The sequence below is a fragment of the Aquimarina pacifica genome (assembly GCF_000520955.1).
GTDB lineage: Bacteria > Bacteroidota > Bacteroidia > Flavobacteriales > Flavobacteriaceae > Aquimarina > Aquimarina pacifica.
Genome location: NZ_JACC01000030.1, coordinates 1 through 57,671, shown reverse-complemented (window position 1 = coordinate 57,671; position 57,671 = coordinate 1). Strand labels below are relative to the sequence as shown.

Genomic DNA, 57,671 nt, shown 5'->3' with positions numbered 1-57,671 from the left:
CTACACCAATATTACAAGAGCAAATCGACAATACACCTATAATCCAGATATTAATGGAAAATTTGTTGTACGAAATCTAAATGCAGATGACAGCTCTGTAGAAGCCGACTACGTTTGGATGCACTTTTCTCTTCAATGTTACGAACCTTTACAAGGAGGAGAAATACATATTTACGGAAACTTCAACAACTTTACCTTAGACAACACTACCTTATTAAAATATAACAAGGAAAAGAAAATATTCGAAAATAAAAGGTTGTTTAAACAAGGTTTCTATAATTACAAATTCATCCTTTTACGACCTGACGGAAGTATTGATCCTGGGTTTATTAGCGGAAATTTTGACGAAACTGAAAACGAGTACATTGTAATCCCATATTACAGAAATCCCAACGGACGCTACGACAGAGCTATAGGAATTGGTGTCGGAAACACATCAAACATAACCAATTAAATACCCATACTCCCCGTGAACATAAAAAAGAAACAACATTCATAACTTTATAGCAGCTAATAACTTATAAATTACTTGATTAATTATATAAAGTTTGACAAAAAAACACATCTTAAAAAATGACAAAAAAATTATTTAAAAAAACGTTATTTCATAAACAAAAACAACAGTAAATCAAACATATAACACAACTTAAGCTTAATCAAAATAGAGCATATTGATAAAATATTTCCCCGAAACTTATCAAAAAACCCGGCATTTTATAAAGTTTTATTATTAACAAATAATCAAATCTCTTGTTAAATTTCTGTTATCAAATCAAATATTTATTATTTTAGCCATTATTTTAGCGTAGAACTTTTTTAATTAAGAAACGCTATTACACATAGTTATGGTTCAACAAATCACCAGCGGCATAAAGATTTCGGTAGACACTACCTTCGAAGGCACGTTCTATAAGAACTACAAGGTGCACTTTGCTTTTGGTTATCGTATTACGATAGAGAACCAAAGCAAAGACTCTGTGCAGCTTACTTCGCGTTTCTGGGAAATAAAGGACGCTCTCAATAATACCGAAATTGTTGAAGGAGAAGGTGTAATCGGAAAAAAACCCGTCTTAAAGCCAGGAGAGTCACATGTTTATAACAGCGGCTGTCTTCTGAGTTCTCCTTTTGGAGCTATGAAAGGGCATTACAATATGGTTAATTTTACTTCTACAAGAAAATTTCAGGTAATGATTCCTGACTTTAAATTAAGCGCCCCATTTGCTCTTAATTAAAAACCCTTCTTTTTAATTCAAATCTGATTATAGTATCACCTTGTTTGATGTGACAATATTTACAATTCGAATCATACACGAATTGATATTCTTTTGTAGAATCAAAATTATTATTTACTTCCATAAAAAGGCCTGTAAAATCTTTAACGCCGAATTCTGTATATCTGGTAATCTCGAATAAGGACACCTCTTGGTCAACTTTTTTTAAAGTAAAATAGGCTCCACTCCCAATACCTGAGAGGTAATGCGCTTTTTCTAATAAAAAATCAACCCCATTTTTAGAATCACTATTACTTACTTCGGGTAATTTCTTATCAAAATAATTGGTCAAGTTCTCTCGAAGGACAGACCCAGGGTACACAGTTAACTCACCATCCTTAACTTGATATATAGTACCTCCTAACGAAGATTTCTCTACATTCCCCAAAGGACTTGGAGTAAACGATTTATTACGCAATAATGCTTTTATAATTTTTGAATGATCAGTTCCTGCCAAAATAGTATCTGCTACAATACGAGAACAATTACTTCCTTCTTTGCCAAATGCTCGATACAACACACTCCCTTTTTCCTGAATAGAAAGAACAAAATCTTTAGCTTTTTGATAATCAATATAATCACAAACTGATGCCACTAATCGACCACTGCCATGTGTTTTTTCTGGGTGTTTTTCTAACCAAAGCAAAAACTCTTCAAGATTCTCTATTTTTTGGTCAGCCCCCAAAAGCGCTTTAAAAGGAATCTCTAATTCTACATCGGTTTCTGCGCTTCGAACTCTACCATATCCTTGAGGCGTAACATATCTCCCAAAATCATAATACTCAGCATTACCAGTCTCATTTTCGATAAGTACAAATGCTGCATGACCCGCTTTAATATAGTTACTTTTCCCGAACCCAACTGCCAAGAAGGCCTTAACTAAGAATTCATCAGAATATTTCACAAATGTATCAGGAAAGGCAAGTGAAATTATTTTACCTGTATACTTTTTCAATCTTTTCTATTTTAAAAAATCATCTATTAAGCAGTAATGGCCTCAAAAATAACCGTACTCACTTCTTTATTTTGTAGATTTTCATAACGCATAGACAATTCCTCTTCTTTCTTCACAATTTGAGTAATACTTTTTGTTTTCAAATCTCCTCTATCTATCTGCAAGTCAATATTACAATCTCCCACTCCTGCATTTTTATGAAAATAAAGTAATGATTCTGGTGTTAGCGTATTATTGATCTCAAAATCAGCAAACCAATGCTCCCGAACTTTTTTCATTTCCTGAGTATACAATGTCGAGGATGACCATATATACAGTTCTTTTTCTAATACCCGGAGATGTTTTTGGTTTCCGTCCCAAACAAATTCTAACAATAATAAATCCGAATTCCAATTTGCAGCAATAATAGTAAAAGGTTCAATACCCTTACAATTATAATCCAAAATCGACTTTTCTAAATCATCCGCACCTAGTAACTCTTTTACCACAACTCCTCTACTTTGCCTGTAAGCAGAAGCTCTTTTATGAATATCAAACCCACCATTAAGTAGGCAAATCATAGTGTTCTTATCACTAACACCAATCCATGTCCCCCCTGCGACTGCATCTTTAGGAAATAACATTCTGGATCCGTTTTCTTGATAGAATTCAGGAAGTAAAGTTTTTCTATTTATTGCCTCATCACGATTCGAGGTAAGAATAAAATTATTTTCTTTAGTGGGGATCAACGTAACTGTACACATATATTTTCTAGGTCGACTAAATATGTTACAACTTACAAAAAAAAACACATACTCTAAATATTTATAAGCCTGAAAACTCTGACTCCCTTTGTGACAAAAAAATAGAGTAATCGCAAATACTTCTTATCAAAAATAATATATAATTCGAGAAAGCCGCCGCCCCTTGTTAGACTTAGGCTATTTATACATTGAATTTAGACACTCACGACGTCTTTTCTATGCAGTTTTGGGATCAAAACTAACTATGACTCCAAACCACTTCCACCTTTTTCAAACTCAATAAACAATTAATTTTCTATTCTAGCACTTTCAAAACAGCACTTGCATTCCTATTTTTCTGTACAAAAGGTTAAAATATATTTTAGGCTCTATTATTTTCTATCTTTGCTATCTAATACAGTTAACTCAACAGATGGAGACATCTCAACTAATTCAAACTAACACATTACATTATGGGAAAAGGCTTTTTTCAAGTCCCGGCAGCAATTAATGAACCAGTAAAATCATATGCTCCCGGAACCTCAGAAAGAGAAGAGGTTCTAGCTACTTATGCATCAATGTATAACTCTACGATAGATATACCTTTATATATTAATGGGGAAGAAATAAAAACAGGAGACACTGCTGTTATGACACCACCTCATGATCATCAACATGTTCTGGGCACCTATCATAAAGCAGAAAAACAACATATTGAAAAAGCAATTGAGACTGCTCTAGAAGCAAGAAAAAAATGGGCTAATCTTAATTGGGAAGAACGCGCAGCAGTATTTTTAAAGGCTGCAGAATTAATCGCAGGACCATACAGGTCAAAAATTAACGCTGCGACTATGCTAGCCCAATCCAAGAACATTTTTCAAGCAGAGATCGATGCCGCATGTGAATTCATAGATTTCTTGCGCTTTAACGTAGAATTCATGACAAAAATCTACGAAGACCAACCCGATTCTACTTCTGACATATGGAATAGACTCGAATACCGTCCTCTAGAAGGTTTTGTATACGCTATAACTCCTTTTAATTTTACTGCAATTTCAGGAAACCTTCCTGCTAGTGCTGCACTGATGGGAAATACAGTTGTATGGAAACCAAGTGATAGTCAAATTTACTCTGCCAAAGTAATTGTTGATATTTTTAAAGAAGCTGGGGTCCCTGATGGTGTAATTAATGTGGTATACGGAGATCCTTTAATGATTACAGATACAGTTTTAGCTAGTCCTGATTTTGCAGGCATCCATTTTACTGGAAGCACGCATGTTTTTAAGGATATTTGGGCAAAAATAGGCGCTAATATTCACACCTATAAAACATACCCAAGAATTGTAGGAGAAACCGGCGGAAAAGATTTTATTATAGCACATCCAAGCGCAAACCCTAAACAAGTAGCTACAGGAATATCTAGAGGAGCTTTTGAATTTCAGGGGCAGAAATGTAGTGCCGCCTCTAGAGCATATATCCCTAAAAGTATATGGGGAGCAGTAGAAAAACAAGTGCTAGAGGATATAAAATCATTTAAGATGGGCTCTCCTGAAGACATGAGCAACTTCATAACCGCAGTCATTCACGAGCGTTCATTTGACAACCTTGTGAGTTATATTGAAAAAGCTAAAAAAGATACTGATGCTACAATCATAGCTGGCGGAAATTATGACAAGTCGAAAGGTTATTTTATCGAACCCACTGTAATTGTCACCAAAGATCCAAAATACACTACTATGTGCACAGAACTTTTTGGACCAGTAATTACCATTTATGTATATGACGATAAAGACTGGAAAACAACATTACAATTAGTAGATGAAACAAGTGATTATGCACTAACTGGTGCTATATTTTCTACTGATAGGTATGCAATTAATGAAGCAACCGAAGCATTACAGAACAGTGCCGGAAACTTCTATATTAATGACAAACCTACAGGAGCAGTAGTTGGCCAACAACCTTTTGGTGGTGCAAGAGCATCTGGTACAAATGACAAAGCAGGATCATACCTTAATCTACTAAGATGGGTATCTCCTCGAACAATCAAAGAAACCTTCTTATCTCCTTCTAATTACAGGTATCCTTTTTTAGGGAAATAGAAAACTAAATACACTTTACTGCTGCCGAACTATAAAATATTAAGATTCAAAAATAGTTTTGGCAGCAGTTTATATCCATTAAAATTAAACTTCTACATAACTTTCCTGACTAAATTATTTGAATTGAGCCCGGATTACTATTTGATTAATGCCAATTTCTAGTTATAGCTAATAGCGTAGTATTACAACTTATATTTTAAAGGGAGATACACAACTTTTTTAGTTTCAAAAAATTCTTCATCAAAATAATTCGAAAGCTCATGTTGTTCTGCCTTAGGAAACAAGGATAATTCTTCTGACAGGTCTCCTCCCTTAAGATAAAGAATTCCATTATGTATATCATGTAGACTCTTTTTTGTTATATTTTTTCTTACCCACTTAACAAAATCAGGCATATTAGTAACTGCTCGACTTACCACAAAATCGAAACGTTCGTCAAAAGTACCTGCTCTTCGTTGTTCTGCCTTTACATTTTTTAAGCCTAAAGCATTTACCACTTCGTTTACAACACGAATTTTCTTAGCAATTACATCTACTAAATAAAACTGGGTTTCAGGAAATAAAATCGCAAGTGGGATACCTGGAAAACCACCTCCCGTTCCCACATCTAACACATTACTACCGGGCTCAAAAGGCTGTACCTTTGCAATACCCAAAGAATGTAAAATATGTCTTTCGTACAAAGACTCTATATCTTTACGTGATATCACATTAATTTTGGCATTCCACTCAGCATACAAAGTTCCCAATTCAGAAAACTGAGATTGTTGCTCTTCTGTAAGATCAGGAAAATATTTTAGAAGGATATTCATTAATTCAGAAATTAAGCAGCAAAAATACGAGATAAGATCATATATTTTGTTTCTTTTTTAGGAACTTAAAAAATTTAAATACCTAACTTTGCTCAATATAATTATGACAAATAACGTTTGTTCATAAACCTCAACAATCATGACGACACCAGATGTACGTTTTAGTAGGGTAGATTCTGCTAAATTTTTTAGAACACTTAACAAGCGTGTAAACGAATATTTCAAAGACAATAACATTAAAAGAACAGGAAACTGGAAATTACACCTAAAAACTGTAGTCATGTTTACTTTGTTCTTGACTCCATATTTTTTAATATTAACACTTGACATCTCGCAATGGTGGATGCTATTGCTTACCATTGTTATGGGAGTCGGAATGGCGGGTGTTGGAATGAATGTAATGCATGATGGAAATCATGGATCCTATTCATCAAAAAAGTGGATTAACAAATTAATGGGAAGCAGCTTGTACATTTTGGCAGGAAATGTATACAATTGGCAGGTACAACACAATGTCTTACACCATACCTACACGAATATACATGGTCATGATGAAGACATGGATGCTGGTAGGGTAATTCGCTTTACGCAACACGCAGAATGGAGACGTTTTCATAAATTCCAACATTACTATTCTATTTTTTTATATGGCTTATTAACTTTTAATTGGGCTATTACAACGGACTTTAAACAAACGAAAAATTATCTTTCGCGTAAGCTTTCATATGGTAAACTACCCAGTCCATTAAAACAATGGAGCACCGTTGTAATCACCAAAATAATTTATATCCTAATTTGGATAGCTATACCGATGATATTTATGTCTATTGCTTGGTGGAAAATTCTTATCGGCTTTTTTATCATGCATTATGTAGCTGGATTGATTTTAAGTATTGTATTTCAATTAGCACATATAGTAGAAGACACAGAAATGCCGCTTCCTGACAAGACAGGCACAATGAAAAACACATGGGCAATTCACCAGTTATTTACCACGGTAAATTTCTCTACAAAAAACAGGCTAGTTAATTGGTTTACAGGAGGCTTAAACCACCAGGTAGAGCACCACATTTTTCCGAATATTAGTCATGTACATTATACTAAAATTTCCAAAATTGTAAAGCAAACAGCTTTAGAATTTAATTTACCTTATAACGAATACAAAACTACCCGCAAGGCGATACTTGCCCATTTTAGACATCTTAAAGAAATGGGGATGAAACCTGCGGTAATGCAATAGTAACTTTTATTTACCAATCAAAATGAGTACACCAGTTTCAGAAATGAGCGCACAATTATCAGACAGAATTAATTCTCTCAAAGCATCAGCAACACTTGCCATGGCAGCCAAAGCTCGAGAATTAAGAGCAGAAGGAAAAGACATTATCGGCCTTAGTCTAGGAGAACCCGATTTTAATACTCCTGATTTCATTAAAGATGCCGCTATACAAGCTGTAAATGACAATTATAATTCTTATACTCCAGTAGATGGATATGTTGCATTGAAAGATGCTATCATTACAAAATTTAAACGAGACAATGGATTAACATACGACCATTCTCAAATTGTTGTATCAACTGGAGCAAAACAATCTCTTTACAATGTTGCTCAGGTATACCTAAACCCAGGCGATGAAGTAATTTTACCATGTCCTTATTGGGTTAGCTATAGCGATATCGTAAAACTTGCTGGAGCAGTTCCTGTAGAAGTAAAAACTTCTATCGATACTGATTTCAAAATGACAGCTGAACAACTTGAAAAAGCAATCACTCCGAAAACAAAAATGCTTTGGTATAGCTCTCCTTGTAACCCAAGTGGATCTATCTACAGCAAAGAAGAATTAAGAGCTTTAGCAGATGTACTACAGAAGCACCCCAATATCGTTGTAGTAAGTGATGAAATTTATGAACATATTAATTATGTAGGAAGTCATGCATCAATGGCTCAGTTTGACGATATGTATAATAGAACTGTAACTGTTAATGGAGTAGCAAAAGCTTTTGCCATGACAGGATGGAGAATTGGATATATCGGTGCACCAAAAACTATAGCGCGAGCATGTAACAAAATACAAGGTCAAGTTACTAGTGGAGCTAACTGTATTGCGCAACGAGCAGTAATTACAGCCTTAGAAGCACCTGTAAGCAATATTAAATACATGGTGGATGAATTTGAGCAACGCAGAAAACTTATTTTAAATTTGTTATCTGAGATCCCAGGATTTGAATGTAATGAGCCAGAAGGTGCATTTTATGTTTTCCCTAATATCTCATATTACTTTGGTAAAACACTACAAGGACAAACGATCGAAAATGCTACTGATTTCTCTATGTTCTTATTAGAAAAAGCAAATGTAGCAACTGTTACAGGAATCGCTTTTGGAAACGGTGATTGTATTAGAATTTCATACGCAGCAAGTCCAGAACAAATCACTGAAGCTGTCAATAGAATCAAAAAAGCTTTACAATAGTTTTTAGCTTAATTTTATACCCTAAACCGGTTATGTCTAGTATAGATGTAACCGGTTTATTGTTTAACCGTAATTGCACAAATTTTTAACTTCCCTTTAACTTTTTTTTACGAATATGCTGTTCCTTCCTTAACTCAAAAAGGCTGAACTTTGCATTATAATTGTAAAAAAATCAAAACCGCTCCATAATATACCCCATTAGGAAGTTATTAAATACTCACATAAAATCCCCCTTTTATGAATACTCTAGAAAAAGAACGTATTGTAACAAAAAACGTACTCAATCTTCTTAAAGAAAACTTTGACGTAGCACAAACAGATGCAGAAATTTTGGACTTTGAACCACAAAAGCAATCTGATTCTAACTATACAGGATATTATGAGTCTATTTTAGACATATTCTTCATCGAAGATGAACATCTTGACAGTATATCTGGCACCGTAAAAGACACTATAAAAAAGGTAACAGAATTATGGTCTTTATCCAAATATTCATCTGCAACTTGGGAGTGGCAAATACAATAGTGATGTAGCAACATCCACTTACACTTTTTATTAATGTTTGTGCTTGTTTACACGAAACATTTCTTAACCTATTATACTCTAAGAGTGTGATTGGTCTTTTATTGAGATTGATAAAGACATCTTGAATTTCACTTATTTACTAACTAATAAATAATGAACTTACGCAGTTCCTGTGATTAATTATTTCTCCAGAAAAACGGAGTTAGTAAAATAAGAACTGTAAAAAGTTCTAATCTTCCTATTAACATTAAAAAACAACACCACCATTTTCCGAAATCGGGAAGCATATCAAAATTATTAACAGGACTAAGTTTCCCTAATGCGGGCCCAATATTACCTAGAGAAGAGGCCGCTCCCCCGATAGCGGTTTCAAAATCTAAACCTAGCATTCCTAATACCACGGAGCCAATAATAAAAGAAAGCATATACAAAATAAAAAATGCTAGTATATTAAACACAATTTCTTTAGAAACTGCTTTTGTATTATACCTAACTGGCAGAACCGCCCTAGGATGAAGCGTACGTTTAAACTCTAAAATCCCATTACGAATAGTTATTAAATGCCTCACAACTTTTATTCCGCCTGATGTAGAACCCGCTGATCCTCCTAAAAAAAAGATACCAAAGAAAAAGACCGTTAGAAAAGGAGTCCACCTGGTAAAATCAGCACTTACAAAACCAGTTGTGGTAATCACAGCCAATACCTGAAACAGCGCATGTCTAAAAGCACTTTCTGCTTCTCCCCACACCATCGGATGATCAATAGAAGAAATAGAAACATCTGCTTTGTAATAAATCACAACTGCTGTAATTACCGTAAATACTATAACAAAAATTGAATACCATCTAAATTCTTGATCTCTAATTATTTTTTGCACCTTCCCCTTAAACGCAAAGTAGCTAAGAACAAAATTCATTCCTGCCAAAAACATAAAAAGTATAATGATATATTGAATAATCGGTGTATCATTCCAATATGCTACACTTGCATTTTTTGTAGAAAACCCACCTGTAGAAAGTGTACTTAAAGAATGATTAATTGCATCAAAAAAATTCATCCCTGCAAGTTTCAAGAGAATAGTTTCTGCTACAGTATAGCCAAAATAAATAAGCCATAATCTTTTTGCTGTATCTGTTATTCTAGGATGTAATTTATCTGCACTAGGACCTGGAGCTTCTGCAGTAAACAATTGCATCCCTCCTATACCCAACAATGGTAAGATCGCTATTGCTAATACTATTATACCCATTCCTCCGATCCAATGCGTTAAACTACGCCAAAACAAGATGCCTTTGGGGATAATCTCAATTTCATTAAGAATAGAAGACCCAGTGGTTGTATACCCCGACATGGTTTCAAAAAAGGCATTTGTAAATGTTGGTATAGCTCCAGAAAAAATATAAGGTAAGGTGCCACTCAATGACATAAAAATCCAACCAAAGGTCACAACAATATACCCTTCACGTTTATTAATTTCTTTTTGATGTTCTCTAGTCAAAAACATTAAAGCAACACCAACAAACATGGTCGACAAGGAAGACATCATAATTTCTACCGTCACGCCGTCTTTATACAAAAAACTGACAATTGCAGCCAACATCATGAACCCTCCATTACAGAGCAAAAGAAGCCCCATAATATGTGAAATTATTTTATAGTTTAATCTAGACATTCTTACAAGAAAAGCTTTTCTATTTTCTTAATAGATTTTGGCAAACAACACACAACCACCCTATCTCTTGCCTGGATATAAAAATCTCCTAGAGGAATCATCCCTTCTCCATTTCTGATTACCCCTGCGATAATAGCCGAACGAGGAAAATCAAGATCTTTTATTAGATTATCACTTACCTCTGATCTGGGCTTCACTATAAATTCAAGAAGTTCGGCATTCATATTATTTAATTTGGTCATCGCCACAACTTCTCCTTTTCTAATAAATCTAAAAATATTATTAGCCGCCAATAGTTTTTTATTGATAAGCGTATCGATTCCAATAGAATGTGATAGCTGAAAATAATCCATATTTTCTACTAAAGCAATTGTTTTTCTTACCCCCTTAGATTTTGCAACCAAGCACGACATGATATTTGTCTCAGAATTACCTGTAACGGCAATAAACGCATCCATCCGGTCGATACTTTCTTCTTGTAACAATTCTACATTACGACCATCTCCATTAATTATCAACGCACTCGGTAAATCGTCTGCAAGATCAAACGATTTTTCTTTGTCTTTTTCTATTAGTTTTACCCGAAATTTATGATCGCAAAGATCTCGTGAAGTCTTGTAACCTATTTTACTACCTCCGAGAATCATTACATTTTTGATCTCCTCTTTGACTTTTCCTGTTAACTTATAAAGTTCTTCGACCCCTCCCTTGGAAGTCACAAAATACACCTGATCTCCTTCTTTAAAAGTTGTATCTCCTCTGGGTATAAGCGTATATTGCGTTCCTGACCTTTGAATTGCAATAGGCATAAAATGCAGCTCAGGAAATATCTCTGCTGCTGCTCTTACTGTTTTACCAACAAACAAAGCCTCCTTAGAAAGCGTTGTTCCTACCATGGTAAGTGCTCCATCCTCAAACTCATAACTGTCATGAAAAGCAGATTGATTTAGTAGAAGCTCAATCTCACTAGCAGCCAATGCCTCAGGCGAAATCAATTCATCTATTCCAAATTTTGTAAACCCAACTTCTTCTTTATTTTCTATAAACTCAGCGTTCGAAATTCTCGCTATTGTTCGTTTAGCGCCTAATTGCTTTGCAAGCACGCAAGTCGTGATATTTGTAGTCTCACTTGAGGTAACACTAATTACCATATCGATATTTTCTACACCTGCATCTTTTAAGATAGCAATAGAGGTAGCATCTCCTTTAATAACCCTAATGTCTAAGTGAGTGTCTGCGTAATTAAGACATTCTTTGTCAGTATCTATAAGTGTTATGTCTTGAGACTCAAAAGAGAGTAGTTTTGCCAAATGAAAACCTACCTCACCGGCTCCGGCGATAATAATTTTCATTGGTTTTGTATATTGTTTCCCATCTAGTGATAAAATAAACCATAAGATCTATTACTTATTTTTTGAGGAAAATAAGCGTCTTACGTTATAAAAGCCTACAAAGGTACTACAAATTGATAAACTGATAAAATTTGATTCCCAATAACTTAATTAAAATCTATTCTTACTATCCGTATCAAAAATGTATATTTGCCTAAATTTTTTTGAATGTCGGAGAAAATAACACCCTACAAAGACAAAAATCGATCTAAAAAAGAACAGGTTACCGAAATGTTTGATACTATCTCGGAAAACTATGACGGACTCAACCGTGTAATTTCTTTTGGAATTGATATAAAATGGCGTAAAAAGGTAGTGTCCTTAGTAAAAAATACAAATCCTAAAAGAATTCTGGATGTAGCTACAGGCACTGGTGATCTTGCAATCAATCTATCAGAAACTGGGGCTTTAGAAATCATTGGCCTAGATATTTCTAAGGGCATGTTATCAATTGGTAGAAAAAAAATACTAGACAAAAAACTAGAAAATGTTATCACAATGGTTCAAGGGGATAGTGAAAAACTAACCTACGATGATCATTACTTTGATGCTGTAACCGTTGCTTTTGGAGTGCGTAATTTTGAGAATTTAGAAAAAGGTTTGTCTGAAATTTATAGAGTACTTAAACCAGGAGGCACTTTTATAGTACTCGAAACTTCGATCCCTACTAAAACCCCATATAAACAAGGGTACAAACTATATACAACTAGAATACTACCCTTAATAGGAAAATTGTTTTCTAAAGACAAATCTGCATACTCTTACTTAAGTGAAAGTGCTGCAGCTTTTTCTTATGGGGAGGCCTTCAACAATATTTTGAAAAAAATTGGGTTTATAGAAGTCAAAGATAACCCACAGACTTTTGGTGTTGCCACTATTTATGTAGCAACAAAATAATGAAAGCATAAGGTTTATGCGAAGACAGAGGATTTACCCGATTTACGAAGTTTTATTCGTTCTTCGGTAAAGAAAAATTTTAAAAATCGATGAAAAGACTATTTATCTTACTTGCAATTTTAGTATGTACTCAAGACATGAGTGCTCAACTATTTTCTAAAGAACGCGTACAAAACCTGCAAAATTTTGATAAACCTAGATTCAGTTATGGGTATATTTTAGGATTTAATTTTTATGATTTTAATTTTGATTATAATGTTCCCGAAGAAGGAGACCCTTTGACAGAAGTGATTCATGATGAATCTACAGGTTTTAGTGTAGGCCTCCTAGGCAATATGAGAATCAATGATTATTTTGACCTGAGATTCGAACCTATGGTTACTTTCTCTACAAGAAATTTATTGTTCAATAGCACTGACTTCGAAATTACAGACACATTTAGATCACAGCGAGAAGTAAAATCTACTTATGTCCACCTTCCTCTATTATTAAAAGTATCGACAAAAAGAATCAACAACATAAAACCTTTTATTGTCGGAGGTATATCAACTTCTCTTAACTTATCGAGTAACGAGGACAACCCTGATGATAATGCAGCAGGGCAATTTAGAATGAAAACCAACACTAATTATTATGAGATTGGTTTTGGTGTAGATTTATACTTATACTATTTTAAATTTACACCGTCAATTAGAGGTGTATTCGCTATGAGTGATGAACTTGTTAGAGACAACGATCCTTTAAGCCCTTGGACTTCAAATATTGACAAAATGTCTTCAAGAGGAATTTTTATCAATTTCACTTTTCAATAACAAGAACACGGCAATTAAGATCTCCTAAATTCACTTAATAATATTGCAGTAGCAGTGGCCACATTAAGGCTTTCTGTTTCTCTATTTTGTCCAAATTGAGGAATGGTCAACCTTTTATCAACCAAATCTTCAATGGTACGAGATATACCATTAGCTTCATTCCCCATTACCACAATACCTTTTTTAGGCAATTGTTTAGCATACACAGAATCTCCATCCATAAAAGTTCCAAAAACAGTTACAAGACCAGTGTTTTCTTCTAAATATTTTACAAGATCTACATACTGAATATTGACGCGCGTAATAGAACCCATTGTAGCCTGAATAACCTTAGTATTATAACAATCTACTGTTTGCAAAGAACAAACTAAATCTTTTACTCCGAACCAATCACACAAACGAATAATAGTACCTAAGTTACCAGGATCACGAACATCATCAAGCGCCAAAACCAATCCGTTATTCTCTATTTTTTTTATTTTAGGAATATAAAAAACACCCAGTGCTGTCTGTGGGGTAGTTAAGAAACTAATTTGCTTCAATTCCTCATCTGTTACTTTATATGTATTATTTCCCGAAGTTTCAAAAAAACGAACATCTACTGTAAAAAGAGAATGAAGCTCAATATTTGCATCAAGTAGCTCTTTTATCACTTTTTTTCCTTCTGCAACAAATAAACCGTGCTGTTTTCGGTATTTTTTTTGATATAAACTCTTTATTAGTTTTCTTTGGTTTTTGCTAACCATACAAATAGTGTATTTTTGAATCAATAATGAATATGAATTGAAAGTCCTATCCGCAAAAATATTATTAATTACCCTAACTACCGTCTTTTTATTTTCATGTGATGCAGTAAAAAGAGTTCAGGAAAGTGATTACTTATTAGAAAAAAATCAAATTTTTGTAGATAGCGTAAAAACTAAGGACGTTAATTTATACAATCAACTATACCAAAAACCCAATACACGGCTGCTTGGTATACCACTTAGACTTCACTTATATAATTTAGCAAGCCCAAATAAAGATTCTGCCTATCAAGATTGGCTAACAAAAAAACCGAAACGAGAAAAACGAATTACAAATTTACTTTCTAAAAAACAGGTAGATCGATTAGGAGTAGGATTATCCAGCATCAATGAATGGATCAAAAGCACCGGAGAAACTCCTTTTATAATTGATGAATCAAAGACAAAACGATCAATAAAAAGGCTAGAATCTTATTATTGGAATAATGGATGGTTTAATGTAGAGGCTGATTATAAAATTAATACAACCGAAAACAAAACAGCAACGATAGACTACTACATCAAGCCACACAAACCTTATTTTATAGATTCGCTTACAACAAAAATAGAAACAACGGTTGCTGATTCTATTTTCAAACTTCATACAGAAAAATCAAAAATTCTTGTTGGAAGTCAATACAAAACCAGTGATATCGAGGCAGAAAGAGAACGAATTACCTCATTATTTAGAAACTCTGGATTATATGATTTTGAAAAAGAATATATAAAATTCGATGCAGATACTATAAATACTGACCATGCTGTAAATCTTAATCTTCTTATCAAAAACAGATCAGTTACATATAATGATTCGACGACTAGAATTCCCTTCAAAAAATACAAGATAAGTGATGTGAATATTTATACTGATTATTCATATGCCAACAAAAGTAGAAAACCTCTAGATAGCACCAATTATAAAGGGTATAACATTTTTGCGTTTGACAAAATAAAATATACTCGAAAAGCGATTACGAATGCTATTTTAATTAATCCAAACGAAATTTATAGAGACAGGGATCGTACTCTTACCCAAAACCAGGTAAACAACCTACGAATGTTTAAATATCCTAATATTAGGTATGCTATTGACACAAAAGACCCAAAAGGAGAAAGCCTTATAGCCAACATACTATTAACTCCAAGAAAAAAATACAGTACAAATGTAGAGTTTGATATTTCTACATCTAGTATTCAGGCATTTGGAATAGGTTTCGGAGGATCTCTATTAATTCGAAATGTTTTTAAGGGAGCCGAAATTCTGGAAATTTCTGGACGAGGGAGTATCGGTTCTTCTAGTGACGCGGTTGACGGAGGAGAAAAATTTTTTAATATCTCAGAGATCGGGGCTGATGCCAAATTATCATTTCCAAAAATACTCTTCCCAATCAAGACCAACAGGATTATTCCAAAAAGCATGTCTCCAAAAACAAACCTTATACTAGGCCTCAACCTTCAACAAAATATTGGACTCGATAAGCAAAATGCAACAGGTATATTTAATTACCAATGGAAACCAAGCAGCACAAGAAACAATCAATTAGATATTATTAATGTACAATATGTTAGAAATCTAAACACCAGTAATTACTTTAACATTTACAACACCTCATTCAACAACCTTAATACTATTGCAAGGGAAGTTCTTGATGTTGACTCGCCATTCTTTTCTCAACCCGATACAGGAACTTTGACTATTGATGAAGCCACATTAAGTATACCAGGAGGAGCAAATGGTTTCATTGCACAATCTCTTAGCTCACAAAGAGAAACTGACCTAACAACGGATCAGCTAGAAGAAATATTAAATATTAATGAACGTAAAACCCGATTAACAGAAGACAATCTTATTTTTGCATCTAGCTATACATTCACAAAAAACAACCGCGAAAATCTTTATGACGAAGAATATTCTAGATTTAGACTCAAACTAGAATTAGCAGGTAATGTTTTAAGCACTATTTCGAATCTAGCTGGGTTAAAGAAAAATTCAAATGATCGATATGATATATTTGGAGTCGAATTTTCTCAATACGCTAAAATTGAATTAGATTACATAAAGCATTGGGACTTGCAACGAAATAACATACTTGCTTTTAGAATGTTTGGTGGTATCGCCCTTCCGTATGGCAATGCAAACAGTATTCCTTTTGCTCGAAGTTTCTTCGGAGGAGGACCGAATGACAATAGAGCCTGGACAGTGTATGATCTGGGACCAGGAAGTACCGGTGGTATCGACGAATTTAATGAAGCGAATATGAAAATAGCCGCAAATATCGAATATCGATACAACATCTTAGGATCCCTAAATGGAGCTTTGTTTATTGACACAGGAAACATCTGGAATGTACTTGACAATGCAGATGAAGAAGAAGCCGTTTTTTCTAAACTTGATGATATTCAAGAAATAGCAGTAGGAAGCGGACTTGGATTTCGATACGATTTTAATTTTTTCGTCATTAGACTCGATATTGGATTTAAAACATTTAATCCTGCCAATGATGAAGACCAAAGATGGTTTAAAGGATATAACCTTTCTAAAGCTGTTTATAATTTCGGAATTAACTATCCGTTTTAGACCAAAAAAGCAGCAAACAAATCATAATAATTCAAAAAATTAACTAGATAATTATACAAAATATATTCTTTTAGCATTTTAATTATTAACTATAACGATGTAATTAGAAATAATTACGTTTATACCCTTTATACGACATTGTAATCGTACCCATTTACGTATAATTTTACTACTTTTACTTCCATACAAATTAAAACTAAATTATGAGTCACAACATCAAACCAGGAGTTGCAACAGGAGACGAGGTGCAGGCTATTTTTAAGTATGCAAAAGAACATGCTTTTGCGTTACCAGCCGTTAATGTAATAGGTTCTAATACAATCAATGCCGTTTTAGAAACTGCAGCAGAATTAAACGCTCCTGTTATCATTCAATTTTCTAATGGAGGAGCTCATTTCAACGCAGGAAAAGGTCTTTCTAATACTGATCAAAAAGCATCTATACTTGGGGCTACTGCAGGTGCAAAACATGTACATCTAATGGCTGAAGCTTATGGTGTACCCGTTATTTTACACACAGATCACTGTGCAAAAAAATTACTCCCCTGGATTGATGGATTACTAGATCAAGGAGAAAAGTTCTATAAAGAAACAGGAAAACCTTTATACAGCTCCCACATGATTGATTTATCAGAAGAATCAATCGAGGAAAACATTGAAATCTGCAAGCAATATCTAGCTCGTATGAGTAAAATGGGTATGACATTAGAGATCGAATTAGGAATTACTGGTGGTGAAGAAGATGGGGTTGATAATAGTGATGTAGACGATTCTAAATTATATACGCAACCAGAAGAGGTAGCATACGCCTATGAAGAATTAATTAAAGTAAGTGATAAATTTACAGTTGCTGCAGCCTTTGGTAATGTGCATGGAGTATACAAACCAGGAAATGTAAAACTTACTCCTAAAATATTAAAAAATTCTCAAGAGTTTATTTCAGAAAAATACGGTGTCGAAGAAAATTACATTGACTTTGTATTTCATGGCGGAAGTGGTTCTACCCTAGAAGAAATAAGAGAGGCTATCGGGTATGGTGTTATTAAAATGAATATCGACACAGATCTACAATTTGCTTTTAATGTTGGGATACGTGACTATATGACTACTAATATAGACTACCTTAAAACGCAGATTGGAAACCCAGAAGGATCTGAAGAACCTAATAAAAAATATTATGATCCTAGAAAATGGTTAAGAGAAGGTGAAATCACATTTAAAGACCGCCTTAAAAAGGCTTTCGAAGATTTGAATAATGTTAATACCTTGTAAAAAGGTAAAATAAAAGTTGAAAATCACTATTTTTCGACTTTATTTTAAAGAGACTACTTAATGGCTTGGTTTAAAAGAACGCAGAAAGGTATACAGACTGCTACAGAAGACAAAAAAGATGTACCAAAAGGACTTTGGTATAAATCTCCGACAGGAAAAATTGTAGATGCAGAACAATTAGAAAAAAACTTCTATGTAAGTCCAGAAGATGGTTATCATGTTCGAATAGGCAGTAAAGAATATTTTGAGATTTTATTTGACGACAATAAATATAAAGAACTTGATAAAAATCTTTCGTCAAAAGACCCTCTTAAATTTGAGGACAAAAAGAAATATGTAGATCGTCTTAAAGATGCTCAGGAAAAAACTAAATTAAAAGATGCAGTCAAAACGGCGGTTGGAAAATCTAATGGTAATGATTTAGTTATTGCGTGTATGGATTTCGCATTTATCGGCGGATCAATGGGAAGTGTAGTTGGCGAAAAAATTGCCAGAGCAGCAGATTACTCGCTAAAAAACAAAATTCCGTTACTAATTATTTCTAAATCAGGAGGTGCTCGTATGATGGAAGCCGCATTATCGTTAATGCAATTAGCAAAAACCTCTGCAAGACTAGCACAATTGGCAGATGCAGGCATTCCTTACATTTCTTTATGCACGGACCCAACCACAGGAGGAACCACTGCATCATTTGCAATGCTAGGTGACATTAATATTGCAGAACCAGGAGCGCTGATAGGATTTGCAGGACCTAGAGTAGTACGAGATACAACAGGAAAAGAGTTGCCAGAAGGGTTTCAAACTGCAGAGTTCTTGAAAGAACATGGATTCCTTGATTTTATTACACCAAGACATGAACTAAAAAACAAGGTAAATCTATATCTGAATTTAATACTAAACAGACCTTTATCAAACAATTAAGAGAAAATATTTTCTGAATTGTAACTAGAGAGGCAATAATGTACTAGTAACACTTTGTTCATTTCAATTTATGAAATAAACCATTGTAATGTTTTAAAAATTAGTATATTTGCACGTTAATAGCAAAATGCTATTATATACATAAAAATCATTTAAATAATATTGGAATGTATTTAACGAAAGAAGTTAAAGAAGAAATTTTTGCAAAACACGGTAAAGGAAAGCATGATAGCGGTTCTGCAGAAGGTCAAATCGCATTATTTACGCACAGAATTACTCACCTTACTGAGCACTTGAAAAAAAATCGTAAAGATTTTAACACAGAGCGTTCATTAGTTAAATTGGTAGGTAAGCGTAGAGATTTATTAGATTACCTTATCAAAAAAGATATCTTGAGATATCGTGCAATTGTAAAAGAATTAGGATTAAGAAAATAATCAAAAAAAGAGAGGCATTTATGTCTCTCTTTTTTAATTACACAGAAGTCTACTCAGTAGATTTTTAATAAAAACATTTTGACCTTTTAATTAGGAAAAAATGAACGCCTTAGTTTTTCATTGGTCGCGCAACTACAACAACACAACCTTGTCCGTCCGAGTTAGACGGAAACCAATGTTTAATTAAACATATAGTACGTTTACGATATGTATTATATGTTAGAATCAGAAAAAATATGATTCCAAAAGTTTATAAAGAGGTCATAGACCTTGGTGATGGTAGAGAAATTTCTATCGAAACCGGAAAATTAGCAAAACAGGCACATGGCTCTGTAGTTGTTCAATCAGGAAAATGTATGCTACTCTGTACCGTTGTATCTAATTACAAACAGAGTGATGTAGATTTCTTACCACTTACCGTTGATTATCGCGAAAAATTCGCAGCAGCAGGTAGATACCCTGGTGGTTTTTTCAAAAGAGAAGCAAGACCTAGTGATGGTGAAGTATTAACCATGAGACTAGTAGACAGAGTATTAAGACCTTTATTCCCAAAAGATTATCACTCTGAAACTCAGGTCATGATACAATTAATGTCTCATGATGATGATGTAATGCCTGATGCAATGGCTGGACTAGCTGCATCTGCCGCAATACAATTATCTGATTTTCCTTTTGAATGTGCTATTTCTGAAGTAAGAGTTGGTAGAGTACATGGTGAATTTATCATTAACCCTACTAGAGCACAGTTACTAGAATCTGATATTGATATGATGATTGGTGCCTCTGCAGACTCAGTAATGATGGTAGAAGGTGAAATGGATGAAATTTCTGAAGAAGAAATGACTGAAGCTATAAAATTTGCCCATGAAGCGATTAAAGTACAATGTGCTGCTCAGGTAAAATTGGCTGAAGCTTTCGGAAAAAAAGAAGTTAGAGAATACGATCCTGAAAGAAATGACGAAGATTTAGAAAAGAAAATTCATGACCTAGCATATGATAAAGTATATGCTGTAGCAAAACAAGGTTCATCAAAAAAAGAAAGAGGATTAGCCTTTTCTGAAATAAAAGAAGAAATAATCAGCACCTTTTCTGAAGAAGAAATCGAAGATTTTGGTGGTTTAATTTCAAAATATTACAGTAAAGCTGAAAAAGCCGCCGTTCGCGATCTTACACTTAATGAAGGATTACGTTTAGACGGAAGAAAAACAACGGATATTCGTCCGATCTGGTGTGAAGTAGATTACTTACCTTCTACCCATGGATCTTCTATTTTTACCAGAGGAGAAACGCAAGCATTAGCAACCGTTACATTAGGAACTTCAAGAGAAGCTAATCAAATAGACATGCCTTCTTTTGAAGGTGAAGAGACATTTTATCTTCATTACAACTTTCCTCCTTTCTGTACTGGAGAAGCACGTCCTATAAGAGGAACGTCACGTAGAGAAGTTGGTCATGGTAATTTAGCACAACGAGCACTAAAAGGTATGATCCCAGAAGATTGTCCTTATACAGTACGTGTCGTTTCTGAAGTATTAGAATCAAACGGTTCTTCTTCTATGGCAACAGTTTGTTCTGGAACAATGGCATTAATGGATGCTGGTGTTCAAATGAAAAAACCAGTTTCGGGTATTGCAATGGGACTTATTTCTGATGCAGATTCTGGAAAATATGCTGTATTATCTGATATCTTAGGTGATGAAGATCACTTAGGTGATATGGATTTTAAAGTAACAGGAACCTCTGACGGAATTACTGCGTGTCAAATGGATATCAAAGTAAAAGGGTTAAGCTATGAGATTTTAGTCAATGCATTAAAACAAGCACGTGATGGACGTCTTCATATTTTAGAAAAACTTACTGATACTATTTCGGCTCCGAATGCAGATGTTAAATCACATGCTCCTAAAATGGTAACCAGAGTTATTCCTGGAGAATTTATTGGTGCCCTTATTGGTCCTGGTGGAAAAGTAATTCAGGAATTACAGAAGACAACAAGTACTACAATCGTAATTAATGAGGATCCTGTAACTGAAGAAGGAAATGTAGAAATTCTTGGAACAAGTCAAGAGGGTATTGATGCTGTATTAGCAAAAATAGATTCTTTACTATTCAAGCCACAAGTTGGCAGTGTATATGAGGTTAAAGTTATCAAAATGCTTGACTTTGGAGCTGTTGTAGAATATATGGAGGCTCCAGGAAACGAGGTGCTTCTTCATGTATCTGAATTAGCATGGGAACGTACTGAAAATGTGAGCGACGTTGTAAACATGGGAGATGTATTTGATGTAAAATACTTTGGTATTGACTCTAGAACTCGTAAAGAAAAAGTTTCAAGAAAAGCTCTGTTACCTAGACCTCCAAGACCAGAAGGTTCAGGAAAACCAAGAGAACGGGACGAAAGAAAACCTAGACCAAGTAAAAAGGAAAGTTAATTTCTTACAACCAAATAAAAATATGTATCTATGTTTATCTCGATAAAACATAGAAACGTACAATAAGCATCGATAAAACTTATTTTATCGATGCTTTTTTATCTATACTTCTTTTTTTATTTATTAAAAAAACGGGCAAAACAACCTATTTACAAGGCATTACAACCTAAAAAAAGAAATAACACAACCTTTTTGTAACATTTTTATAACATATAACGTATAATTAAATGAAGCCCTAAAGTATTCATTAATTAAATTTCAAGGAGACATAGAATGAGACAACTTAAAATTACGAAGCAGGTAACGAATCGTGAAACTGCATCGCTGGATAAGTATTTGCAAGAAATAGGAAAAGTAGACCTTATTACTGCAGATGAAGAAGTAGAATTAGCCCAAAGAATAAAAGCGGGTGATGAGAGAGCTCTTGAAAAATTAACAAAAGCAAATCTTCGATTTGTGGTATCTGTTGCAAAACAATATCAGAATCAAGGACTTACACTTCCTGATCTAATTAATGAAGGGAATTTAGGATTAATAAAAGCTGCAAAACGTTTTGATGAAACACGTGGATTTAAGTTTATTTCTTATGCCGTTTGGTGGATTCGTCAGTCAATACTACAGGCATTAGCAGAGCAATCGCGTATTGTTCGTCTTCCTTTGAATAAAATCGGATCGATTAATAAAATTAATAAAACATATGCTTTCTTAGAACAATCTCATGAGCGACCACCAAGTGCCGAAGAGATTGCTAAAGAATTAGATATGACTATTAATGACGTAAAAGAGTCAATGAAAAACTCTGGACGTCATGTAAGTATGGATGCTCCACTTGTAGAAGGAGAGGATTCGAACCTTTATGATGTATTAAATTCTGGTGAGTCTCCCAACCCAGATAAAACATTATTACACGAATCATTGCGTACTGAGATAGAACGTGCGTTAGAAACACTTACTCCTAGAGAAGCAGATGTTATTAGATTATATTTTGGTCTTGGTGACCAACACCCAATGACACTCGAAGAAATAGGAGAAACTTTTGACCTAACACGTGAACGTGTTAGACAAATTAAAGAGAAAGCAATAAGAAGATTAAAACATACTTCTAGAAGTAAAATACTAAAAACCTATTTGGGATAGAAAATCCTGAATTACAATTACAAACAGTTTTATAACATAACTGTTCGTTTTTTGATTGATGAATGACCACCGGCTGATTACCGGTGGTTTTTTTGTTTTGAATTAATATATTTTAAATAAAAAACCACCCAAATCAATCATATTTCTACCAAAATTACTCTAAAATTCGTACCTTAGAATATACCCCAAAACTTTTAGAGACCACTAGTACCATGAGACATATAATTAGTTACGTAAGTACAGCCAGTTCGAACCTAACAAATTCTAATATACAGGAGCTATTTAGTTTTGTAGAAAAATTTAATATCGAATCTAATATCACAGGGATATTAATGTATTCTGATGGAAATTTTTTTCAGATTTTAGAAGGTGATAAAGAAAAGGTTTTGCTGCTATTTGAAAAAATAAAAAAAGACCCTAGACATTATAATATTATCAAAATGTTAGATAAACAAATCGAGGTTCCGTCTTTCTCTACATATGGCTCATCGTTTATTACAATATTATCTAATAACCCGTACAACCAAGACTTAAATATGTTTTTACAAAAAGAGAAAGAAAAAAATGCCGAACACTATCAAAGTACCTCTTATATTGTTCAAAAATTTCTTCAAATTGCTTAACTACCTCTCATCTACAAGAATTAACAGCGTATTAGACTAAACCTTTAATAATAAATGCTATCGACTTATAATATGATATAATATAATGAGTAAATGAGTCAGTTTTCTAGAACTAAATAATATTTCTTTCTTTTTTGAAATAAAAACAACTTTTACGGTATTATAAAAGTATTCTAAATCCATAATTTTATTAGAATGGTATCAAAATTCGTATCTTCGATTATACCTCAGAACTGTTAGATACTATTAACATGAATCATATCATTAGCTACGTTAGCACTGCTAGTAAGAGTTTATCGAATTCTGATATAAAAGAGTTATTTAATTTTGTTGAAGAATTTAATAATAAAAATAGTATCACAGGGATATTAATGTATTCTAACGGAAATTTTTTTCAGATTTTAGAAGGTGATGAAGAAACTATTTTGGTCCTATTCGAAAAAATAAAAAAAGATTCGAGGCACTATGACATAATCAAAATGTTGGATAAAGAAATTGACACTTCTTCGTTCTTCAAATATAATTCTTCATTCACAACCAGATTAGGGGATCAACCTATACAAATACCCGAGAATCTTATAAAACAAAATGATCAAGCGGAGCATTATAAAAGCACCTATTACCTTCTTCAAAAATTTATGTCTCATCCTTAATATACTATTCAAAACTTAAATAGTATTTTTGCCACAAATAATATATTATATGGCTTCAAAACGTATTGCTCCTTCGGTATTAGCAGCAGATTTTGCTAATTTACAGAGAGATGTAGAAATGATTAATAACAGTGAGGCTGATTGGTTTCATATTGATATTATGGATGGAGTTTTTGTTCCGAATATTTCTTTCGGAATGCCCGTTTTACGGGACATTGTAAAGCATGCTACCAAAACAATTGATGTGCATCTTATGATTGTTGATCCGGATCGATACATAAAAACCTTCGCTGATCTTGGAAGCAATATTCTGACAGTACATTATGAGGCGTGTACACACTTGCACAGAACATTACAAGCTATAAAAGCTAACGGAATGAAAGCTGGTGTTGCCCTAAATCCACATACCAATGTCACAGTACTTGAAGATATTATCAATGATATTGACCTTGTATGTGTTATGAGTGTCAACCCTGGGTTTGGAGGTCAATCATTTATAGAAAACACTTACAAAAAAGTAAAACAACTTCGAGAAATAATCACAAGAAATAATGCACAAACAAGCATAGAAATTGATGGTGGAGTTACCAATAAAAATGCAAAAGAACTTATCGAAGCGGGTGCAGATGTTCTAGTAGCGGGTAGTTTCGTTTTCAAAAGCGAAAACCCAACACAAACGATTAAAGAACTTAAAGAGATTATAAAACTATAGACGTTTTAGGCATGGATACTCCTATTCCTTCTTTTGATACATGGACATCCATTTTTCTAATTGCAAGTTCCCTCGGGTTCTTTTTAAGTAGTATTCTGGTTACTCATAAGGCAGGAAGAGTTAATAATCTACCTATCGTTTTATTGATTCTAGGATTTTCTTTTATACTGCTACAATATGTCTTTTTTTGGACCAATTATAAAATAAAATACCCTTACGCTTATTTTTTTGACACTAGTTGGTATCTAGCTTTCGGGCCTCTTCTTTATAGTTATATCACCAAATTTTATAGTAAAAACTTTAAAATACGATGGTATCACTTTCTTACGCCAAGTATATCTTTTATAATAAACGCATACTATCTAATTGTTTCAGAAGGTTTTCGAAATTTTGAAAGTGTAGAAGAAGGGCTTTCTATCTATATGTATAAATCAATGCGCTCTCCGTGGCTGGCTATTCTCTCATTACTCATCTATTTAATAGTTACAAAGGACTATATACGTTATCATAAAAATAATGAACCAACAGAGTACGAAAGTATTCGAAAAAAATGGACCTCTTTACTTATTAATCTATTTTTAATTTTCACCATTGCGTATGCAAGTTACTATATATTAATACAATTTTCATTCTTTACAATTCATTGGGATTATGCCATTTCTTTTTCTATGACAATAGCGATCTATAGTATTGGATATATGGTATACAAAGAACCTTCTATTTTTAATGGGGAATTATTATCTCATCTATTTTTAAAGAAAGAAAGTGAAGCCACACTTACGGATACAACAAAAAGTGAATTTTATGCTCAATTACTATCCTATATACAAACCGAAAAACCTTATTTGAACAATGATCTTCGCTTGGTAGAATTAGCCGACAGTATGGGGTTTTCTAGTCATACACTATCAAAATTAATAAATGAAAAATCTAAAAAGAATTTTAATCAATTTATAAATGAATATCGTCTCGAAGAAGCAAGTAAACTACTTTTAGAAAACTCTAACACCAGTATTAAAACCATTTATTTTGATGTTGGATTTAATAACAAAGCTACATTTAATTCTGCTTTCAGAAATAAATATAACTGTACACCCTCAGAATATAAAAGGAAAAACAAAACCATCAAAAACCTCTAAAAAGGTAAAGAATTATAATTATTGACCCTATAGCCTTCTGTTTTTTGGAAATTTAGAGATATAACTCTTTAAAAACTGGGCGTATGAGAACTTTACTTTTATTCTTTTTTAACTTTTTGACCATAGCTTCTTTTTCACAACAATTTACATTGATAAAAGATAGTATTAACCCTATTGTTTCTGATCCATCGATAGGGGGTAATTACTTTGGAACCTCATGGACTGACATAAATAATGACAGCAAACTTGATTTATTTTACGGAGGTACTATTTATGAAAATTTAGGAGATGGAAATTTCAGAATAGCCGATGGTGCATCTTCAATTCCTACTGCTACTGCATTAGTTGGATGTAGCTGGGCAGATTATGAAAACGATGGAGATCTTGACCTATTATACTCAAGATTTTCCGCTCCCTCTACCCTAGAAACAAGAATATATAGCAATGATGGTACAGGAACATTTACAGAAGTTAATACAATTCTAAACGGTATTAATTCGGCAACCTGGAGTACACAATGGTGTGATTTTAATAACGATAGTTATGTAGATGTCATTCTCACTTTTGCTGATGGTTTCTTAGGGGGCTCAAGTTTTCCTAATAGACTATTTAGGGGTAATGCCGATGGTACATTTTCAGAGGTAACAGAACCTTATGAATTTCTTACTACTAAAGCAGCATATACCGTATCTAATTGGATTGATTATGATGAGGACGGGGACACAGACTTGTTTATTGCTAGCGGCCCTGCTGCTGGACCTACAGGGATCAAATCTGATTTTCTATTCAAAAACTTACAGGTAGAAACAGGGCAAGAAGGATTTCAAAAGTTAACCACTGCTGATCTTTCATTTGCAGAAGAATTACAAGATGGACAATGTTATAATGCTATTGACTATGATAATGACGGAGACTTAGATATCTGTCTTACTAACTATTCTGGTACCGAAAATAAGTTCTACATCAACAAATCGGGAACCTACATCCCAACAGAAACTCCCTTTACCGATACAAATGATCAAAACTTATCAAATGTTTGGGGTGATTTTGATAATGATGGGGATTTGGATGTGTTAATAACGGCGTCAAGTACAACTGGTAGCGGATACTTTGTCAATAATGGAGATGGTACATTTACAGAAAGTGGTGACAACCTTATTAATTCTGCAACCTTAGGGAGCTCTACGGGCGCAACAATTGGAGATTATGATAATGATGGAGATTTAGATTTTTTTGTAGTAGGAAGAGGTATAAAAGGATTATTCAGGAATGATTTGGATACGAGAAATAATTTTGTAAATATCACCCTTATTGGTAATGACTCTAATAAAGCATCACTAGGGGCTCGAATAGAACTACACACAAGAATAAAAGGGAAACTAATTAAGCAAAAAAGAGAAATCTCTGCCTCGAATTCATTTATGGGGCATAATAGCTTAAGAGCACATTTTGGATTAGGAAAACAAAAAAAGATTGACAAACTTATAATTTATTGGCCTTCGGGAAACGTAAACACGTATAAAAACTTAAAGGGGAATAAATTCTATACACTAAAAGAACGAAAAAAAAAGAAAGGTATTTCTACCAATAAAAAAGTAAAAATTATTACCTACCCCAACCCTGCCCAAAATCAGGTAAAAATAGCTGTTGTGCCCCCTATGATGTCAACGCCTATTTTTGTAACTTTATTAAATAGTACTGGTCAGAAAGCACTCAAAAAAAGTTTTGATGAGAACCAAGAAATGATAATTGATGTATCTAAATTGCGTAAGGGAAACTATTTCATCAAAATAAGCACTAAAGAAGAAACAGTTACCAAAAGGTTAATTCTTAACTAATATTCTTTTATATTCTAAAACCAGAAAAGCAAGTTCTTATATAAGAACTTGCTTTTTTTAATTTTATGGTATTTATTTTTGATGGTACTACTCTCTCGAAAGTATACTTAATATATACCAGAATAATAACATTAATGAAGCAAATAAACCAAGAGATGCTCCTACATATTGGTCTTCTGCATATTTATGAACCATATTAGAGGTTTGATATAAAATTGATCCGGATGCTAATACAACCATACCAACACTAAACCAAAGTCCTAAATTAAAACCAAATAACATTCCTGCAACAATAAGGCCTATTGCGATAAAAAAACCAATCGCTAGTATGGACTTTAGAAAAGAAAAATCCTTTTTGGTTATTAATACAATAGCTGACAATCCTGTAAACAATGATAATGTCAATATTGCTGCTTGATTTAAAATATTGGCTCCTCCACTTTCTGCAATCATCATAGCCATTCCTATTAATGGAATAAAAATAAATGCTTCTGCAACGACATATAAAAGTAACCCCAGATATTGTTTATTAAGATCATGTGTTTTATGTGCCATTTTTTCAGCATAAGAAGTAGCCAACATAAAACCTCCTAACATTACTAACCATCGCCAACCTTGTGTCATAGAGAATGCAAAATTTACTATCGGTTCTATCTGAAAAAACACCCATTCTACAATTACGAACAGTAATACAGCCATAGCAAGATGGGTATATGTTTTTTTATAAAATGCAACCCGTTTGTCATCAGTAAGTGAACTAACAGGCAATACTTGCTGAAATTCTTCCATATTCATATGTAATTAAAAAATTTATTATGGTGATAAAGATACTGGTTTCTTAGGAATGGTGTCCTCAATTTATTATTCAAAATATCTAAAATTAAGCATCCGGGCTACATATTCATAGATTTCAGGGAAACTTTGTTTTAACTTCTCGGGTGACTCTATAAAGACTTCTACCAGCACTGCTATAAATTCGAATTTGTCTGTATAAGCATAATCCCTCAAAATTTTTGAGTCTACAATTTCTTTTCTTATTTCTGACTCTCCCAAGTATTTTTCTAACATCAAAAATGTATCATAAAAAATCTCAGAACTAATATTATTATTCTTTATAGAATTGTAGTGAATAGCATGAGTCATCTCATGAATCCCTAAGCTTTTTCCTTTATCTTGATGTAAGTTTCCTTTTTGAAAATCTTTCCATGACAAAACTAATGCTCTTGATCTAGGGTTAAATTCTCCGATATTTTCGGTTTGATTTAGAATAGAAAAGAAGGATGATGGATATAGAATAATAGTTCGTAAATAATCTAATTGATAATGGCGCATACCAAAGGTTAGCGTAATGATCATCATAGTCACTTGCATACGCATAAAATCATTAATCACTAATCCATCCCTTTCGACAAACTGCGTGCTTTCTAAAAACATAGCTATCCTATGTCTAAAATAACGTTTACGTTTGCTATCTAATCGGTTATAAAAATCATTATCGTTTAAAAGTTCCTGCAAATGAGATGGCAACTTTTTACATTTCCAATACCAATGAATAAAATATGGTTTTCCTTTATATTTTACGTACACAGACTCTAGGTATCTCAACACGTAATATATACATATCGAAACAATAACCACAGTAAGAACAACTCCCAGTATTGTTTGAAACATGGTGTTAATGGGCTCTTTCTGAGAGAAGACTAAAGGGGTATAATAAGGATTCAAAGAATGTAAAGACTATATAAATTTATTAAAAATAATGTTTTAACCTGAATTATACATTAGTTTTAGATACACAAGCTTATATTTTAGATAGAAATAGAAATAAAACATGTATCCTATTAAGAATGAGAATTAAATCTTATCTAGAACATTAAGGAAATTATCTTTTCGTCTACGAGAAACATCAACATGATGATCTTCTGAAAGAATTACGTACCCTCCTTCGCCTTTGATATATTTTCGTATGTGCTTAAGATTGATTAAGTAAGAGTTATGCACTCTAAAAAAACCTGAACTCTCTAATACACCTTGGAAATCCTTTAAGCTTTTTGAAGTTATTTGCTTTTTATTATTGATCATATAAAGATTAGTGTAACTACCATCTGCCTGAAGATAAATAATTGAATCTGTGTTAATAAAATCCATCCCCTCTTGTGTTGATATGGCTAATTTTTCTACTTTTCCGGTAGTATATTTAATATTATTTAAAACAGATTCGTAACCAAAATTTCTCTGACCTAGTTCAATCTTTTTCTTGGTTTTGTCAACTGCCCGAATCAATTCTTCTATATCTATTGGTTTCAACAAATAGTCTAAGGCACTAAATTTTATGGCCTTGATGGCATAATGATCATAAGAGGTAACAAAAATAACTTCAAAATAAAAACCTTGAATTTTTTTTAACAAATCAAAACCAGACATACCAGGCATTTGTACATCAAGAAATACCAAATCGGGGCATTCGTTTTGAATCACTGTAACTCCTTTTCTAGGACAGTCTATAACATCAACTATATCTACTTCTGGACAATATTTTTCTAAAGCATTTTTTAGTGCTTCACGGCTTTGTAATTCATCATCTATTATGAGGGTTCTAATCATATGTTTAAGAAATTGGGATGCTAATTTCTACTCGAGTTCCTGCTGATTGACCTAACACATCTTTTAAATCTGTGATATGAACAAATTGCTTCTGAAACTCTTTATTGCATAAATTAAGACGTTCTTCTGTTATTTTAACCCCTAAAGATTTCTTTTTCCAAAGAGAGTTACGTTGTTCTTGTTTATCTTTTCTACCTACACCATTATCTTCTATAAAACATACCAATTGATCTTGTAGTTGGTCAATCGAAATAGTTACCAAGCCATCTTCCTTTTTAGGTATCAATCCATGCCAAATTGCATTCTCTACAAATGGTTGTAATATCATTGCCGGTAAATAGGTGTTTTCTTGATCAATATCTTTTTGAACATCCATTTTATATTGAATCTTTCCGCTAAAACGAAGTATTTCTAATTGCATATATTCCTCTAACATAATCAATTCCTCTTTTAGTGGTATCTCTGGTTCTTCTGTGTTTTCAAGAACCCGCCTTACTAATTCCCCCAGTTTTGTTAAATATTTAGAAGCATTTTTTGCATCACCTTCTAGAATCATTTGATTGATAGAATTCATGCAATTGAACATAAAGTGTGGATTAATCTGTGCTTGCAGTGCTTTTATTTTAAGTTCTGACAATTGCCTTCTAAATTTGATTTCTTTAATTTCATTATTCTTTAAAGCAACTATTTTTTGTGTTCTCAACCTCTGATTTAGGACATATATAGATAAGCCTGTAACTATCAATAATAACACAAGTGCCAAAATTGAATATCTTTTTATACTAGCCTGACGTCTAGCTTCTTGCTCCTGTATTTCTTTTTCTTTGGCTAAAATTGTAATCTGCTTATCCTTCTCTGAAGCTTCATATTTCGCTTGCAGTTCATTGATTTGTTTAATCTTTTTTTCACTAAAAATACTATCTTTAATCGCACGATACCGTTGACCATAATCGTATGCCCTACGATACTGTTTTGTTTCTAGATATAAAGTTTCTAAATATTCATACCCATTTTTTATTAGCTGTTTCGCATTGATCTCTGTAGCAATATTGAGCCCCTTTATCAAGTTATTTTCTGCTTCTTTATAGTTTTTAAGTTTTATATATGTATTTCCTATTTCTAGTAAACTATTAGAAAATGAGTTTCTTTGGCTAGAATCCTCCTGTATTTGTAACGCTTTTAACTGAAAAACCAATGCCTTATCATGTAAATTCATCAAATTATAGGCCCGCCCAATAGCAGTCAAATTGCCCGTAATTGCATACGTATTCTCTGCCAAATTCGCAAGATCAAGACTCTTTTGATACCAATTAAGAGCTATATCAAATTGTTGTAATCCTGTATATCCATTACCTATATTATGAAAAATATAGGTTAAGTCTCTACCTAGATTATATTTCTTATTGACCGCAATTGCTTTTGTATAACTCTCGATAGCTTTTTCATATTTTTCCATTCTTTTATAGACGATACCAATAGAATTCATAGTAGCGACATACCCGTGCCAATCCTTATGTTCTTCCTGAATTTGCAGACAATACTCCATGGGGGCAAGGCTTTTATCATAATCTCCCATTAATTGATATACCGCTCCTATCTGAAACCAACCTTGTGTTTCTTTTATTGGATGGTTATTTTTTTTACAATATGTGACATATGTTTGCAAGCATTCTAACGCCTTTGGATAGTTACCCTCATATCGATTAACCATACCATAGCAATGATATGCTTCTATAATTCCTTTTTCATATTGTAATTTCTTTGAAAGCCAAAACGTACTATCTGCATATGCACGAGTAACTTCTAATTCAGTCCGAAGCCCTCCGTAGTTCCAACATAGATGTTTATACAACTGCACCTTTAGTGTATCTTCTTTGGCGAGAGGAATCAATGTCAATAAACTATCTATTCTTTTTTGATATTGAGCATTTATGGATACGTTTACAAAAAGTAGAATAACCAAAGTAATACTCTTGTAACAAGGTGATTTCATCTTTTAGTGATTTAAAAAAAACATAGAAATTCCTTCTATAATATATCCAACAATTTAATGAATTTATCCTAAAAACCCACAGGGGTAATACCCCCTAAATAATTCATTTTTAACTTAAAAAAACAGGTTCAAAACAAACGAATTATAGTTCCTTACTAAACCTTCAAAACCTCATAAGTTTAAAAAACTATGAGGTCTTGATATTATATACTTATCATGTAAATAAAAGTATCCTAATTTTAAGTTTGAAATAAACAAATTGTTGTTTGTAATACGATCACTCAGGTAATTGAATATCTAAACACTAGGATCAAATCTTTTACGATTTCGGGATCTAATCGTTTGTGATCGTTTTCGTCTAAAATTAGGATATCTGGTATTTCTTCTTCATCCACACTAACTATCCATTCTCCAGGGTTTTCAGAAAAAAGCATTGAAGAAGCTTCATATAACTGACCTCCTAAATTATTATTAGTAGATAATAGAATCCCTTCTGTTTCTACTTCGCCACTCATAGAAGTTAAAACCTGACCAGAAGGCATAATAACACCTAGCTTAATGGTGTGACTTATGCCCTCCTCTATCGAGGAATCCGCTATAATCATTATCATTTCGAGACTAGTAATATTAATCCCCTCATCCCTAAACATAAATGGAAATTTCTCAATACCTAAATCCAATACCATATTTTGCCCCTCTTGATCGACAGGTGGGTTTAGAAAACGATACCATTCATTAGATAACTCATGTTTAAGACTAAACATTCTTGTTAATCCTATGGCATCCTCCCCTGATCCCAAACTCATTTCTTGCAAAGCCTGCCCTAGTGTTTCATTAGCTTTATCTCTCAAAAGATTTCCTCCGTCCTTGGCAGTGTAGTTAAGAGATATAATAACATCTGATATACTATTATAGTCAAAGGATCGTATGCTAGACGGTATTTCGAGAAGCCAGTTGCTAATTGCTCCTGCCCCTTCAAATGGCAAGTATCGTTCATCATTAAAATTGAGCTGAAACATACCACTATCATTCTGTCCTGAACTCGTTGCTATAGATTGTGTTCCCCCTGTTTGATATACAAAGCGAGTATCATAATCTTCTTCTATATTCTCAGGATATTCTCCGCTTGTATCCTTTCGCCATTTATTATCTAATAAAGTAAGTTTACAATTAATAGAGGTATACGGACCAGTCACACAAGGGATGGTTAACTGTACTGATTTTATTCTTCGTAAATAATGCCCGGGATGATCCAGATCAAATAAGACTTCTGACAAATTGATATAGCAACTACCGTCTTCTCTAAGTTGTATCAATGCCATTGGATCCAGCATGGATAGAGATATCGATTTAGTTAATTCGAACATTCTCTTATTTTGATCCAGATATACAGTTTCCATTCTTCTGAGGTCATAATGAAGCTTGTCGCCTGCAAGCAGCCCTTTCTTAAGGCTATCCCAATAACCAAACTCAATAAAGGTTTGATCTGAAGCCAACTCATATTGAAAACACTTTTGTGCTTTTTTGGCCAAATCATATGCTATTTGATAACTTTGAAAATATATAGTAGAGAGTTGTCCACTCATCCACTCATAAAGTTCTTTGTTGGTGAACTTACTGGTCATAAAGTCATTTACTTCCTGACTATGGTCTATATGGATCATATGATTATCTACTTCTTTCTCCATAAGAGCTACTCTTATTTCTGAAGCTGTGATTTGTTTATCTATATGATCCAATTCTCTAGAAGCTAATTTTTCTTGGAGTTTCCAATCATCCCAGCGTCGATTATGACTTGCTTCGATCGAAGCTTTATTTGCCTGATAAGATTCTATAGAGGATAAAAATCTATAATAGCTACCATAAAAATTTAATGCATCACCTAAATTAGCTCCTCCAAAAGTCGCTGATGGAGGTACACTAGCTTCGGTTTCTGGTATCAAGCGGCTATATTGTGCAGCTAGATCATAGCCTTGGCCTATAGATTGTAATATTTGGGCCATCTCCAATTTGTTAAGTTGAAGAGCTTCCTTTTCGCTCGTTTTTTCAATCTTAACATAATACTCATGCCTTGACTCTGTAATTTTTCGCATAGTTTTTAACCCGGAAAGGGTTTCTTGGGCTTCATCAAGTTGTAGCTTTTTTATATCCGTCGTAATCTGAAGTAACTTTAATTCTTGTCCTGCTCGAAGTAATGTAATCTCTTCTGCATCTTTCTTTTCTAAAGCACTTAGCAAAGCAGTACCCAAAGTTTTTACATCTGCACATAGCTCTAGTGATTTTTGAAATATCACCCGATATCGATAATGAGATAATGGCGCATACATATCATTAAGTACACTACCAATACTCACACCAGCAGCACGCGCTTTTACCAATAATGCAGGATCAATCGGGGACTGAAATAATGGAAGTTGACGCACGATACCTTCGATATTCATACAATGTCGTATTTTGAATAATCGATCCTCTACCGTATCCCAATAGGCTAATAAATTAGGGTTATTAGGAATACAGAAATACAAGGTTGTTGGCAATAATTCTGTTGTCACAGAAGAATCTTTAAATGAATTTTCACTAGTATACGTATTTTCTAGTGAAACCAATGCGTTTGAAAAAGCATCTAACTCCCCTGCTTCATCAATAAGTTGGTTATATGTTCGTGCTTCGGTTTCTTCTACTGGTATTAGTTCTGGTCTGTCTCCCAAAATCTGTGCTGCAAGGATGTAGATCTGTGTCGCTTCGTTAATTGATTCTATGGTATCCTGTTGAAATAATTGATCTCCCCAATCGATCAGATTATCAATGTATTTCATCACTACAGATTTCATATAAGCCACAGGTCTTAAAGCTGCAATAGCATGGGGGTCAAATGAATTATCAAGCCATACTTTTATTTGTTGTTCTACTTCTTCTTTCTTGTCAAGCAGTTCACTATCTGTCCCCATATAACTGAGTGCATACAACAAATTATAAATACTATCCTCTGAAGCACTTTCTCCATCACTGTACAACTCAAAAAAAGGTATAAACTGCCAAAATTTATTGGGAGAAACTTCTGAAGAACGATCTAATGGATTAAAAATAAAATGATACCAACGTTGAGCATCCTCAAATTGCTGGTTTTCACTTAATCTAGCTGCTATGAGCATCGGGATATGAAAAAACAATTCCCAATTATAAAAAGACATCGCACCTGTGTTAGAAAAATCAACTTCTCTTATCGGATATGTCGTATGCACATTTTCTGTAGGATCATAAGTAGTATCGAAATATTCTAATAGTTGTTGTTGCATTTCTCTTGTTAAAAGCCCACTAATTCCATCAAGATTAACAGTTTTGATAAAGTCATTTATATAAGGATGATAAAAATTATGAAATCTATATTTTTTAATCCCTAAATACTCAAATTGTTCTACCTGTTGATTGACCATAATACTTTCTAAATTCGTATCGGCAGTTTTGGTATTTGTTTCTAGCTTAATTTTTGGTTCGTCTATTGTCGTATTTTTCGTGATCGTTGACTGGGCTATTTTCGTCAAAAAAGTGGGTAGCGGATCTATTTGGTCTTTTGGTCCGTTATCCAATATTATTTCCTCTATTCCCTGTATATCATAAATTGTTTCCTCAAAAATACCTACTTCAATATCAGATTCGTTCAAGTAAAAATCGAGATGCGTTCCTAATTCCTCAGATGAATTTCCTGTACCATTTGTATAATCATAATCAAATGAACTATAAGGTTTTACAAAAAAATTACGATCATCATCATTATAAAAGAAATTGGTCTGCGATACAAATACCTCATATTGATGTGGAATTGGAATGCGGAATGGACTAGGTGTAGCATCAAGAACCTTTATATAATTTTCGTTCCCTTCATAGTTACCATTGGCATCAACTTTTGCGCTTGGGAGTTCAAGAGAATTATGATATCCCCCTTCTAAATAAGCCATGTTATCAACAATACTATCTGTAGGTTTTATGGTTAAAAGTTCATTGTTTTCAACGGGTATCATTGGAGAGATCTTAATTTTTTTAGTGGCATAATAAAATTGAAATGAACCTTCGTACTCATCGTCTGAAATTATGATCCATTTAAACCTAAACTTAACGTAAGAATCTAATTGTTCGGTAACAAAAAAGAAATTAAATGGAACTCCTGAATAGCTGAACCCAGGTGATTCTATGAACTCTTCAGTTACTTTCTTTGCCAACCATTTTCCGTTTTTATACTCGCTGTAGGCGAGTTTAATTTGCCATACATAATCAATAAAAGGATCATCATCCCTCTGTGTTTCTACCATCTCCATCCAGAATAAATGTAGTTTTCCATCAATAACCAGTGGTACTAAATCCCCTTTAATATCCAAATTCACTTTTGTCCATGGAGTCCAGTGCATGTTATCAATAAAGGTTCTGTAAAAAAATTCTTTTGGAACACTGCTGGTTCTCCCAAAAACATGGAGTACATCTATTGTAGTGATTCCGTCCTTTTCCTCATATTCATGATACGAACCACACACTTCAATATTAGAAACTGTATCAAGCTTTTCTAAATAGTCTTTTATCGAGTTTTCTACCAAATTAGCAGTGACATCATTTTGCAACAAAGCATTTTGAAGATCTGTAAAAAATTCGGATTTTGATAAACGTAGTTCTGGTTCAATCCAGTTTTCTGGATATAGAAATACTTTTCTATTGGCTTCCCAAACCCGATAATTTTTCATCCATTCCCATCGATCTATATCCAAATCGACACGTTCAGTCTCCAAATTCATCAAATGTCGTTGAACAAACAATTGTACTGAGCTATTAGCAAGTACAATACGCGAAGACATTGTACAGGCACTTGTTTCTACATCTAACAGGTAATACTCGTATAGGGCATTCTCATCTTTAAACCCACCATTCTGAATTAAGTAAGCGGTTAATGCATCACGTTGTTTCTCACGTACTATGTCGCGCAAAGGTGCGGCCACATCTAACCATTGGGTAAGGCTATAGTTAGATTTTGCGATTTGCTTAATATTAGCAGAATTTTCTACTGTTAGATCAACAGCCATCCAGCTCCATGCATCCTGAGCCGAAGCACCTAAAATATTGAGTACTTCAAAACATTGCATCAATTGATAAAACGCTTGTTCATCTTTAAAGTTTTCAAAACTAAAAGAATATGCTTCTGTACTTGCAAAATAAAATAATGAATCCTTTTCCCACCCAGTAATTTCTGACACCAAATTCAAGAAGATCAAAAAATCTGCATCCATGTCTGTCCAAATGGTAGATTCAGCAATAAAAGCATCTACTTCTTCTTCGTAACCCGTCTCTACAGTTTCTAGTACTATGGGGTCCGCTGCATACTCCATTAAGTCAAAAAATGTGGTATCTCCTTGAGCAAATTGCTGTCGCATATAGAAGAATTTTTCTGTCTTACGCCAAGCTAAAAATACATCTGGCGCTGCTCCTGTAATCTCATTTAGATCAATCCAACCAATACCTGATCCATTTAAAAAAGTCCAGCTTATATCATCTACTGTAAGATCAAACTTGGTAATGAACATAGCCGATTTGTATAACATCAAATAGCTATTATGTTGTATACTAAACTCAGAAAGATCAAATACCTCATCCTCGACTAACTCATCATATGCAAATGCCGGATCTGTAAAGTCTGTAATAGTAAATATGGGAGTATTAGGATCCATTGCCGGGTTAGCAGAATATAGTAATTGGGTCAATAACAATTCTGAAGTATCCTGATCTATAGATAAATCTTCGGCTATGGATTGAATAATAAAACTTTGACTTTGGATAATCACTAAATACTCAAGAAGTCTTTCGAGTATATAGGCATATCTAGTGTCTATACTGCTATAAGTTTCAGTAGCAAAATCAACTATCAATTGGTCAACATCAAGAAAATACAAATAGGTAGCTGCATTCGCTTCATCCTCTGCAGATAGTTCATCGGTAGCTTCAACCAGAGTCACTACAGCATCCAAACCTTCAGTTTCTATGAGTAATGACAACTTTTGTTTACAAAGTTCCCCGATTGGATCGATAGGAATTCCTGATTCATCTAGTACTACTTCATGCTCTGATTTTATCTTAGACATTCCCTCTTGTAAAGAAATAAATAACGAACTAATATGATCTTCAGCAGGAGCAATTCCTTCTGTAGAGTTATATTGATCTAATAGAAGGTATCTGAGCTCTGAAAAACTAAAATGAGATCGCTGTACCTGTTCTATTTGTTGTACAAATGAAAGTAGTTCTGTTGGTTGACTTGAATCAAAAGGAGTACCTGTTATAAAATCTACTGCAATCAGATATTCTTCTACTGAGATGTCTACCGCATTAATTAAAGAGACCAAACGAAATAATTGTGACAGGTTTTTTAGATTCAGGGCGTCATCTACTTCATCTATTGCGGTACGCAAAGTCTCTGTAAGTAATCCTAAATCCTGAGAACTGATATGTAATGCTGCCGCAATCTCATTCATGTAATCACTTATGAGATAATTACTATTAAGAAGTTCTGTCTTCTCAGAGTTTAGTGTAAACACAAAGGTTTCTTCATTGATTTCTTGTGGATCAAACACCGTTTTATTAAGAAAATACCGAGCGTAAAATGAGCGATCGCTTGTATTATTTTCATCAGATTGTGTGTTTAAAATTGTCCACCAACTTATCAATTCTAAGGGTTCAATATCAAATTTTTCCTGTACTTGTAGAAGAATGGCAATCTGTTCAATAAAACTTTCGGTTATATTTTCTATTCCCAAAGCATCCATAATGCGACCCAACTCAAAAATTGTCCAAGGCACTTTATTGAGAAGTCTAAAAAAGCAGTGCGCTCGAATAAAAAATTTCTCATTAATCGGATCTGAAGAAAAACTTTCTGTACTATCATCCCAGTAAGATAATATGGCTTGATCAATATCACAAGGAGCTTCTGGGGCAAATTTTACTTTAACGATACCCGTTGCATTTACAAAGTTGAGTTGTAGAAATTCTAGCAACTGCTCATAGGAGATTTCTATTTTATCAATAAAAGTTCTTACATTGATTAATGCTACTCGCCATTGGGTTGCATCGACTCCCCAAAAATCTTTTGTTGTGTATGAAACAGTATCAAGTGTAGTTTCTCCTACTATGATTTCTTTTCCATTACTAGTTAAATTAAGTTGTACTGCATATTTATCCTGATCATTGGGTTCATTTATACCACCCAAAAACTGAAAGGTATCCATCATTTTATTTCGTGTAATACCTAAATGCTCTAAGTACACTTTCCCTTCTTCATTAAAGAGGTTAAATGGCTGTGAAAAGGGGAAGATTTCATCAGACAATTTTTCATAGGCTACCAAATTTATATGCTCTGGATTGGCTTTGAGCTCCTCTGATGTACTTGTCGTTTGATTTGCCGCGCCAGATAATAACGGAGCAATTGCATTTTCTAATACTTCATTTACAATATCCAAATAAGGAATCATTGTATTGGTATTTTCACAATTCAATACAATCTCTCCCAACTCAGCCCTACGCTCGAACAAAAGATCGAGTCCTGTAGTTTCTTTATAGACCAAATCATCCTCTGTAGACAGATCCTGATCAATCGCATAATGTTCTCCTAAGTAAGATAATAGGTCAACAAAGTAAGCAGCAGCGCTGTATACAGAACGACAGTGTTTACATGAACAAAAACTTTGCCCACCAAATAATGTGTTAAGGTCGGGTAATCCTAATGCCTCTGGTTTACTACTTTCGACATTATTTCCTTGCAAAACATGAGGAAGTACACCTCCGCTAAGATCATTATACTGTAGTGCCAGATTCATGGTTGCAGCATTTACATAACTAGCTTTACTATAGAGTTTTGCAGCCAATGTTTGTCCTATTTTTCTACCGAAAGTGTTGATGAATGCTTTTTTACCATATCGTTTAATCTGCAAAGCCGAATGAAGTCCTTCTGAATCTAATGCTTCTATTACTGCATAACGATTATGTGCTGGTGCCAGATAGAATAACCGCTGTAATTTTGAAAGATCTTTGATCACTGTTTCTTTATCTGTAATACTTCCATTTAATCCATTAACATATTCTGAGATATTAGTCCCTACAAAAGAAAAATCAGTAGCTACTTCAAAAAACTTTGGCAGTTCTGTATTTTGATATTGGTCACTTTTACTAATATTAACTGCGACATGTGATGTCGGAAATGCACTCATAATTGATTTTTCCATCAAGAGTCCGTAATTGACTAGCTGCTCTTCATCCTTACCTGGAATATTTTCGGGAGCAGACCCAATACTTTTGGTAATTGCACTCCAATCTGAGGTACTAAGCCCGGTCAATTGAGAGATATCTGTGCTTTGATCAAAAATCGGGTGCTCCATAAGTGCTATGGTCGCAGGCTCATAATGTTGAGTAAGGGCAGATATTTTAAGAACTAATCGTAGTTGATTTTCATATTGTCCTAAGGTTTGATTCTTTCTTAATTCCTCCCAAAAAATCTGTATATTTTCTTGATTTTTTAGATAAAGAGTTAATACTTCTATTTGATCACTCTCTGGGATATTAATTTGTGTGAACACCTTTCCTAATGAAGTTTTTGTCGTATCAGCATCTATACTGAGAGCACTTTTTATACCCGAAGTTGTAAGCGAGCTCATAAAATCATCTACCTCATCCACCCATTTTTGATCGATTATATTATCATCAACCGCCATTTGAATACGAGTTCTGATTACTTGCGATTTTAGTGCTGTCAATTTATCCAAACTATAAGGTAATCCCTTGCGATAGCAACCATAAAATAAAGGTGGTGCCGTTTGTACAAGAACGCTCTGTCGATATGACAAAGAATATAGTGTAATCCTTTGTTGATCAGCACCTGTTTTATTAGCCAGATACTCTATATGGGCTTCAGTCAATGTTTCGGGACTCTGACCTTCTAGACAAGGTTGGAGCAATTGTTCTAGTGTATCAAATTCTGAAAGCCCCTTATATGCTTGATTTCCGATAACTAGATCAATCGTAGTGAGTTGCCCTGCATTATAGACAATCTCTGATGAGGCTATTAAAACATCATTTCGGTATGCCTCGACCTTAATATCTGGTAGTTTACAATTGGTCAAAGACTCATCCCCAAGTTCTAATTGATAGGATATCACATACACTCCATTGTCAGTAATCCCTTGCCCAAGAGATTGATTCTCTTTGATATTTACATCAAATGCTTTTACTAACGCATTAACAGGTTCACCATGAGGGTTAGTAACACGACCTTTTACCTGCCATTGATTATCGGTTGTATCAAGTGAATCCAATTCTGGTAGCTCTATATTTTCTGAAGTTGGCAGGTCAATTTCGATCTGGGTTGTAGTTACAAAATCATCTGCACTTATATCCTTTGCTGATGTGGTATAAATTTGCTGCTCATCTTGATAAATTTTATAAAATAACTGTGCTTTTTTTGCCCTACGCAGTTTTGATAGTTGTTTACTGTCTAATGTTATTTCGAACTGACCGTTTTGATCTGTAACCGAAGTACCTATCAATTTTTGAATCCTAATCTTTTGTACCCAGACTTCAATTCGTAATTGTACTCTTGCTTTTTTTGTTTTTTTATCTATAATTGTCCCTTTTAGGGTGTTGTTTGATCGTTTCATGATTTGTGTGTTTGTTCTTAAAAACATTTTATTTTCGGTCGATTTGTTCCCTCAAATTGTAGTATTGGAAGAGATCTTTTACTTTAAATAATTTAAGGATGTCGAATAGGAGCCATAGAACTTTTCCCCTGTCTTGAATTTGCAGTTTGTCCCCTCACTGATCCTCCAGAAACTGCTAACCAAGGCCAAATAGAAACTGTCCCATCAGTTTTAATTCCTGCAAAAATTTCGCCTAGAATAACATCAAGACTTCCTATAAGTCCAATATCCCATAAATATCTAAGCGGTTGTGGTTCATTCCCTTGCAAACCAAGAGAATCAGTAACAGTTAACTTGAATTGATGAGTAAAAGTCCCATCTTTTTTGAAAACCTCAACAGGTTCACCGATTATTACAAAATTACCTCTGTAGAATTCAGTATGACCAATAGTTTGTCTTTCGTCTCCAAACATATCCTCGACAACAGCAATATCTTTCAAACTAGGTTGTGGTGAATTCTTTCTCTCCATGAAAGATTCGTAAATTAACTTTTCATGAGGCGAATCAGTGTTTATCCCATTTCGAACCTCTACAGTTGGAGTTGTACCAGTTTCTTGATAAAAAAGAGTAATTTCACGTAACAGATTAGGATATTGTTCTATTACATCAATTTCTTCTCTAAGGTTTTCAGGAATTGAAGCCTTAGGTCCTATATGTTGCCAAGTTTTTTCAGGATTTAGTAAGGGAAATAGTCCTTTTGAAATATACTCTAATGTTGTAATCGGTGAATCCATATGCCGCATTGATTCTGCTATAACTTCTTCATTAACTGGATTATCAACTGGGTTTAACAACACTGAACTTAGTGGAATACTTTGCTCTTCACCCGGATGTACCAGTATCGTAGAATCTGAATCCAACTCGAAAATCATAGATTCGGAGAGACAGGTATTTTCATCTGTTAAATAAACTTCATAATACTGCTCCTCTTCTGAAACAAATCCCTGGAATTGACCTGGTGAACAGGTTTGAAAACCAAATTCATCCTTAAAACTTACAGGATTATTCCTAACATACCGAAACAAGTTCAGCCCATCCACTGTTCCCGCCGGGTCAGAACTAAGCCACCTACCCATCCAGGGAGCATAATACCGTGCTCCATAATAATATAAGCCAGTGGTATCATCTCGTTCCTTACCTGTATATCGATATTGTTTAAGGGCTACTTCTGTAGCACTACTACCAGCTGTAAACGCAGTGCCACCAAACGGGAAGTATTCTTCGTAGGAAATTAATAGTCCGTTTACATCTAATTCTAATGAGGCCGAACCCAAATGATTACCTAGTTGGTAGTGAATTTTATTTTGTTCGATAGTCACCGCGCTATCATTGCTAGTTTCCCAATAATATACAATGGCAATACGCTTCTGATCATCCATCACATGCAAGGCAGAGCGATCTTCTTGCAACACCTCATTAACGCCTTGGTATTTTCGTTTGATTTCTAATCCCCCCAGATATATTTTTTCTTCTTTCGATAGCAAATCCCCAGAACTATTATAGGTCTCCTTTACTTTTCTTATGCGTTGCCCAGAGGCATCATAGACATAATATTCGCTATCATTTTCGGTTTCTCTCTCTATAATTGTGACGGATGCAATATTGTTTCTATAATTCCACTCGATACCTTGTAGATGTTCTAACTGTTGCATATTACCACCGGCATCAAAATAGCTTTCTACTGTACCATCATGATCCATTTCGTCAGTAATGGTTCGGTTAGACACATCAGAAACAGTCATGTCACGAGTAAAGGAATTTTCGCCAATATGTTGAAGTTGTATTAGATTACCACTATCATCATAAGTATACTTTCTGCTATAGTTTCTTAATTGGTTGGTATCATTGATATTCGCAAAATGGGTATCCTTTAAGATATCACTGCGTTGTTGATAATCGGTTTTAGAAAGTGCCAAATGTTCGCGACCCGTAGCTTCTTTTAACTGATACAAAGCGTCGTAAACAAATGTGCATTCTGCATCCACAGTTTGGTTGGCAGTAAAAACTTTTTCATGACTATTATCTATGATTTTAACAATATTACCTACCGGATCATATACATAACTAATATCTTGTAATATTATCAGGTTGCCATCATCTTCTTGCCGAGTAGTTTTTAGGTTAATTAAACGAAATGTAGTTTCTTCATACACATACCTAGTATGCACACCGTTTCCATATATCACCTTGGTACGCTGTCCTTTGGCATTATACTCAATCGCTTCTACAAATGATGTGAAGTCAGTTTCTTCTTTAAGTTGTACTTCTACATTTTTTAACCATCCCACCTGATGAAAACCTGGTTTTGAAATACTACCATCCGGTTGTATTGCTTTTATGGCTCTTCCTAAAGCGTCATATTCGATAGTCGATGTAAAAGACTCCGTTTCCATATGGACAATTGAAACATTATTCCAGTTTGCTTCGTTTTTGTAGTCCTTACGAAGTGTTCTACTAGATTGTAGCGGTTGTCCGTTGATATCAAAAAGTAAGTTTTCTACTAATCCCGCCTCATCATAATGCCTTATGAGTTGTCCCTTAAGGTTTTTATCAACAGCATTGGTTTCTAAATCTCCGTAATCCAGTCGTTGTACAATTTGATCTAATCCATTACCATCTAAAGTGATCTTGATGGGACGTTGTAAGGCATCATAGCTGTTTTGGGAATGAAACCCTCGGGCATTCCAACCATGTACTGGATTGCCTACTACATTAATCAACCCCCAGGTTTCTCCGGCATCTATGCTTTGGGTATACAAGACATTTCCTGCCAAATCATATTGATACTGAAAATTATATACTTTATCGGTTTCTGATCTACTTTGATTAGCCATATATTGCCTAGGATCAATCGTATTGAGCGGATTACCTTGTATATCAAATGTGGTATATGTTATTAAAGGGGTAGCCTCTTCTTCTAAATATTGTAAGGTCATAAACTTGCGGGCGAGACTATCTAATTTGACTACTGATGGTGTATTGTAATGAACTTCTGCTTTTTGCAGTGCTTCTGCTTCTTCGTCTCCCGCTCCTATGTGATCCAAATAATAGGTCGAATCTTTGACTGTATCATTTTCGTCATAGGTACTTATTTGCCAGGGATCAAATACTACTTGAGAGTGAAACCCTTTTGGAGTTTCGGTTTTGACTAATCGACCTAGTGGATCATAATAGATAATAGGAGTAACACCAACAGGAGCAATTACAGATTCATCCTCATACGCATACGCATCACTATAATATGGTTCGTATTGCTTCACAGGTTTTTCCTTATTATTATAAACTGTTCTTCCTGACACGAGCCATTGCTCGTTTCCATCAGTATCATCATCTACCTTACTTTTTTGCTGTAAACCGCGTCCGAAACCATCAGAATACCCCAAATGAATATGTATTGCTGTTGCTTCTATATCTAGTTCACTACCATGCGTCTCACGTAACAGATTTATAAAATGTGGTGGCTGTTGATCATCAATCCAGGCATCAAGATTGTAATAAAAGAAACTGGTTGCTTCCTGAAGGAACTTAGCTGGATCTTCTACTATATTTTCTATTGTAAAATTGCTTTGTTCCTGATAAAATGAAAGAGGAATATCTCCTTTATCCAAACCTTCTAGTGTTCCATATACCGAAGTAGCTATTACCATTCCTAGAGGATCCGTTAAAACCTCGCTGACATTTTCGTTACTATCGATTACCTTCCAAGGGGAAAGTGTTCGGTATTCAATTTCAGATAAAGTTATATTACCTATGGCATCTATACTTTGTATTGTGGTCAAAAAATAGTCATCATAAACTACCTGATTTTGATTGCCAAAAGGATCGGTAGTTTTGTAGGGAAGATAAAATGAATTTCTATCGAGATGGTCCACGATAGTTCCGGGGTTCCACCAATACCCTTCGTTTAGTATATACCCTGCATCTGTCATTATACTATCGTTGACTTTTGTATCATACACTTCACTGACCCATGTAGTACTCATTACCACACTTTCTGTATGATGTGGCAAAGCCAAAGGAGAAACTTCTCCAAATGGAAGTGCTGTGTTTTCATCTTCCCAAAAATAGTTTTTGGCCCATGACAAGAGTTTTGCTTCTACTCCGTTGGTAAATGATTCTTCGTGCGATAAAATTACATCCTCATCAAAAATTCCGAAAAGTTGATTTTTTAAATCATCGATATTAAAATAATCGTTTGCACCCAAAACCAATCCATTGATCTCAAAACCTTTTTGTTCTAATCCCACTCCCAATAGATAAAAGTCTTCTTCTTCATTAAAGTAGGTATTCGTTTGTACTGTAGCATATAATTGCTGTTGTTCAGGATACCTTTCAAGAATTATACTTCGGCGTGGGTATGCTATTTCTATTGCTTTTAAAGGTTGCCCATAGTGATCAGTGTCCAAAAGAATAGTATGTAAGATTCTGGGATCTTCTGTATTACGTTCATAAGAATAGGTTAGCGATTCATTACCTAAGGTCAAATAAACTCCGCATTTTTTGTCAACCCTTGGTTGCATCTGTATGACCCTAAAATTAGTTTCTACCACGCTATATGGAATCACTTCCTTATCTGTACCATCTAATGTGTAGATTTCCTGTCGAAGTGTTTTTCCTTTTAAGGATCGATAGGCTTCACGCACATGATCATAATCCATTTCGGCTACTTTATCAATACTACTATCCGGAAATTCATGTGCTAATGAATCACCATCGAAGTACTCATCAGTATACTGTTTTGAAATCACTCCTTGTTTAACATAAGCACCGGTATGAAACCAACTTTTTGTATAAATCGGTGGCATGTCCAATTCATCACTGGTATTATACGTATCAAAGGATTCACTGTCGATTTGTTCTACCATGCCAAATCCCCTAAATTCTCGTTCCTCGCCATCATAATATCCATGATGATATTTGTAACTGCTCAACAATCGTGATGAAGAAATATGATCTATCACTGTAACTTGTTTTAACACATGTACAGGAAAATGAAGTTTTGTGATCCAAGGAGTTCCTAACTTAAGGTCTTCGAGATAAAATTCTGTAGAAGAGCCATACGCCATTAAGGTTTCTTTACCCATATTGTTATTGACTGAAGTCATTAAGTAAGGTTTACCTTCTTCCATCAGATCAATATATTTTATTTGGGTTCCAAAATCTCCAGGTAATGATGAAGTCCAAACTAAACATCCTGTTCCTTTTCCTAAAAGATCTACTACCGTCAAAGAAGATTGTGCATCAAGCTTTGGAAATGCCTTGATTTTTACTTCTGAGCCCCAACTATTTCCTGACTGATTGTACCATATTTTTACATCTTCACCATTAAAATAAATGAGATCTGTGGTCCCTGTGCCATCTATGTCAAATAATCGAATACGACTTTGATCAAAAAGATCGGGAGTATCCATATGAGGGACGTTACCCATACTAATTTTTCTTCCGAATTTCCCGTATCCCAAATTAGGCCAATATGCAATCTCTCCATTTTTGATACGTACAATATCACTAAGTCCATCTCCACTCATATCTGCCAGATATACTCCTTGTTGCGATTTTGAGAATACGACTCTGGGACCTTTTTCTTCTTCTAAAGCCTTACGTATATATTCTGGAGCACCATACCCTTTTTTCCCTTTAGAAGGATACCAAGTAAACACCTCATCCTCGTTAATTAATATATCCGCCAGACCGTCTCCGTTAAGATCTATATATTTAAGTTCAGGGTTCTTAAAGTCTATTTCTGGACACGCTTCAAAAGGAATAAAATGCTGCCATTCATGATCTATTTGATTTATATATCCTTTTATGTTAGCCCCATTAATTAATACCTCTTTTATACCATCTCCGTCAAGATCACTAATAACTGGTTGCATATTGGTAGCTGATACATCATTAGGTCTTTCTGCTACTTGCCTAGTTCCTGTAAAGGTAGCCTCGCCTCTATTATTTTTATAGAACCAACTTCCCGCTATTTTGGTAAAAACGCCTGGTAAGCCCTCTCCTTCGAGGTCCAGCCACTGATATATTCCTCCATCAATACCTAATGGTAAGTTGTCCAGATATTCTGGAGCAATCGATTTTACCTCATCGTCTATACTCGCCTCTATATATGAAAACGTTGTTGGCGGAAAAGACGTAACCTTAGTAGTACCATCATCTATTTTTTTATAACCGCTTTGTTCTATAGCCTTAAGAATACTGGCTTTGTTCGTTTCTTCATAGCTTAGTGTCGTCGAACGTACTAAAACAGGATTTTCTCCCAATTCTTGAAAGTCATGAAAAAATAAGATGCGTTGACATAAACGATATTGACGAAGCTCAAAACCGCTGTTATATCTCGAAAAAGGATCTTTACGTACATCCCATGATGTAACTTCTTCTATTGATGGATTAGTAAAATCATGTTCTCCATAATCTAATACAACCGAAAAATGAAATTCATCATCCCGATCTGCTACTTTATTGCCATAATGTATTGATTTAAGATATGCATAATTGAATCCATTTTTCTCTTTTAACCGGTGATCCTCAAAAGAATTCGCGACATCAATCCCGTCAGCATTTTCGCGTTTATACTCATATTGTATAACATTTCCTTTTGCATCAAATGATTTCTCAATTAACCACTTAAATACTCTTTTCTTATCGTGAGGATCATATATCCGTGCCTCTTCAGAAACTCCATATAAAGAAGTTATATTTTTTTTAGAAACCGTTTTCCAATAAGAAAGACCCGTATTTTTGTTTTTCCATTTCTCTATTTTAGAAAAAAGCCCCTCTAACCGAGGTCTATAATTAACAACATGATAATCTTCTTCTTCTCTTTCTAATTGCACCCAAGCACCTTCTTCTTGTAAATAAGGAACTAAATCTTCTACACCCGACATAAGAAACACATCGCTATTATCGTATTTAGGGATGCCTTTGGATACTTTTCTACTAATAGCTGGGACACCTATTTCCCAACCATATCCAAAAACTCCATTCCCATTACCCGAATCATAACTTAATGTCAATTGAGGGGCAAAACCTGATCTTCCTGAACTAAATGTTAACGGGATACTTAATGACCCTGTACCTGTTACAGAATTTACCTTGAATTTTTCTCCAATACCCGAAATTGCTGCTCCTCCTTTTGGTAAATTAATTGATGGAATTGGAGACTCCTGTACATCATTTTTCTTTTCATCTTTTTGGCTGGTTTCCATAATCTACATATTTAAAGTGATTATTTTCTAGGTATTCAAAATGTGCCTGTGATACTCATTGGCTACAAGTTGATACTAGAATACATTCTGAAAATTAGAACCAATACTCAAAAAACAGAAGCTCTAACTTGTAACTGGTCGTGGTAAATCTGTAATTGGATAGAAAAAAACAATTGTTGGTTAGACAAATCAAGACTTTGACTCACCTGTCTATATATTGCCCAAAAAGAAAAAAGGAATATTACTCAGTAGACATTATCATTTCTTCAGTAAAACAACCTTCAAAAACAAGGATTTATAATTATTTTTGCAGTTCTAAAATGTATCCGAATAAAGTTTGTCATGAAAAAAAAAATAATATATTTTTAGACAGAATTACCCTATTAACTTAACTGTATGAGTCTTCGTAAAAAAGCACTTAAATTTCTTAAATGGATAGCAATTATTCTTGGTGCTTTTATTATTTTATTAGTAGCAGCTTGTCTCATATCACCGAAGTACATTGTTGATTATATTGAGGATCACGATAGAGAATGGATCAATAGAGATATTACCATCCAAAAATTTTCTATTAATCCCCTCTTATTTACAATTACTATCAATGGAGTAAAAGTTACTGAACCAGATGCTAATTCTACGTTTGTCTCTTTTGATCGTTTATTTATAAACCTTGATTCATGGCCTTTATTAAAATCTCAAATAAGCACTCAAGAAATAACAGTTGAAAATCTTTTTGGTAATATTGTTCAGAATGGAAGTCACTTTAATTTTTCGGATCTGTTAGATTCTGATTCTGATTCTGATAGTAATACTGAATCTCAAGAAGAGACATCTTTTACTCTTAAGAATATCAATATAATTAATTCAAGTATTCAATACTCTGATCAGGTTATTGGTAGTACACTGCTATTAGATTCAATAGCTATTCATGATGAGAGTTTTAGTGGTAATGATACTTTTTGGGATGCAGATATAGAAATTCATCAACCTGATGGAGGCTGGATTCGAGGTAATACTGTATACAATCTCAAAAATTCAGATTATAAGATAAATACGGCAATTGATAATTGGCAATTATCTCCTTTTAAAAACTATGTGACTTCTGTAATTCAACTAAGCCAATTCGAAGGGCGGTTAGATACACACTTATCAATCTCAGGAAATACAGGAAAATCAGACTACTTTAAAAGTAACGGTGATATTAAAGTATCTGATCTAAAAATAGTTGATCCAGAAAGCAAACCTCTGGTAACTATGGAAACATTTCGATTAGACATTGATTCTATTAATACGCAATCAAATCTTTATGATTTCAATAAAATATTGGTAGATAACCTTCACATTAAATATGAATATCTTCCTAATGGAGATAACTTCACAAAATGGTTGGTTCAAAATGACTCTACTCAAGTCGCCACTTCGTCTACGCAAAAAAACACCTCTGAATATTATGTTAGTCCTTTCGAAATGCTTTCTGTTTATATCTATGATATGACAAGGGATTATATTTTTAAATCTTATTCTGCGGATTCTATTTCTGTGCGCAATTTTAATTTAAAATTTCATGATTATACCCTCGAAGATCCTTTTTATATGGATATAACGAAATTAGACGTATTGTCATTGAATATAAAACCAGAGAACAAACATGCTTACTTTGATATTAATGGTATTATAAACTCTACAGGAAAACTGAAGGGAGATATAACGGTAAGTCGAGAAGGAATTGAGAACATGGATGTTGACCTGAGTATAAAAGGCTTATTTTTGAACAGGTTTAGTCCCTACGGAAGATACTACACTGCACACCCGTTTATGGAAGGGATTACAACTTATACTACTAAAAGTAGTATCAAGGATTCATATTTAAAAAGTACCAATAACATTTTTGTTGAAAAAATTAAAGTGGGCAAGAAAAGAAAAACCAATTCTGGCTATTCACTACCAATGAAGCTTGTAGTTGCGCTCATACGTGATCTAGACGGTAACGTAAGCTTAGAAATACCTATCGAAGGTCCTATTAATGACCCAAAATACAAGTTTGGTAAAGTGATATGGAAAGTAATAAAAAATATCTTCGTAAAACTTGCTACTTCTCCTTTTAGGGCTTTATCTAATGCATTGAGTCTTAATGAAGATGATTTAGAAAACCTGTATTTTGATAGTGGTCAGATAGGTTTGGGAAAACCACAACTAAAATCCCTCAATTCTATCGCTAATGTTTTAAGCAAAAAACCTGAATTTGTTATTGAACTAAATCACTTGTATAACATAGAATATGAGATGGATGCTTTAGCAATTCATACTGCCAAATTAAATTATTTAAAACAAAGTGAAATTCCTTTAAGTGATAAAATCCCAATTAGAAAACAAGCACATGACATCCCAACTACAGATCCAGAATTTCTGACGTATGTAAAAAATAACACAACTAATTTTGACCCAACAATTTCTATCCCAGAAAATGTACGTAGGTTATTAGGAGAAGAAAAAATTGCTTTAGACTTACAGCAGGTTATTGCCAAACAAAAAGAACTGGTCAGTAATTACCTAACGCAGGAAAAGGGAATTGATATATCTCGTTTTACAATAAATGACATTTCAAAGGAGGAAATATCAGTAAATCAGACTAGACCAAAATTCGAAGTATTATTTAAACTTGATGAAAACGCAACACAATTGCCCGATAGTGAATAGTTCTAAGTTTTATCAAAAGCTAGAAAAATCTAGGTGATAATACTCTGTTGGTTTTAAAAAATTCATATCGTAAAAAAAACTCGTAGGATCCCGAATTAAATTCTGTATTTCCTAAGGCTGTAGTTTCCCAATCATATGCAAAACCAATCATCATTTTATCCGATATATTAAAACCAATTTGGGCACTTAATGCCGCATCCAACCGATAAGCCAGCCCAAAAGTCAGTTTTTCATACAACAACAAATTAGCAGAAAGGTCTAGCTGTATTGGTGACCCTTGTACCGCTTTCAATAAAACGGAAGGTTTTAGCTTAAGAGATTGGTTCATTTGAAAAACATATCCGCCTATTACATAATAATTCAAACGTTCTTCTGCTACATACGAAGATGCTCTATTATCATTCGAAGATTCGTCAAAATGTCTTGTCTCTAGAACATTAGGCACTGATGCCCCCAAATAAAAATTCTCTTTGTGAAAATAAATTCCGAACCCAACATTAGGAGAAAATTTATTATCAATATTTGTGTCTAACAAAAGATCAGAAGTAGTATACTCATTAAGTCTTTTGAAGTTGACATCGAGTAAATGTCCTCCTCCTTTGACGCCAAAAGCCAATTGTGCATCTTCTGAAGTGTTTATGGTATACGAAAAGTCTATATCAAAATACGTCTCTTGGGTTGGTCCTATTTTATCATTAATAAGAGAAAAACCTAGTCCAACTTTATTTGAAGCACCAACTGGAGTATGAACTGTAAATGTTTGGGTAACCGGGGCTCCCTCAATGCCTACCCATTGATTACGATAGATCCCTGCTATACTGATAACATCTCTTGATCCAGCGTATGCGGGATTTATACTCATTGTGTTATACATATACTGGGTATACTGTGCATCTTGTTGCCCGAAACTCTGGAATGTAATCATGATTAAAAAAATAAGCGTGATGAAATAAATTCTATTCATGTGATACTCTATTTTTTTGATTTTGTGTACATAATAATTAATACTATTTGCAATCTCTAAGTCAGCAATCAACCCGTATTACAAATATCCCCTGCTACACCAATCATTTGTTTCATTATCTAGTGAGATACAAATAGCCCGATTTATTTTTAGTCACCTCATCTTCTGTTTTATAAGAAAGAATATAAAAATAGGTTCCAACAGGTAATTGTTCTTCTTTATTGATAGTTATCCTACCTCTTGATTCTCCCCTAAAATACTCTTCATTTTGCCCATACCCTTTGGCATAATATACTTGAACTCCCCATCGATTAAAGATGCTTAATTCATTATTAGGAAACGCTTCTATATTTGAAATAAGGAAAATATCATGGTCTCCATCTCCATTAGGTGTCACTATATTAAAGATTTCAATACCATCTTCATCCTCTGAACTTGCATTATTTGCTTCCTGAAAATCATCTATACCATCTGTATCTGTATCAAGCGGATCATAATTTACAGTTCCGTTATCGGCATCCTGCACGTCATTTGGAATTCCATCAGCACCCACTAATCCATCTACACGATGATCTCCGTCGATATCCTGACCACCGTGTCCGGCCTCTATGTAATCATAAATCCCATCACCATCAGCATCTAAGTCAAGACTATCAATAATCCCATCATCATCAGTGTCTAAGAAAGGATCATCATTTTGTTCTTCTATATCTGTAATACCATCATTATCATCATCTAAATCTTCTATATTTATAATTCCATCATCATCAGAATCTAGGTAACTTATTGTAGGGTCATCAAAATCTCCATCATTGTCTACATCTAGATTTGTGAGATCAGTAAAATCATCAGAATCTTCAAAGACCTCTGTCGACATGTCTGGTAAAAGGGCTACAACAGTGGCTGTATTAATAACCATTTCATCTGTAATATCATTTTGAACAATAGTATGCTCTGCTTCAATCATAAAAGATTCTCCTGGCTTTAGCTGATCAATAATATTAGGACTTATAAAAGTGACAATGGGATCATCAACGGTAACATCAAACAATGTAACATTTCCTCTATTCGTTACTTCAATGATATAGTTTAAAACATCTCCAATGTCCATATAGGTTTTAAAATCAACTTCTTTGGTTATATCAAGAATTGCAAATTGCGGCATTACCGTGATTGTTACATCATCAGGATTTCCGTTACCGTTTACATCATTATTCTCATCATTACTTGGGTCATCAGATAAATCACTAATTGTATTTCCTTCTGGATCCAGGGCTGTGACTGTTGCACTATTGATAACAACTCCATTATCAAGATCACTTTGTGTAATTAAATGCTCTGCGGTAATAGCCACCTCTTGACCAGGACTAAGTACCGAAATTGTTGTAGGATTAATAGTTCCTGCATCGGCATTAGGGTCTGTGACTTCGATATCTGTTAGCGTAACATTACCTGAATTAGTTACGACCATTGAATACACAATTAATTCACCTACCTCATCCCATAAACCATCTGGAGCAGGATTTGCAAGCTTAGTAAAACTCATTACTGGTTTTTGATCGAGGATTACGATGGTTGCATCATCAGGAACACTTGTATCTGGATCATCAGAATCAACACTAACAATAGTTCCGCATGGATCACTTGCCCGAACAGTTGCAACATTTATTATTTGCCCCGTATCCAGATCTTCTTGTGTAAGTGTATGTTCTGCCCTAAAAATAGCACGACCAAACCCTGGGATTGTTGTTATTTCGACTACCGGACTTGCTGAGCCAGAATCCGAATTACTATCAAGAACTGTAATATCACTTATTTCGACCCCCGAAATATTCTCTACAATAATTTCATATATAACAACCTCTCCTACGGTATCATAACTCCCATCTTCTGCTGGTAAATCCGACTTGGTAACGCGCAATTCTGCTCTTGGACTAACGGTAACTATATACTCATATACCTCTCCATCACAACCATTTGTACTTCTTGGTGTAATTTGATAGGTTACAATTTGCTCAACCCCTGAGGTATTAACCAACAAGTCAGAAATAGTGGTAGCGGTACTTATACTTGTTGTTTCTCCAGAAACATTTATATTGTCTATCGCCTGCCATATAAAAGTAGTTCCTGTTAAATCTACATCAGAAAGCAAATCATGATTTAAAGAAATATCACTACAAGTATTTTCTGTGGGTACTGTTTCTACTTCAGGTTCTGGATATACTGTCACAGTAAGTGCAAAATCATTTCCTTGACAACCATCACTATTAAATGGAGTTACAATATATATCACATCTTCATCTAACAAAGAGAGGTTTCGAATGGTATCAGGAATTAAAGTGCCAGTTCCATCAACATTCCCAGTTACATTTGCATTAGGAGTTGCAACCCATGTAAAAGTGACATCCGAAAGTCCAATTAGACTACTTAAATCAAATCCTAATGAAACATTACTACAACTAGTAACCGAAGTATCCATTATTTCTAGCGTAGCAGTAACATCTATGGTATAGGTATAAGTATAAACTGCACTATTTCCGGCACAATCTGTATATGTAAACGTATAGATCTTATCTCCATCACACAATGGATCTGTATTTTCAGTAATCACAGGGGTAATTGCAACATTACATGCATCAACAACGACAGGAGCTGATGGTTGTACTGCATCTGTTATACTATTTACAATACTTCCGGCATCTGCAGGAACATCTGGTGAAGTGGTTGTATCTATTGTGTACGTATAGACATATGCAGAAGCATTGCCAGCACAATCAGTATAAGTAAAAGTATAGATTTTTGAACCCTCACAAACGGGATCTGTATTTTCGGTAATCACAGGAGTAATTGCAACATCACATGCATCTAAAACCACAGGAGCAGCAGGTTGTACTGCATCGACCAAACACTCGACAGTACTACCAGCATCTAAAGGAACATCTGGTGGAGTAGTTAAATCTATTGTATATGTATAGATATATGCAGAAGCATTACCTGCACAATCAGTATAAGTAAAAGTATATATTTTTGAACCCTCACAAACGGGATCTGTATTTTCGGTAATCACGGGGGTAATTGCAACATCGCATGCATCTAAAACCACTGGAGAAATAGGTTGTACTGCATCGACCAAACACGCTACAGTACTGCCAGCATCCATAGGAACATCTGGTGTAGTAGTTAAATCTATTGTATATGTATAGACATATTCAGAAACATTGCCAGCACAATCAGTATATGTAAAGGTATAGATCTTTGAACCCTCACAAACGGGATCTGTATTTTCAGTAATCACAGGGGTAATTGCAACATCGCATGCATCTAAAACCACAGGAGCAATAGGTTGTACTGCATCTGATAAACACTCGACAGTACTACCGGCATCTACAGGAACATCTGGTGAAGTGGTTGTATCTATTGTATACGTATACACATATGTAGAAACATTGCCTGCACAATCAGTATAAGTAAAGGTATAGATTTTTGAACCCTCACAAACGGGGTCTGTATTTTCGGTAATCACAGGAGTAATTGCAACATCACATGCATCTAAAACCACAGGAGCAGCGGGTTGTACTGCATCTGACAAACACTCGACAGTACTGCCTGCATCTACAGGAACATCGGGCGAAGTGGTTGTATCAATTGTATACGTATAGACATATGCAGAAGCATTACCTGCACAATCAGTATAAGTAAAAGTATATATTTTTGAACCCTCACAAACGGGATCTGTATTTTCGGTAATCACGGGGGTAATTGCAACATCGCATGCATCTAAAACCACTGGAGAAATAGGTTGTACTGCATCGACCAAACACGCTACAGTACTGCCAGCATCCATAGGAACATCTGGTGTAGTAGTTAAATCTATTGTATATGTATAGACATATTCAGAAACATTGCCAGCACAATCAGTATATGTAAAGGTATAGATCTTTGAACCCTCACAAACGGGATCTGTATTTTCAGTAATCACAGGGGTAATTGCAACATCGCATGCATCTAAAACCACAGGAGCAATAGGTTGTACTGCATCTGATAAACACTCGACAGTACTACCGGCATCTACAGGAACATCGGGCGAAGTGGTTGTATCTATTGTATACGTATAGACATATGCAGAAACATTGCCAGCACAATCAGTATATGTAAAGGTATAGATTTTTGAACCTTCACAAACGGGATCTGTATTTTCAGTAATCACAGGAGTAATTGCAACATCGCATGCATCTAAAACCACAGGAGCAGTGGGTTGTACTGCATCTGATAAACATTCTACAGTACTACCGGCATCTGTAGGAACATCGGGCGAAGTGGTTGTATCTA

At 34.2% G+C, this 57,671-nt stretch carries 34 protein-coding genes (1 of these 34 running past the window's edge); 20 read left to right on the top strand and 14 right to left on the bottom strand.

What is annotated here, in order from left to right:
* Together DZ60_RS0115255 and apaG are read left to right on the top strand one after the other, a co-directional pair.
* Nucleotides 1-454: the 3' portion of a type IX secretion system plug protein gene (locus tag DZ60_RS0115255; protein ID WP_025742909.1), read on the top strand. It extends 797 nt beyond the left edge of the window; the window shows 454 of its 1,251 coding nt (coding positions 798-1,251); the start codon falls outside the window, past its left edge; its stop codon occupies nucleotides 452-454.
* A gap of 391 nt (nucleotides 455-845) precedes the next feature.
* A complete protein-coding gene (gene apaG, locus DZ60_RS0115250; RefSeq protein WP_025742908.1) occupies nucleotides 846-1,232 on the top strand; it encodes a Co2+/Mg2+ efflux protein ApaG in 387 nt (128 codons plus the stop codon).
* Here apaG and DZ60_RS0115245 read toward each other — a convergent pair.
* Together DZ60_RS0115245 and DZ60_RS0115240 are read right to left on the bottom strand one after the other, a co-directional pair.
* Nucleotides 1,225-2,226 carry a DUF6695 family protein gene (locus DZ60_RS0115245; RefSeq protein ID WP_025742907.1) on the bottom strand — a complete coding sequence of 334 codons (1,002 nt, stop codon included), beginning with the start codon at nucleotides 2,224-2,226 and terminating at the stop codon, nucleotides 1,225-1,227. The two genes, apaG and DZ60_RS0115245, sit on opposite strands and share 8 nt — an antisense overlap.
* Nucleotides 2,227-2,252: 26 nt before the next feature.
* Nucleotides 2,253-2,969: an NRDE family protein gene (locus DZ60_RS0115240; RefSeq protein WP_025742906.1), complete on the bottom strand. Its 717-nt coding sequence runs from the start codon at nucleotides 2,967-2,969 to the stop codon at nucleotides 2,253-2,255.
* 452 nt (nucleotides 2,970-3,421) lie between these two features.
* Between DZ60_RS0115240 and pruA the strand changes: the two genes are divergently transcribed.
* Nucleotides 3,422-5,050, top strand: a complete 1,629-nt coding sequence (gene pruA / locus DZ60_RS0115235) for an L-glutamate gamma-semialdehyde dehydrogenase (RefSeq protein ID WP_025742905.1) — start codon at nucleotides 3,422-3,424, stop codon at nucleotides 5,048-5,050.
* A 182-nt stretch (nucleotides 5,051-5,232) separates the two neighbouring features.
* Here the strand turns inward: pruA and rsmG are convergent, their stop codons facing one another.
* Nucleotides 5,233-5,862, bottom strand: a complete 630-nt coding sequence (gene rsmG, locus DZ60_RS0115230) for a 16S rRNA (guanine(527)-N(7))-methyltransferase RsmG (RefSeq protein ID WP_025742904.1) — start codon at nucleotides 5,860-5,862, stop codon at nucleotides 5,233-5,235.
* Nucleotides 5,863-6,001: 139 nt separating this feature from the next.
* On the opposite strand from rsmG, the gene DZ60_RS0115225 reads away from it, so the two are divergent.
* The 3 genes from DZ60_RS0115225 (at nucleotide 6,002) to DZ60_RS0115215 (ending at nucleotide 8,858) form a co-directional block, all read left to right on the top strand.
* Nucleotides 6,002-7,102, top strand: coding sequence for a fatty acid desaturase family protein (locus tag DZ60_RS0115225; RefSeq protein ID WP_025742903.1), 1,101 nt, complete (start codon nucleotides 6,002-6,004; stop codon nucleotides 7,100-7,102).
* A gap of 43 nt (nucleotides 7,103-7,145) precedes the next feature.
* Nucleotides 7,146-8,333, top strand: a complete 1,188-nt coding sequence (locus DZ60_RS0115220) for a pyridoxal phosphate-dependent aminotransferase (protein WP_025742902.1) — start codon at nucleotides 7,146-7,148, stop codon at nucleotides 8,331-8,333.
* A gap of 237 nt (nucleotides 8,334-8,570) precedes the next feature.
* Nucleotides 8,571-8,858: a hypothetical protein gene (locus DZ60_RS0115215; RefSeq protein ID WP_025742901.1), complete on the top strand. Its 288-nt coding sequence runs from the start codon at nucleotides 8,571-8,573 to the stop codon at nucleotides 8,856-8,858.
* 176 nt (nucleotides 8,859-9,034) lie between these two features.
* Here DZ60_RS0115215 and DZ60_RS0115210 read toward each other — a convergent pair whose 3' ends face one another.
* Together DZ60_RS0115210 and trkA are read right to left on the bottom strand one after the other, a co-directional pair.
* Nucleotides 9,035-10,531, bottom strand: a complete 1,497-nt coding sequence (locus DZ60_RS0115210; RefSeq protein ID WP_025742900.1) for a TrkH family potassium uptake protein — start codon at nucleotides 10,529-10,531, stop codon at nucleotides 9,035-9,037.
* Between the two features lie 2 nt (nucleotides 10,532-10,533).
* Nucleotides 10,534-11,883 carry a Trk system potassium transporter TrkA gene (gene trkA, locus DZ60_RS0115205; RefSeq protein WP_025742899.1) on the bottom strand — a complete coding sequence of 450 codons (1,350 nt, stop codon included), beginning with the start codon at nucleotides 11,881-11,883 and terminating at the stop codon, nucleotides 10,534-10,536.
* 207 nt (nucleotides 11,884-12,090) lie between these two features.
* Here trkA and ubiE point away from each other — a divergent pair, with 207 nt between their 5' ends.
* Together ubiE and porT are read left to right on the top strand one after the other, a co-directional pair.
* Entirely contained in the window at nucleotides 12,091-12,819 is a 729-nt protein-coding gene (gene ubiE / locus DZ60_RS0115200) for a bifunctional demethylmenaquinone methyltransferase/2-methoxy-6-polyprenyl-1,4-benzoquinol methylase UbiE (protein WP_025742898.1), read from the top strand.
* Between the two features lie 89 nt (nucleotides 12,820-12,908).
* On the top strand, nucleotides 12,909-13,631 hold the full coding sequence (gene porT / locus DZ60_RS0115195; protein ID WP_025742897.1) for a type IX secretion/gliding motility protein PorT/SprT: 723 nt from the start codon (nucleotides 12,909-12,911) through the stop codon (nucleotides 13,629-13,631).
* A 14-nt stretch (nucleotides 13,632-13,645) separates the two neighbouring features.
* Here porT and DZ60_RS0115190 read toward each other — a convergent pair whose 3' ends face one another.
* Nucleotides 13,646-14,377 carry a TrmH family RNA methyltransferase gene (locus tag DZ60_RS0115190; protein ID WP_025742896.1) on the bottom strand — a complete coding sequence of 244 codons (732 nt, stop codon included), beginning with the start codon at nucleotides 14,375-14,377 and terminating at the stop codon, nucleotides 13,646-13,648.
* A gap of 37 nt (nucleotides 14,378-14,414) precedes the next feature.
* On the opposite strand from DZ60_RS0115190, the gene tamL reads away from it, so the two are divergent.
* From tamL to DZ60_RS0115135, 11 genes are all read left to right on the top strand, one after another.
* Nucleotides 14,415-16,994: a translocation and assembly module lipoprotein TamL gene (gene tamL / locus DZ60_RS0115185; RefSeq protein ID WP_025742895.1), complete on the top strand. Its 2,580-nt coding sequence runs from the start codon at nucleotides 14,415-14,417 to the stop codon at nucleotides 16,992-16,994.
* Nucleotides 16,995-17,197: 203 nt separating this feature from the next.
* The gene (gene fbaA, locus DZ60_RS0115180) at nucleotides 17,198-18,265 is read left to right on the top strand and encodes a class II fructose-bisphosphate aldolase (protein WP_025742894.1); all 1,068 of its coding nucleotides are present in this window, start codon (nucleotides 17,198-17,200) and stop codon (nucleotides 18,263-18,265) included.
* A 60-nt stretch (nucleotides 18,266-18,325) separates the two neighbouring features.
* A complete protein-coding gene (gene accD, locus DZ60_RS0115175; protein WP_025742893.1) occupies nucleotides 18,326-19,186 on the top strand; it encodes an acetyl-CoA carboxylase, carboxyltransferase subunit beta in 861 nt (286 codons plus the stop codon).
* Nucleotides 19,187-19,353: 167 nt separating this feature from the next.
* On the top strand, nucleotides 19,354-19,623 hold the full coding sequence (gene rpsO, locus DZ60_RS0115170) for a 30S ribosomal protein S15 (RefSeq protein WP_025742892.1): 270 nt from the start codon (nucleotides 19,354-19,356) through the stop codon (nucleotides 19,621-19,623).
* 236 nt (nucleotides 19,624-19,859) lie between these two features.
* Complete coding sequence (locus tag DZ60_RS0115165; RefSeq protein WP_025742891.1) at nucleotides 19,860-22,055, top strand: polyribonucleotide nucleotidyltransferase; 2,196 nt, start codon at nucleotides 19,860-19,862, stop codon at nucleotides 22,053-22,055.
* 273 nt (nucleotides 22,056-22,328) lie between these two features.
* Nucleotides 22,329-23,192 carry a sigma-70 family RNA polymerase sigma factor gene (locus tag DZ60_RS0115160; RefSeq protein ID WP_025742890.1) on the top strand — a complete coding sequence of 288 codons (864 nt, stop codon included), beginning with the start codon at nucleotides 22,329-22,331 and terminating at the stop codon, nucleotides 23,190-23,192.
* Nucleotides 23,193-23,404: 212 nt separating this feature from the next.
* The gene (locus DZ60_RS0115155; protein WP_025742889.1) at nucleotides 23,405-23,815 is read left to right on the top strand and encodes a BLUF domain-containing protein; all 411 of its coding nucleotides are present in this window, start codon (nucleotides 23,405-23,407) and stop codon (nucleotides 23,813-23,815) included.
* Nucleotides 23,816-24,066: 251 nt separating this feature from the next.
* The gene (locus DZ60_RS23185) at nucleotides 24,067-24,468 is read left to right on the top strand and encodes a BLUF domain-containing protein (RefSeq protein ID WP_025742888.1); all 402 of its coding nucleotides are present in this window, start codon (nucleotides 24,067-24,069) and stop codon (nucleotides 24,466-24,468) included.
* A gap of 49 nt (nucleotides 24,469-24,517) precedes the next feature.
* The gene (rpe, locus tag DZ60_RS0115145; RefSeq protein WP_025742887.1) at nucleotides 24,518-25,180 is read left to right on the top strand and encodes a ribulose-phosphate 3-epimerase; all 663 of its coding nucleotides are present in this window, start codon (nucleotides 24,518-24,520) and stop codon (nucleotides 25,178-25,180) included.
* 11 nt (nucleotides 25,181-25,191) lie between these two features.
* On the top strand, nucleotides 25,192-26,319 hold the full coding sequence (locus tag DZ60_RS0115140; protein ID WP_025742886.1) for an AraC family transcriptional regulator: 1,128 nt from the start codon (nucleotides 25,192-25,194) through the stop codon (nucleotides 26,317-26,319).
* 83 nt (nucleotides 26,320-26,402) lie between these two features.
* The gene (locus DZ60_RS0115135; RefSeq protein WP_025742885.1) at nucleotides 26,403-28,157 is read left to right on the top strand and encodes an FG-GAP-like repeat-containing protein; all 1,755 of its coding nucleotides are present in this window, start codon (nucleotides 26,403-26,405) and stop codon (nucleotides 28,155-28,157) included.
* A gap of 87 nt (nucleotides 28,158-28,244) precedes the next feature.
* On the opposite strand, the gene DZ60_RS0115130 is transcribed toward DZ60_RS0115135, so the two are convergent.
* The 6 genes from DZ60_RS0115130 to DZ60_RS0115105 all read right to left on the bottom strand — a co-directional run bounded on the left by DZ60_RS0115130 (nucleotide 28,245) and on the right by DZ60_RS0115105 (nucleotide 49,681).
* Nucleotides 28,245-28,946 (bottom strand): Bax inhibitor-1/YccA family protein, encoded by a 702-nt coding sequence (locus DZ60_RS0115130; RefSeq protein ID WP_025742884.1) that lies wholly within the window; start codon nucleotides 28,944-28,946, stop codon nucleotides 28,245-28,247.
* Nucleotides 28,947-29,018: 72 nt separating this feature from the next.
* Nucleotides 29,019-29,828, bottom strand: a complete 810-nt coding sequence (locus DZ60_RS0115125) for a zinc-dependent peptidase (RefSeq protein ID WP_025742883.1) — start codon at nucleotides 29,826-29,828, stop codon at nucleotides 29,019-29,021.
* 183 nt (nucleotides 29,829-30,011) lie between these two features.
* Nucleotides 30,012-30,761: a LytR/AlgR family response regulator transcription factor gene (locus DZ60_RS0115120; protein ID WP_025742882.1), complete on the bottom strand. Its 750-nt coding sequence runs from the start codon at nucleotides 30,759-30,761 to the stop codon at nucleotides 30,012-30,014.
* A 4-nt stretch (nucleotides 30,762-30,765) separates the two neighbouring features.
* A complete protein-coding gene (locus DZ60_RS0115115) occupies nucleotides 30,766-32,754 on the bottom strand; it encodes a tetratricopeptide repeat-containing sensor histidine kinase (RefSeq protein WP_025742881.1) in 1,989 nt (662 codons plus the stop codon).
* 281 nt (nucleotides 32,755-33,035) lie between these two features.
* Nucleotides 33,036-42,431, bottom strand: a complete 9,396-nt coding sequence (locus DZ60_RS0115110; protein ID WP_025742880.1) for a Tc toxin subunit A-related protein — start codon at nucleotides 42,429-42,431, stop codon at nucleotides 33,036-33,038.
* A gap of 92 nt (nucleotides 42,432-42,523) precedes the next feature.
* On the bottom strand, nucleotides 42,524-49,681 hold the full coding sequence (locus tag DZ60_RS0115105; RefSeq protein ID WP_025742879.1) for a SpvB/TcaC N-terminal domain-containing protein: 7,158 nt from the start codon (nucleotides 49,679-49,681) through the stop codon (nucleotides 42,524-42,526).
* A gap of 396 nt (nucleotides 49,682-50,077) precedes the next feature.
* Between DZ60_RS0115105 and DZ60_RS0115100 the strand changes: the two genes are divergently transcribed.
* Nucleotides 50,078-52,378 (top strand): DUF748 domain-containing protein, encoded by a 2,301-nt coding sequence (locus DZ60_RS0115100; protein WP_025742878.1) that lies wholly within the window; start codon nucleotides 50,078-50,080, stop codon nucleotides 52,376-52,378.
* Between the two features lie 19 nt (nucleotides 52,379-52,397).
* Here DZ60_RS0115100 and DZ60_RS0115095 read toward each other — a convergent pair whose 3' ends face one another.
* Both DZ60_RS0115095 and DZ60_RS23180 read right to left on the bottom strand, forming a co-directional pair.
* Nucleotides 52,398-53,342: a PorP/SprF family type IX secretion system membrane protein gene (locus DZ60_RS0115095; RefSeq protein WP_025742877.1), complete on the bottom strand. Its 945-nt coding sequence runs from the start codon at nucleotides 53,340-53,342 to the stop codon at nucleotides 52,398-52,400.
* 115 nt (nucleotides 53,343-53,457) lie between these two features.
* Nucleotides 53,458-57,671, bottom strand: a 4,214-nt coding sequence (locus DZ60_RS23180) for an HYR-like domain-containing protein (protein ID WP_034229839.1), incomplete at its 5' end; no start/stop codon positions are given.

Bases quoted from the DNA above. Each gene is read 5' to 3' on its own strand.
- apaG (WP_025742908.1), top strand. From the start codon at position 846: ATGGTTCAACAAATCACCAGCGGCATAAAGATTTCGGTAGACACTACC.
- DZ60_RS0115240 (WP_025742906.1), bottom strand. From the start codon at position 2,969: ATGTGTACAGTTACGTTGATCCCCACTAAAGAAAATAATTTTATTCTT.
- pruA (WP_025742905.1), top strand. From the start codon at position 3,422: ATGGGAAAAGGCTTTTTTCAAGTCCCGGCAGCAATTAATGAACCAGTA.
- rsmG (WP_025742904.1), bottom strand. From the start codon at position 5,862: ATGAATATCCTTCTAAAATATTTTCCTGATCTTACAGAAGAGCAACAA.
- DZ60_RS0115225 (WP_025742903.1), top strand. From the start codon at position 6,002: ATGACGACACCAGATGTACGTTTTAGTAGGGTAGATTCTGCTAAATTT.
- DZ60_RS0115220 (WP_025742902.1), top strand. From the start codon at position 7,146: ATGAGCGCACAATTATCAGACAGAATTAATTCTCTCAAAGCATCAGCA.
- DZ60_RS0115215 (WP_025742901.1), top strand. From the start codon at position 8,571: ATGAATACTCTAGAAAAAGAACGTATTGTAACAAAAAACGTACTCAAT.
- DZ60_RS0115210 (WP_025742900.1), bottom strand. From the start codon at position 10,531: ATGTCTAGATTAAACTATAAAATAATTTCACATATTATGGGGCTTCTT.
- trkA (WP_025742899.1), bottom strand. From the start codon at position 11,883: ATGAAAATTATTATCGCCGGAGCCGGTGAGGTAGGTTTTCATTTGGCA.
- ubiE (WP_025742898.1), top strand. From the start codon at position 12,091: ATGTCGGAGAAAATAACACCCTACAAAGACAAAAATCGATCTAAAAAA.
- porT (WP_025742897.1), top strand. From the start codon at position 12,909: ATGAAAAGACTATTTATCTTACTTGCAATTTTAGTATGTACTCAAGAC.
- DZ60_RS0115190 (WP_025742896.1), bottom strand. From the start codon at position 14,377: ATGGTTAGCAAAAACCAAAGAAAACTAATAAAGAGTTTATATCAAAAA.
- fbaA (WP_025742894.1), top strand. From the start codon at position 17,198: ATGAGTCACAACATCAAACCAGGAGTTGCAACAGGAGACGAGGTGCAG.
- accD (WP_025742893.1), top strand. From the start codon at position 18,326: ATGGCTTGGTTTAAAAGAACGCAGAAAGGTATACAGACTGCTACAGAA.
- rpsO (WP_025742892.1), top strand. From the start codon at position 19,354: ATGTATTTAACGAAAGAAGTTAAAGAAGAAATTTTTGCAAAACACGGT.
- DZ60_RS0115165 (WP_025742891.1), top strand. From the start codon at position 19,860: ATGATTCCAAAAGTTTATAAAGAGGTCATAGACCTTGGTGATGGTAGA.
- DZ60_RS0115160 (WP_025742890.1), top strand. From the start codon at position 22,329: ATGAGACAACTTAAAATTACGAAGCAGGTAACGAATCGTGAAACTGCA.
- DZ60_RS0115155 (WP_025742889.1), top strand. From the start codon at position 23,405: ATGAGACATATAATTAGTTACGTAAGTACAGCCAGTTCGAACCTAACA.
- DZ60_RS23185 (WP_025742888.1), top strand. From the start codon at position 24,067: ATGAATCATATCATTAGCTACGTTAGCACTGCTAGTAAGAGTTTATCG.
- rpe (WP_025742887.1), top strand. From the start codon at position 24,518: ATGGCTTCAAAACGTATTGCTCCTTCGGTATTAGCAGCAGATTTTGCT.
- DZ60_RS0115140 (WP_025742886.1), top strand. From the start codon at position 25,192: ATGGATACTCCTATTCCTTCTTTTGATACATGGACATCCATTTTTCTA.
- DZ60_RS0115135 (WP_025742885.1), top strand. From the start codon at position 26,403: ATGAGAACTTTACTTTTATTCTTTTTTAACTTTTTGACCATAGCTTCT.
- DZ60_RS0115130 (WP_025742884.1), bottom strand. From the start codon at position 28,946: ATGGAAGAATTTCAGCAAGTATTGCCTGTTAGTTCACTTACTGATGAC.
- DZ60_RS0115125 (WP_025742883.1), bottom strand. From the start codon at position 29,828: ATGTTTCAAACAATACTGGGAGTTGTTCTTACTGTGGTTATTGTTTCG.
- DZ60_RS0115120 (WP_025742882.1), bottom strand. From the start codon at position 30,761: ATGATTAGAACCCTCATAATAGATGATGAATTACAAAGCCGTGAAGCA.
- DZ60_RS0115115 (WP_025742881.1), bottom strand. From the start codon at position 32,754: ATGAAATCACCTTGTTACAAGAGTATTACTTTGGTTATTCTACTTTTT.
- DZ60_RS0115110 (WP_025742880.1), bottom strand. From the start codon at position 42,431: ATGAAACGATCAAACAACACCCTAAAAGGGACAATTATAGATAAAAAA.
- DZ60_RS0115105 (WP_025742879.1), bottom strand. From the start codon at position 49,681: ATGGAAACCAGCCAAAAAGATGAAAAGAAAAATGATGTACAGGAGTCT.
- DZ60_RS0115100 (WP_025742878.1), top strand. From the start codon at position 50,078: ATGAGTCTTCGTAAAAAAGCACTTAAATTTCTTAAATGGATAGCAATT.
- DZ60_RS0115095 (WP_025742877.1), bottom strand. From the start codon at position 53,342: ATGAATAGAATTTATTTCATCACGCTTATTTTTTTAATCATGATTACA.